The organism is Kitasatospora sp. GP82, from assembly GCF_029892105.1.
In the GTDB taxonomy this organism is placed as follows: domain Bacteria; phylum Actinomycetota; class Actinomycetes; order Streptomycetales; family Streptomycetaceae; genus Kitasatospora.
The window spans coordinates 1-50882 of the sequence record NZ_JARZAJ010000046.1 but is presented as its reverse complement, the minus strand read 5'-3'; the positions used below and the strand labels follow the sequence as shown (position 1 = coordinate 50882).

49 protein-coding genes and 2 pseudogenes are annotated in these 50882 nt (G+C 71.0%); 28 read left to right on the top strand and 23 right to left on the bottom strand.

The window, feature by feature from the left end:
• Both P3T39_RS31365 and P3T39_RS31360 read left to right on the top strand, forming a co-directional pair.
• Positions 1-1068: cytochrome b N-terminal domain-containing protein (locus P3T39_RS31365; RefSeq protein WP_280702609.1), on the top strand; the 1068-nt coding region annotated here is incomplete at its 5' end.
• 167 nt (positions 1069-1235) lie between these two features.
• On the top strand, positions 1236-1604 hold the full coding sequence (locus tag P3T39_RS31360; RefSeq protein ID WP_280702608.1) for a GntR family transcriptional regulator: 369 nt from the start codon (positions 1236-1238) through the stop codon (positions 1602-1604).
• A gap of 73 nt (positions 1605-1677) precedes the next feature.
• Here the strand turns inward: P3T39_RS31360 and P3T39_RS31355 are convergent, their stop codons facing one another.
• From P3T39_RS31355 to coxB, 4 genes are all read right to left on the bottom strand, one after another.
• On the bottom strand, positions 1678-2931 hold the full coding sequence (locus P3T39_RS31355; RefSeq protein WP_280702613.1) for an Ig-like domain-containing protein: 1254 nt from the start codon (positions 2929-2931) through the stop codon (positions 1678-1680).
• A 220-nt stretch (positions 2932-3151) separates the two neighbouring features.
• On the bottom strand, positions 3152-3550 hold the full coding sequence (locus P3T39_RS31350; RefSeq protein WP_280702607.1) for a cytochrome c oxidase subunit 4: 399 nt from the start codon (positions 3548-3550) through the stop codon (positions 3152-3154).
• Complete coding sequence (gene ctaD / locus P3T39_RS31345) at positions 3550-5325, bottom strand: cytochrome c oxidase subunit I (RefSeq protein WP_280702606.1); 1776 nt, start codon at positions 5323-5325, stop codon at positions 3550-3552. Before ctaD ends, P3T39_RS31350 begins: the two co-directional genes overlap by 1 nt.
• Positions 5322-6173: a cytochrome c oxidase subunit II gene (coxB, locus tag P3T39_RS31340; RefSeq protein ID WP_280702605.1), complete on the bottom strand. Its 852-nt coding sequence runs from the start codon at positions 6171-6173 to the stop codon at positions 5322-5324. Before coxB ends, ctaD begins: the two co-directional genes overlap by 4 nt.
• 360 nt (positions 6174-6533) lie before the next feature.
• Between coxB and P3T39_RS31335 the strand changes: the two genes are divergently transcribed.
• Positions 6534-7919, top strand: coding sequence for a cysteine desulfurase/sulfurtransferase TusA family protein (locus P3T39_RS31335; RefSeq protein WP_280702604.1), 1386 nt, complete (start codon positions 6534-6536; stop codon positions 7917-7919).
• 47 nt (positions 7920-7966) lie between these two features.
• Here the strand turns inward: P3T39_RS31335 and P3T39_RS31330 are convergent, their stop codons facing one another.
• Positions 7967-8944: a carbohydrate kinase family protein gene (locus P3T39_RS31330; protein ID WP_280702603.1), complete on the bottom strand. Its 978-nt coding sequence runs from the start codon at positions 8942-8944 to the stop codon at positions 7967-7969.
• Positions 8945-9178: 234 nt separating this feature from the next.
• Between P3T39_RS31330 and P3T39_RS31325 the strand changes: the two genes are divergently transcribed.
• Both P3T39_RS31325 and P3T39_RS31320 read left to right on the top strand, forming a co-directional pair.
• Positions 9179-9415, top strand: coding sequence for a hypothetical protein (locus P3T39_RS31325; protein ID WP_280702601.1), 237 nt, complete (start codon positions 9179-9181; stop codon positions 9413-9415).
• 138 nt (positions 9416-9553) lie between these two features.
• Entirely contained in the window at positions 9554-10129 is a 576-nt protein-coding gene (locus P3T39_RS31320) for a hypothetical protein (protein ID WP_280702600.1), read from the top strand.
• Between the two features lie 93 nt (positions 10130-10222).
• Here P3T39_RS31320 and P3T39_RS31315 read toward each other — a convergent pair whose 3' ends face one another.
• Positions 10223-10576: an iron-sulfur cluster assembly accessory protein gene (locus P3T39_RS31315; protein WP_030269055.1), complete on the bottom strand. Its 354-nt coding sequence runs from the start codon at positions 10574-10576 to the stop codon at positions 10223-10225.
• A 205-nt stretch (positions 10577-10781) separates the two neighbouring features.
• Between P3T39_RS31315 and P3T39_RS31310 the strand changes: the two genes are divergently transcribed.
• Positions 10782-11654: a GNAT family N-acetyltransferase gene (locus P3T39_RS31310; RefSeq protein WP_280702599.1), complete on the top strand. Its 873-nt coding sequence runs from the start codon at positions 10782-10784 to the stop codon at positions 11652-11654.
• A gap of 38 nt (positions 11655-11692) precedes the next feature.
• Here P3T39_RS31310 and P3T39_RS31305 read toward each other — a convergent pair whose 3' ends face one another.
• From P3T39_RS31305 to P3T39_RS31295, 3 genes are all read right to left on the bottom strand, one after another.
• Positions 11693-13060 carry a pyridoxal-dependent decarboxylase gene (locus tag P3T39_RS31305; RefSeq protein ID WP_280702598.1) on the bottom strand — a complete coding sequence of 456 codons (1368 nt, stop codon included), beginning with the start codon at positions 13058-13060 and terminating at the stop codon, positions 11693-11695.
• A gap of 179 nt (positions 13061-13239) precedes the next feature.
• Entirely contained in the window at positions 13240-13668 is a 429-nt protein-coding gene (locus P3T39_RS31300) for an Lrp/AsnC family transcriptional regulator (RefSeq protein ID WP_280702612.1), read from the bottom strand.
• Positions 13669-13876: 208 nt separating this feature from the next.
• Entirely contained in the window at positions 13877-14803 is a 927-nt protein-coding gene (locus P3T39_RS31295; RefSeq protein ID WP_280702597.1) for an NADP-dependent oxidoreductase, read from the bottom strand.
• A 202-nt stretch (positions 14804-15005) separates the two neighbouring features.
• Here P3T39_RS31295 and nadA point away from each other — a divergent pair, with 202 nt between their 5' ends.
• Positions 15006-16187 carry a quinolinate synthase NadA gene (gene nadA, locus P3T39_RS31290; RefSeq protein ID WP_280702596.1) on the top strand — a complete coding sequence of 394 codons (1182 nt, stop codon included), beginning with the start codon at positions 15006-15008 and terminating at the stop codon, positions 16185-16187.
• A gap of 58 nt (positions 16188-16245) precedes the next feature.
• Here the strand turns inward: nadA and P3T39_RS31285 are convergent, their stop codons facing one another.
• Entirely contained in the window at positions 16246-16539 is a 294-nt protein-coding gene (locus P3T39_RS31285; protein WP_280702595.1) for a hypothetical protein, read from the bottom strand.
• Positions 16540-16587: 48 nt separating this feature from the next.
• Entirely contained in the window at positions 16588-17364 is a 777-nt protein-coding gene (locus P3T39_RS31280) for a PspA/IM30 family protein (protein WP_280702594.1), read from the bottom strand.
• A gap of 308 nt (positions 17365-17672) precedes the next feature.
• Between P3T39_RS31280 and P3T39_RS31275 the strand changes: the two genes are divergently transcribed.
• Entirely contained in the window at positions 17673-18266 is a 594-nt protein-coding gene (locus tag P3T39_RS31275; RefSeq protein WP_280702592.1) for a DUF3043 domain-containing protein, read from the top strand.
• A gap of 185 nt (positions 18267-18451) precedes the next feature.
• Positions 18452-19204, top strand: a complete 753-nt coding sequence (locus P3T39_RS31270) for a class I SAM-dependent methyltransferase (protein ID WP_280702611.1) — start codon at positions 18452-18454, stop codon at positions 19202-19204.
• Between the two features lie 54 nt (positions 19205-19258).
• Here P3T39_RS31270 and P3T39_RS31265 read toward each other — a convergent pair whose 3' ends face one another.
• Entirely contained in the window at positions 19259-19459 is a 201-nt protein-coding gene (locus P3T39_RS31265) for a hypothetical protein (protein WP_280702591.1), read from the bottom strand.
• Between the two features lie 149 nt (positions 19460-19608).
• Between P3T39_RS31265 and cobU the strand changes: the two are divergent.
• The 7 genes and pseudogenes from cobU to P3T39_RS31230 form a co-directional block, all read left to right on the top strand.
• Positions 19609-20163, top strand: a pseudogene (gene cobU / locus P3T39_RS31260) (bifunctional adenosylcobinamide kinase/adenosylcobinamide-phosphate guanylyltransferase); the annotation flags it as partial.
• A gap of 153 nt (positions 20164-20316) precedes the next feature.
• Positions 20317-21438, top strand: a complete 1122-nt coding sequence (locus P3T39_RS31255) for a nicotinate-nucleotide--dimethylbenzimidazole phosphoribosyltransferase (RefSeq protein ID WP_280702590.1) — start codon at positions 20317-20319, stop codon at positions 21436-21438.
• Between the two features lie 267 nt (positions 21439-21705).
• Positions 21706-22488 (top strand): adenosylcobinamide-GDP ribazoletransferase, encoded by a 783-nt coding sequence (locus P3T39_RS31250; protein ID WP_280702588.1) that lies wholly within the window; start codon positions 21706-21708, stop codon positions 22486-22488.
• A gap of 245 nt (positions 22489-22733) precedes the next feature.
• Positions 22734-24230 (top strand): leucyl aminopeptidase, encoded by a 1497-nt coding sequence (locus P3T39_RS31245; RefSeq protein WP_280702587.1) that lies wholly within the window; start codon positions 22734-22736, stop codon positions 24228-24230.
• Between the two features lie 409 nt (positions 24231-24639).
• Positions 24640-26028: a dihydrolipoyl dehydrogenase gene (lpdA, locus tag P3T39_RS31240; protein WP_280702585.1), complete on the top strand. Its 1389-nt coding sequence runs from the start codon at positions 24640-24642 to the stop codon at positions 26026-26028.
• A 59-nt stretch (positions 26029-26087) separates the two neighbouring features.
• The gene (gene sucB / locus P3T39_RS31235) at positions 26088-27899 is read left to right on the top strand and encodes a 2-oxoglutarate dehydrogenase, E2 component, dihydrolipoamide succinyltransferase (RefSeq protein WP_280702584.1); all 1812 of its coding nucleotides are present in this window, start codon (positions 26088-26090) and stop codon (positions 27897-27899) included.
• Positions 27900-28181: 282 nt separating this feature from the next.
• Positions 28182-28697, top strand: coding sequence for a DUF4240 domain-containing protein (locus P3T39_RS31230; protein WP_280702583.1), 516 nt, complete (start codon positions 28182-28184; stop codon positions 28695-28697).
• A 78-nt stretch (positions 28698-28775) separates the two neighbouring features.
• Here P3T39_RS31230 and P3T39_RS31225 read toward each other — a convergent pair whose 3' ends face one another.
• Complete coding sequence (locus tag P3T39_RS31225; protein ID WP_280702582.1) at positions 28776-29282, bottom strand: N-acetyltransferase; 507 nt, start codon at positions 29280-29282, stop codon at positions 28776-28778.
• A gap of 55 nt (positions 29283-29337) precedes the next feature.
• Between P3T39_RS31225 and P3T39_RS31220 the strand changes: the two genes are divergently transcribed.
• From P3T39_RS31220 to P3T39_RS31210, 3 genes are all read left to right on the top strand, one after another.
• A complete protein-coding gene (locus tag P3T39_RS31220) occupies positions 29338-30243 on the top strand; it encodes a TIGR01777 family oxidoreductase (RefSeq protein WP_280702581.1) in 906 nt (301 codons plus the stop codon).
• 516 nt (positions 30244-30759) lie between these two features.
• Entirely contained in the window at positions 30760-32088 is a 1329-nt protein-coding gene (locus P3T39_RS31215) for an NAD(P)/FAD-dependent oxidoreductase (RefSeq protein ID WP_280702580.1), read from the top strand.
• A gap of 212 nt (positions 32089-32300) precedes the next feature.
• Positions 32301-33524: a cation:proton antiporter gene (locus P3T39_RS31210; RefSeq protein WP_280702579.1), complete on the top strand. Its 1224-nt coding sequence runs from the start codon at positions 32301-32303 to the stop codon at positions 33522-33524.
• A gap of 20 nt (positions 33525-33544) precedes the next feature.
• On the opposite strand, the gene P3T39_RS31205 is transcribed toward P3T39_RS31210, so the two are convergent.
• Complete coding sequence (locus tag P3T39_RS31205; RefSeq protein WP_280702578.1) at positions 33545-33820, bottom strand: helix-turn-helix transcriptional regulator; 276 nt, start codon at positions 33818-33820, stop codon at positions 33545-33547.
• An 87-nt stretch (positions 33821-33907) separates the two neighbouring features.
• Between P3T39_RS31205 and map the strand changes: the two genes are divergently transcribed.
• Positions 33908-34675, top strand: coding sequence for a type I methionyl aminopeptidase (map, locus tag P3T39_RS31200; protein ID WP_280702576.1), 768 nt, complete (start codon positions 33908-33910; stop codon positions 34673-34675).
• A gap of 67 nt (positions 34676-34742) precedes the next feature.
• Here the strand turns inward: map and P3T39_RS31195 are convergent, their stop codons facing one another.
• A complete protein-coding gene (locus P3T39_RS31195; RefSeq protein ID WP_280702575.1) occupies positions 34743-36476 on the bottom strand; it encodes a regulator in 1734 nt (577 codons plus the stop codon).
• Between the two features lie 477 nt (positions 36477-36953).
• On the opposite strand from P3T39_RS31195, the pseudogene P3T39_RS31190 reads away from it, so the two are divergent.
• From P3T39_RS31190 to P3T39_RS31170, 5 genes and pseudogenes are all read left to right on the top strand, one after another.
• Positions 36954-37256, top strand: a pseudogene (locus P3T39_RS31190) (helix-turn-helix domain-containing protein); the annotation flags it as partial.
• Between the two features lie 154 nt (positions 37257-37410).
• On the top strand, positions 37411-38208 hold the full coding sequence (lipB, locus tag P3T39_RS31185) for a lipoyl(octanoyl) transferase LipB (protein WP_280702574.1): 798 nt from the start codon (positions 37411-37413) through the stop codon (positions 38206-38208).
• A gap of 144 nt (positions 38209-38352) precedes the next feature.
• Positions 38353-39306: a lipoyl synthase gene (gene lipA / locus P3T39_RS31180; protein ID WP_280702573.1), complete on the top strand. Its 954-nt coding sequence runs from the start codon at positions 38353-38355 to the stop codon at positions 39304-39306.
• 180 nt (positions 39307-39486) lie between these two features.
• Positions 39487-39696, top strand: coding sequence for a hypothetical protein (locus P3T39_RS31175; protein ID WP_280702572.1), 210 nt, complete (start codon positions 39487-39489; stop codon positions 39694-39696).
• A gap of 126 nt (positions 39697-39822) precedes the next feature.
• Positions 39823-40521, top strand: coding sequence for a DUF4191 domain-containing protein (locus P3T39_RS31170; protein ID WP_280702610.1), 699 nt, complete (start codon positions 39823-39825; stop codon positions 40519-40521).
• Positions 40522-40612: 91 nt separating this feature from the next.
• Here P3T39_RS31170 and P3T39_RS31165 read toward each other — a convergent pair whose 3' ends face one another.
• Positions 40613-41080 carry an RDD family protein gene (locus P3T39_RS31165; RefSeq protein WP_280702571.1) on the bottom strand — a complete coding sequence of 156 codons (468 nt, stop codon included), beginning with the start codon at positions 41078-41080 and terminating at the stop codon, positions 40613-40615.
• 286 nt (positions 41081-41366) lie between these two features.
• Here P3T39_RS31165 and glnA point away from each other — a divergent pair, with 286 nt between their 5' ends.
• Entirely contained in the window at positions 41367-42779 is a 1413-nt protein-coding gene (gene glnA / locus P3T39_RS31160) for a type I glutamate--ammonia ligase (RefSeq protein ID WP_280702570.1), read from the top strand.
• Positions 42780-42850: 71 nt separating this feature from the next.
• Here glnA and P3T39_RS31155 read toward each other — a convergent pair whose 3' ends face one another.
• From P3T39_RS31155 to P3T39_RS31145, 3 genes are read right to left on the bottom strand one after another with little or no spacing between them, the layout of a single operon-like run.
• Positions 42851-43036 carry a DUF6011 domain-containing protein gene (locus P3T39_RS31155; protein ID WP_280702569.1) on the bottom strand — a complete coding sequence of 62 codons (186 nt, stop codon included), beginning with the start codon at positions 43034-43036 and terminating at the stop codon, positions 42851-42853.
• An 18-nt stretch (positions 43037-43054) separates the two neighbouring features.
• Entirely contained in the window at positions 43055-43372 is a 318-nt protein-coding gene (locus P3T39_RS31150; protein WP_280702568.1) for a SpoIIE family protein phosphatase, read from the bottom strand.
• Positions 43373-43401: 29 nt separating this feature from the next.
• Positions 43402-44619: a cytochrome P450 gene (locus P3T39_RS31145; RefSeq protein WP_280702567.1), complete on the bottom strand. Its 1218-nt coding sequence runs from the start codon at positions 44617-44619 to the stop codon at positions 43402-43404.
• Positions 44620-44824: 205 nt separating this feature from the next.
• On the opposite strand from P3T39_RS31145, the gene P3T39_RS31140 reads away from it, so the two are divergent.
• Positions 44825-45184 (top strand): arsenate reductase family protein, encoded by a 360-nt coding sequence (locus P3T39_RS31140; protein WP_280702566.1) that lies wholly within the window; start codon positions 44825-44827, stop codon positions 45182-45184.
• 63 nt (positions 45185-45247) lie between these two features.
• On the opposite strand, the gene P3T39_RS31135 is transcribed toward P3T39_RS31140, so the two are convergent.
• Positions 45248-45721, bottom strand: coding sequence for a pyridoxamine 5'-phosphate oxidase family protein (locus tag P3T39_RS31135; RefSeq protein ID WP_280702565.1), 474 nt, complete (start codon positions 45719-45721; stop codon positions 45248-45250).
• 121 nt (positions 45722-45842) lie between these two features.
• Between P3T39_RS31135 and P3T39_RS31130 the strand changes: the two genes are divergently transcribed.
• On the top strand, positions 45843-46388 hold the full coding sequence (locus P3T39_RS31130) for a DUF1697 domain-containing protein (protein ID WP_280702564.1): 546 nt from the start codon (positions 45843-45845) through the stop codon (positions 46386-46388).
• On the opposite strand, the gene P3T39_RS31125 is transcribed toward P3T39_RS31130, so the two are convergent.
• The 3 genes from P3T39_RS31125 to P3T39_RS31115 all read right to left on the bottom strand — a co-directional run bounded on the left by P3T39_RS31125 (position 46369) and on the right by P3T39_RS31115 (position 50616).
• The gene (locus P3T39_RS31125; RefSeq protein ID WP_280702563.1) at positions 46369-48612 is read right to left on the bottom strand and encodes a family 2 encapsulin nanocompartment cargo protein terpene cyclase; all 2244 of its coding nucleotides are present in this window, start codon (positions 48610-48612) and stop codon (positions 46369-46371) included. The genes P3T39_RS31130 and P3T39_RS31125 overlap by 20 nt on opposite strands.
• Positions 48613-48793: 181 nt before the next feature.
• Positions 48794-49756: a DUF1152 domain-containing protein gene (locus P3T39_RS31120; protein ID WP_280702562.1), complete on the bottom strand. Its 963-nt coding sequence runs from the start codon at positions 49754-49756 to the stop codon at positions 48794-48796.
• A gap of 119 nt (positions 49757-49875) precedes the next feature.
• Positions 49876-50616 (bottom strand): hemerythrin domain-containing protein, encoded by a 741-nt coding sequence (locus P3T39_RS31115; RefSeq protein WP_280702560.1) that lies wholly within the window; start codon positions 50614-50616, stop codon positions 49876-49878.
• Positions 50617-50882: the final 266 nt, after the last annotated feature.

Below are 50882 nucleotides of genomic sequence, written 5' to 3'. Positions count from 1 at the left end.
CCGCTGGTGGGCACCTACATCCAGATGTTCCTCTTCGGCGGCGAGTTCCCCGGCACCGACATCGTGCCGCGGTTCTTCACCATCCACGTGCTGCTCATCCCGGGCATCATGCTGGGCCTGCTGGTGGCGCACCTGATCCTGGTCTTCTACCACAAGCACACCCAGTGGGCGGGCCCGGGCAAGACCGAGAAGAACGTCGTCGGCATGCCGCTGATGCCGGTCTACATGGCCAAGGCCGGTGGCTTCTTCTTCCTGGTCTTCGGCATCATCGCGGCGATCTCCGCGATCGCGACGATCAACCCGATCTGGGCGTACGGCCCGTACCGTCCCGACCAGGTGTCCACCGACGCCCAGCCCGACTGGTACATGGGCTTCTCCGAGGGTCTGATCCGCGTCATGCCGGGCTGGGAGGTCCGGGCCTGGGGCCACACCCTCAACCTGGGTGTCTTCGTCCCGCTGATGATCTTCCCGTTGGTCCTGGTCGCCATCGCGGTCTACCCGTTCATCGAGAGCTGGATCACCGGCGACAAGCGCGAGCACCACATCCTGGACCGCCCGCGCAACGCCCCGGTCCGCACCGCTCTGGGCGCCGCCTGGATCAGCGAGTACCTGGTCCTGCTGATCGGTGGTGGCAACGACCTGTTCGCCACGCACTTCCACCTGTCGCTCAACTCGATCACGTACTTCGTCCGGGCCGGCTTCTTCGTCGTGCCGGTCGTGGTCTTCTTCATCACCAAGCGCTGGTGCCTCGGCCTCCAGCGCCGCGACAAGGAGAAGGTGCTGCACGGTCGCGAGACCGGTGTCATCAAGCGCCTGCCGCACGGTGAGTTCGTCGAGGTCCACGCCCAGCTGCCTCAGGACAAGCTGTACAAGTACGTGGCCCACGAGCAGCACCAGCCGCTGGAGATCCCGGCCCAGGTCGACGGAAACGGTGTCGAGCGCAAGGTCGGCCGCCTGGAGAAGACCCGCGCCAAGCTCTCCCAGGGCTACTTCGGCGAGGGTGGCCAGATCCCCAAGCCGACGGCGGAGGAGCACCACGAGATCACCAGTGGCCACGGCCACCACTGATCCCGCGCGGCAACGCCGCTGATCGCCACCTGAGGGCCCCCTGCCCGGCAACCGCCGGGCAGGGGGCCCTCGGCTGTTCCCCACGGGCAGCCGGAAAGCCGATCGGGTACGGGCGTACCGGTCATCGCGGGCACAATGGGACCCAACAACCCGTCAGGAGCCCGTCAGTGCAGCTGAGTATCGACCACGCATCCGCCACTCCCCCGTACGAGCAGGTCCGCGCCCAGATCGCCGAACAGGCCCGCAGCGGCGCTCTCCCGGCCGGTCTGAAGCTGCCGACCGTCCGCGCCCTGGCCGAACAGCTCGGTCTGGCCGCCAACACGGTGGCCCGCGCCTACCGGGAGCTGGAGGCCGACGGAGTGGTCGAGACGCACGGCCGACGGGGCACCCTGATCGCCGCCGTCGGCGACACCGCACACCGACTGGCCGCCACCGCGGCCGCCGAGTACGCCGACCGCGCTCACCGCCTCGGTCTCTCCCGCGACGAGGCGGTGAGCGCGGTCCACAGCGCTCTCAGGCTGGTGTACGGGGCCTGACGGGTCCCACTCGGGGCCCGTGCACTCTCAGGGCGCGGTCACCGTCCGCGAGAGATCGGCCGGGCGGGCCCTGCTAGATCTGCGGCAGCAGAACACCCGGCACAGCGGTGTCCTCGGCCCTGCCAGCCGTGTTGACGGTCCTGCCGAGGGCGCTGTGTTTGACCCACTCCCCCCAGGAGACATTCCAGTCGCCGAAGCCGTTCCCGAACGGCTCCATGGTCTTGCCCAGGCTGTTCACCACCTGGACGACGTCCCCGACCCGGGTCGCCCCGAAGAACCACCTGGCGTTCTCGGTGCTCATCCCGGTACACCCGTGGCTGACGTTCTCCACGCCCTGCCAGGCCACCGACCAGGGCGCGGCGTGCACGTACTCACCGCTCCAGGTGACCCGGGTGGCCCAGTGGACGTCCATGTCGAACGCCTCGCTGCTGCCTTCCGCGATGCCGATCGTCTCGCTCTTCATCCGGACGGTCGACTCCTGACCGAGCACCACCTTGATGCCGTTGCGGGTGGAGTACCCGGGCTTGCCGGTGGTGACCGGGATAGTGTTGATCACCTCGCCGTTGCGCCGGTACGTCAGATAGTCCGCGGCAGCGTCGATCAGGACCTCCACCCGGTCACCGATCCGGATCGAGCGGCTGACCGGGTCGCCCACGTACAGGCCGTCCGCGATCAGGCCACCGGGCCGGTCGAAGCTCAGCTTGATGGTGGCGTGGGCGGGCCAGTACTTCTCCGGTCTGAAGTGCAGATTTCTGTCGTCCACCCAGTACCAGGCGCCCGTCACGGCGGGCTCGGAGACCACTCTGAGGCTCCGCTCGACCTCCTTCCGGGAGGCGCTGTCCTTGATCGGCTCGGAGAGCTTGACGGTGAGCGGCTGACCGACGCCGTACAGGCCCTTGCCGCTGGAGTCCGGGCCGAGCTCGGCGGTCAGCTTGGCCCGGCCCGGCGCGGTGGCGACGGGGGCGGTGAACTCGCCCCGACCGCCCTCCCCGTTGTCGGCGGCGACCCGGACCAGGTACTTGGTGCCGGCCCACAGCAGTCCTGTGGTCTGCCAGCTCCGCTGGTCGTCGGCGAGCTTCCCGGCCACTTCCTGGCCCTCGGGGCCGATCAGGGTGACATCGGTGAGCCTGCTGCCCGGCTCGGCCGTCACCGTGAGGGGCTTGGTGGGGTCCACGCCCTCCGCCGCCGGGACATGGACCAGCGGACGGACATCCACGGTTCCGGCCCCGAACGGGCCGCCGGCCCCTCCCGTGCACCCGGCCCCGACCAGCGGAGTCAGGACCAGAAACGCCACTATGACCGCCCGTCGGCGGGCCACTCCGTGCATGCCGCTCAACGCTGCCTCCAGGGCTCAGAGTCACACAGGGGTTTCGACTATGTAGCCCGAGCCTAGGAAGACACCTGTGAAGCGGCATCCTGTCGACCGGCACCGGTGAACCGAACGAGTGAGCGATACACCCCGGTGGGCTCAGGCGACGGCAGAACGGCGCCGGGCCGGACATCCCTTCGGGGGTGTCCGGCCCGGCGCCGTTGGGTGAGAGGCGAACCTACTGGTTCTGGTTCTCGCCCCGGTAGAACTCGAAGACCCAGCCGTACAGGCCGATCAGGATGATCGGGATCGACCAGAACATCAGCCACCAGCCGAAGATGACGCCCAGGAAGGACAGCGCGCCACCGACCGCCAGCGAGAGCGGCTGCCAGCTGTGCGGTGCGAAGAAGCCCATCTCACCGGCGTCGTCCGCGACCTCGGCCTCGGGGTTGTCACCCGCGCCGCTGTCCACCCGGCGGGCGGTGAAGGCGAGGTAGTAACCGATGAAGGCGCACAGGCCGAAGGCCAGGAAGAGCGCGGTGGTACCGGCCGCCTCCTTGGCCCAGAGGCCGTAGGTGATGGCGATCGCCAGAACGAAGACGGCGAGCCCCAGGAAGATCTTGCCCTGTTCCTTCATCAGGCGTCGCCACCCTTCTTGCCCTTGCCCAGCGACGGGCGGTCGTACTGCGCGGGGGTCACACCTTCGAAGTGCTTGGCCGGCTCACCGTGGTTCTCAAGGTAGTCCAGCGCGGCGATCTCCGGGTGGTGCAGGTCGAACGCCGGGGATTCGGAGCGGATCCGGGGCAGGGTGAGGAAGTTGTGCCGCGGCGGCGGGCAGGAGGTCGCCCACTCCAGCGAACGGCCGTAGCCCCACGGGTCGTCGACCTGGACCTTCTCGCCGTACTTGGCGGTCTTCCAGACGTTGTAGAGGAACGGCAGGATCGACAGACCGAGCAGGAAGGAGCCGATGGTGGAGACGGTGTTCAGCGTGGTGAAGCCGTCCGAGGCCAGGTAGTCCGCGTAACGACGCGGCATGCCCTCGGCACCCAGCCAGTGCTGCACCAGGAAGGTGGCGTGGAAGCCGATGAACAGCGTCCAGAAGGTGATCTTGCCAAGGCGCTCGTCGAGCATCTTGCCGGTCATCTTCGGCCACCAGAAGTGGAAGCCGGCGAACATCGCGAACACGACGGTGCCGAAGACCACGTAGTGGAAGTGGGCCACGACGAAGTACGAGTCCGAGACGTGGAAGTCGATCGGCGGGGAGGCCAGCAGAACACCGGTCAGACCACCGAAGAGGAAGGTGACCAGGAAGCCGACCGTCCAGAGCATCGGGGTCTCGAAGCTCAGCGAGCCCTTCCACATGGTGCCGACCCAGTTGAAGAACTTCACACCGGTCGGGACCGCGATCAGGAAGGTCATGAAGGAGAAGAACGGCAGCAGCACCTGTCCGGTGACGTACATGTGGTGTGCCCACACCGTCACGGACAGACCGGCGATCGCGATGGTGGCCGCGATCAGACCGGAGTAGCCGAACATCGGCTTACGGCTGAAGACCGGGATGATCTCCGAGATGATGCCGAAGAACGGCAGCGCGATGATGTACACCTCGGGGTGGCCGAAGAACCAGAAGAGGTGCTGCCAGAGCAGTGCGCCACCGTTGGCCGGGTCGAAGACGTGTGCCCCGAACTTGCGGTCCGCCTCCAGGGCGAACAGCGCGGCCGCGAGGACCGGGAAGGCCAGCAGGACCAGCACGGCGGTCAGCAGGGTGTTCCAGACGAAGATCGACATCCGGAACATCGTCATGCCGGGCGCGCGCATGCAGATGATGGTGGTGATGAAGTTGACCGCACCGAGGATCGTGCCGAAGCCGGAGAAGGCCAGACCCATGATCCACATGTCGGCGCCGACACCCGGCGAGCGGACGGCGTCCGACAGCGGCGAGTACGCGAACCAGCCGAAGTCGGCCGCACCCTGCGGGGTGAGGAAGCCGGCCACCGCGATGACCGAGCCGAACAGGTACAGCCAGTAGGCGAACATGTTCAGACGCGGGAACGCGACGTCAGGAGCGCCGATCTGAAGCGGCATGATCCAGTTCGCGAAACCGGCGAACAGCGGCGTCGCGAACATCAGCAGCATGATCGTGCCGTGCATCGTGAACGCCTGGTTGAACTGCTCGTTCGACAGGATCTGCGTCCCGGGACGAGCCAGCTCGGCGCGCATGACCAGGGCGAGGATGCCACCGATCAGAAAGAACGCGAACGAGGTACCGAGGTACATCGTGCCGATCGTCTTGTGGTCGGTGGTGGTCAGCCACTTGATGATCGTGGAACCAGGCTTGCGGGTCCGTGTGGCCCCGCCGACCGCGACCCCGGAAGCCCCGCCTGCGGCGGCAGGCTCGTTGAGGATAGTCACTTCTCACCTTCAATGCCCGTGATGCCGGAGGGCACCGCGCCGCTCTGGCCCTTGGCCCGGAGCTCCTTCAGGTGCTGCTCGTACTCGTCGTGCGAGACCACCTTGACGTTGAACAGCATCCGGGAGTGGTCGACGCCGCAAAGCTCGGCGCACTTGCCCCGGAAGGTACCGTACGAGGTCGGAGTGACCTCGAAGCTGTTGACCAGACCCGGCACGACGTCCATCTTCATCATGAAGTTGACGGGCCAGAAGTCGTGGATGACGTCCCGCGAGGTGAGGCGGAACTGCACCGTCTCGTTGATCGGCAGGTACAGCGTCGGCGCCTCCTTGGGAGTGCCCACGTCGTACGCGGCGTCGGTGTTCGCCGGGTCCGGGTTCTCGGTGTTCTCGTAGTTGAACGCCCAGCTCCACTGGAAGCCCACCACGTTGACGAAGTGCTGCGGCTTGGCAGAGGTCTGGGTCAGCCGGGACTCGTCACGGGCGACGAAGTAGAACAACACCGAGACGATGACGATGGGGACCGCGGTGTACAGCGCCTCGATCGGCACGTTGTACCGGGTCTGAGCCGGGATCTCCACCTTGGTGCGGCTGCGCCGGTGGAAGATCACGCTCCAGATGATCAGACCCCACATCAGTACGCCGACTGCCAGCGCCGCGATCCACGAGCCCTGCCACATGTGGAGGACCAGGGGGCCTTCCTTGGTGACGGGCGACGGGAGGCCAAGCCTGGGCAGGTCATTGGCCGAGCAGCCGGTAGCGGTCGCGATGACGAGGCCCAGTGCCAGCGCCTGAGGCAGCTTCCGCCGCATCGTGCGCCGCGGCGAGCGGTCGGAGCCGTTGGGACTCACGTAGCGCCTTCCCGAAGTCTCGCCCGCGATCGCGTCGCCCCCGGGAGTACTGTGCGCCTCCCCGGCAACCCGGCCACGGGCACGGTTTGAATGCTTATGCGGGCCAAACCCTACTCCAGGCTTATGCGCTCCTGACGGGCAGGTCCCGCTAACGCGCCGCCCGGCTACCCGATCAGCCCCGGCAGGGACGGATTCGCAGGTCACCGTGGGCATTCGAGCCTCGCACACCCAATCGTGGGATGGCACTGCGACACCTGGGTGACGGACCGTCGGGCCTCCGCGAATCGGACAAACGGGGTGATCGCCGAGGCGCGGCGGCCCGGTCGGCTGACGGTGAATGAGACAGGGATACTGTCGGACGTGTCCTACTTCGACGTGGCTTCGACCGCACCGCTGCACCCCGTCGCCCGGCAGGCGCTGAACGCCGCGCTGGAGGAGGGGTGGGCCGACCCGGCCCGGCTGTACCGCTCCGGGCGACAGGCCAGGATGCTGCTTGATGCGGCCCGCGAGACGGTGGCCGAGGTGCTGGGGGCACGTCCGGACGAGGTCTCCTTCACCGCAAGCGGCACCCAGGCCGTCCAGCTGGGCATCCTGGGTGCGCTGGCGGGCCGCCGCCGGACAGGCCGTCACCTGGTGCACTCCGCCGTGGAGCACTCCAGCGTGCTGCACACCGCCGAACTGCACGCCGCCTCGGGCGGCGAGGTGAGCGAGGTCGCCGTCGACCGCCACGGTCTGGCCGCCGCCCAGGACTTCGCCGCCGCCGTCCGTCCGGACACCGCACTCGCGGTGCTGCAGTCCGCCAACCACGAGGTCGGTACCGTCCAGCCGGTCGCCGAGACCGCCGACGCGATCGGCGGGGTGCCGCTGCTGGTGGACGCCGCACAGAGCGTGGGACGGCTGCCGGTGCCGTCCGGGTGGTCGCTGCTGACGGCCAGTGCGCACAAGTGGGGCGGCCCGGCCGGGGTCGGGGTGCTCGCCGTCCGCAAGGGCGTCAGGTACGCCTCGCCGCTGCCCTCGGACGAGCGCGAGGGCGGCCGGGTGCCCGGCTATGTCAATGTGCCCGGGATCGTGGCGGCGGCGGCCTCACTGCGAGCCGTCCGGGCCGAGGCCGAGCGGGAGAACGTCCGGCTGCATGCGCTGGTGGACCGGATCAGGACCCAGGTGCCCCGGCTGGTGCCGGAGGTGGAGGTGGTCGGCGATCCGGTCCGGAGGCTGCCGCACCTGGTCACCTTCTCCTGCCTCTACGTGGACGGCGAGGTGCTGCTGACCGAGCTGGACAGGGCCGGTTTCGCGGTCTCCTCCGGCTCCTCCTGCACCTCCAGCACGCTGATGCCCAGCCATGTGCTGGCGGCGATGGGTGTGCTGACCGAGGGCAACATCCGGGTCTCGCTCCCCTACGGCGTGCCCGAGGCGGACATCGACCGCTTCCTGTCCGTGCTGCCCGACGTGGTGGCGGGTGTCCGGGCGCCGCTGGGGCTTGATCTGCCGGCCCCCGAGCCCGTGCAGGACACGCTGGTGCTGGACGCCCTCGGCAAACGGTGTCCGCTGCCGGTGATCGAGCTGGCCAAACGGATCGGCGAGGTGCCCGTGGGCGGAACGGTCGCGGTGCTCGCCGACGACGAGGCTGCCCGGCTGGACATCCCGGCCTGGTGCGAGATGCGCGGGCAGGAGTACCTGGGCGAAGCCCCGGCCGCCGACTACGGGCGCGACCGGGGCTCGGTCTACCTGGTCCGAAGGGTCGGCTGACCCGGTCGGCCGGGAGGCGCCCCTGGGCGTCCCGGCCGACCGATGCCCTACTTGACCAGCTCGGCGCGGACCTCGGCGGCGGCGTCGTCGCCGTAGGCCACGGCGAAGCGCTCCAGGAAGTGGCCGTGGCGCAGCTCGTACTCCTGGGTGCCGACGGTCTCGATCACCAGGGTGGCGAGCATGCAGCCGAGCTGGGCGGCGCGCTCCAGGCCGAGGCCCCAGGACAGGCCCGCCAGGAAGCCGGCCCGGAAACCGTCGCCGACGCCCGTCGGGTCGGCCTTGCGCTCTTCGACGGGGCAGCCGACGGTGACGTCCGGCTCGCCCTGGCGCTGGATCCGGACGCCCTTGGCGCCCAGCGTGGTGATCCGGGTGCCGACCCGGCGGAGGATCTCGTCCGAGTTCCAGCCGGTCTTGGACTCGATCAGCGCGGCCTCGTACTCGTTGGTGAACAGGTACGCGGCGCCGTCCACGATCTCGCGGATGTCGTCGCCCTCCAGGCGGGCCAGCTGCTGCGAGGGGTCGGCGGCGAAGGCGTAGCCGCGGGTGCGGCACTCCTGGGTGTGCCGCACCATCGCGGCCGGGTCGTCGGCACCGATCAGGACCAGGTCAAGGCCGCCGACGCGGTCGGCGATCGGCTTGAGCTCGATGTTGCGGGCCTCGGCCATCGCACCCGTGTAGAAGGAGGCGATCTGGTTGTGGTCCTGGTCCGTGGTGCACATGAAGCGTGCGGTGTGCCGGGTCTCGGAGATGTGCACCGAGTCGGTGTCGACGTTGTTGCGCTGCAGCCAGCTGCGGTACTCGTGGAAGTCCGCCCCGGCCGCGCCGACCAGGATCGGGCGCAGGCCGAGCACACCCATGCCGAAGGAGATGTTCGGGGCCACCCCGCCGCGGCGGATGTCCAGGGTGTCCACCAGGAACGACAGCGAAACCGTGTGCAGCTGCTCGGCGACCAGCTGGTCGGCGAAGCGCCCCGGGAAGGTCGTCAGGTGGTCGGTGGCAATCGAGCCGGCGACGGCGATGCGCACGAAGGTCTCCTCAGGTGGCATGGGCCGGGAAAACTGTTGACAGAACCCTCCAACGGTACCCGGCGACACCCCGGTGCCTGAACCGGCTATTCGGCCACTCGTACGAGTACTACCCCGGGGTAGCTCTGGCTTGGGGCCCGGAGGCGTCCTAGGGTCGCAGTCAGGGGGGACGTCTGGCCCTCAGGTCCGTGGCAGTGTCGCCACGGCTCGGCGATCGGAGCGATGAGACCGATGATGCCCAACCCGCCTGCTCTGCGGCCCGCCGCACCCCGGCCCGCCGCCCGCTCCTGGACGGGTGATGTCGAGGCCGAGTCCCTCGACGCCCTGGTCAGCTCCTCCCGGCGGCTCGGCCGGTTCTGGCCGCCGCTGGGCATTGCGCCGCAGAGCGCGGACGCCGCCCGCCCGTCCGGGGTCTCGGTGCCCGCGCGCGCCCAGCTGCTGGTGGCCGACATGGCCGAGTACGGGAGCTGAGCCGCACTTTCGGCAGGCCCTGTCCGCCCGCCAGGAGCGGCCGGACAGGGCCTGGGAACCGGATTCGCCCGGGGCACGTCAGATCCGCGCAGCGCCGCTTTGGTGGCGGAGCGCGAGCCCTCGGGAGGAAGTCGGAGCATGGACGAGAACACCTCAGTCGTACCGGTCAGGACCGTGCGCGGGCGAGCTCGGCGACGGGCGACAGCCCTGGCCGGACTGATGCTTGCCATAGGCGCGGTCGCCGCATGCGGGCCCAAGGGATCCACCTCGGCCTCGGACACGGCCGTCGGCACCCCGGCGAGTCCCTCGCCCACCACGGCGGCGTCCTCCGCCGCGGCCCCCGCCCCGAGTGCGAGCCCGACCCCGGCGCCGAGTACCTCGCCGAGCGGTCCCGGCATCGCCGTCGGCGAACCCGCGCCGGTCAAGCTGCCCGCGCTCGCCTACCAGGCGCAGGACGACCAGCTGACGGTCTGGTTCTACAGCGGCGTCTGCGACAAGTACGGCCTGAAGGCGGACGAGTCCAAGCAGGGTGAGGTGGACGTCCGGGTGGTGGTCACCCAGACGGCTCCGCGCGGCCAGGAGTGCCCGGCCCTCGCCAAGCGCAACTCGGTGACCGCCAAGCTGAGCCAGCCGCTGGCCGGCCGCAAGGTGGTCGACATCGCCACCGGACAGACCCTGTCGATGGACCCGCCCCCGATCGGCGGCCCGCAGTAGCGGTGCGCCCCGGCGACGGCGACAGCGGCAGGGACAACGGCGGCGGCCCCCGGGATCACCCGGGGGCCGCCGCCGTTCCAGCTACCGCGAGGCTTAGCTGAACGAGTCGCCGCAGGCGCAGGAGCCGGTGGCGTTCGGGTTGTCGATGGTGAAGCCCTGCTTCTCGATGGTGTCGACGAAGTCGACCGTTGCACCGCCCAGGTACGGGGCGCTCATCCGGTCGGTGACGACCTTGACGCCGCCGAAGTCCTTGACGACGTCGCCGTCGAGCGAGCGCTCGTCGAAGAACAGCTGGTAGCGCAGGCCGGAGCAACCACCCGGCTGCACGGCCACGCGCAGCGCGAGGTCCTCACGGCCCTCCTGCTCAAGCAGGCCCTTGACCTTGGCCGCCGCGGCATCGGTGAGGAGGATGCCACTCTCGACAGTGGTCTCGTCCTGGACGGTCATGCTTACTCCCGGTCTGTGACGACAATGTGCCGCCAGTGCCAACCAGCGGCCTCCCGGATTCATTTCCGGTCGGTGGTCCTGTCGGAGAGCGGCTCGAACAGCCGACTCCCCACGCACCCATGCTCGCACACCCCGGGTACTTGGTGAGCGTCCGATCCGGGCAAAGCGGTACCGGACGGCGACCCGGACGGCCAGGATGGAAGGCGTGATCATTCGTCAGCTCCAGGACACCCCGGCCGACGCGCTCGCCGTGCAGTGCATCGCCCGGGCCAGCTTCGGGGACCTGCTCGGGATCGCCGGGACCGAACCGGACGACGAGCGCGCCACCGCGCAGCAGCTGGCCCGTACCCGGCATCTGGTCCAGTCCGATCCCGAGGGCTGCTGGATCGCCGAGCAGGACGGCGAGGCCGTCGGTGCGGCCCTGTCGATGCGGCGCGAGGGGGTGTGGCTGCTCTCGCTGTTCGTGGTGCTGCCGAGCGCGCAGGGCAAGGGGGTCGGCCGACTCCTGCTGGACCGCGCGGCGGCGTACGGGCGGGGCTGCCTGCGCGGGATGCTGTGCGCCTCTCCGTCCCCGGCGGCCGCCCGCCGCTACCGTCGCGCCGGGTTCACGCTGCACCCGGCGATGGCGCTCAGGGGGAAGGTGGACCGCTCCGGGCTGCTCGACCCTGGCGACATCCCGGTGCACCCCGGTAATGCGACCCACCTGCATCTGCTCGACTCGGTCGACCGGCGGCTGCGCGGCTCGGCGCACGGGATCGACCACGAGTACATGCTGGCCCACTACGAGGACCTGCTGATCGCGGACACCCTGGCGGGCAGCGGCTACTGCTATCGGAACGGTGGCCGGGTCAGGCTGCTCGCGGCGACCTCCAAGCGGATCGCGACCCGGCTGCTGCGGGAGGCGCTGGCCCGAGTGCCCGACGGGGAGGAGGCTGTGGTGGATTTCCTCACCGCCGAGCAGGAGTGGGCCGTCGATGTCGGTCTGGAGCTGGGCCTCAGCCTGCAGACCCGGGGCTACCTGGCGCTGCGGGGGATGCGGCCGCCCGCGCCGTACATCCCCAGCGCGGGCTTCCTCTGACGCAAGCGTGAACGCAACAGGGGCGCGGGAGGGGGTGGTCACGCCATGGTGTCGAGGATCTCCTGGACCATCTCCATGGTGGTGCCCGGGTGGAGGAAGGCGAAGCGGGCGACGGTCTCGCCGTCCCAGCCGGTCGGGGTGACGAAGCCGATCTGGTCCGCGAGCAGCTGCTGCGACCAGCGGTAGTAGTCGTCGTTGGTCCAGCCCTTGCGGCGGAAGCAGACTGCGGAGAGCTGCGGGTCGTGCAGCAGTTCCAGGTGCTCGGTGTCCCGGATCACCTGGGCGGTCTCCTGGGCCAGCTTCAGGCCCTCCTCGATCGCGTCCGTGTACGCCTGGGTGCCGTGCACCGCCAGCGAGAACCAGAGCGGCAGGCCGCGCGCGCGCCGGGTCAGGTGGTAGGCGTAGTCGGTGGGGTTCCACTCGTCGCCCTCGGTGTGCAGCACGTCCAGGTAGGAGGCGTCCTGGGTGTGCACGGCGCGGGCCAGCTGGGGGTTGCGGTAGATCAGCGCGGCGCAGTCGAACGGGGCGAACAGCCACTTGTGCGGGTCGACCACGAAGGAGTCGGCGTGCTCGACGCCGTTGTAGCGCTCGCGCACCGAGGGGGCGAAGAGTCCGGCGCCGCCGTACGCGCCGTCCACGTGGAACCACAGGCCGCGCTCGCGGGTGACCTCGGACAGGCCCTGGAGGTCGTCGACGATGCCCTCGTTGGTGGTGCCGGCGGTACCGACGACGGCGATCACCGTCTCGGGGGTCGGGTCCGCGGCCAGGGCTGCCCGCAGGGCCTCGCCGGTGAAGCGGCGGTCGACGGTCGGGACCACGAATGCCTCGACACCGATGATGTTGAAGGTGTTCTTGACCGAGGAGTGGACCTGGTCCGCGACGGCGATCCGCAGCCGGGCCTCCGGGCCCACGCCGAGCTTGCGGCGGGCCACGTCGCGGGCGACGACCAGGGCGGAGAGGTTGCCCGCCGAGCCGCCGGAGACGAAGGTGCCACCGGCCGTCTCGGGCAGGCCCGCGCGGTCGGCGATGAGGCGCAGCACCTGGTTCTCGGCGGCGATGGCACCGGCCGCCTCCAGCCAGGAGATGCCCTGCAGGGAGGCGCAGGAGACCACCATGTCGAAGAGCAGCGCGGCCTTGGTCGGGGCGCAGGGTATGAAGGAGAGGTAGCGCGGGCTGTCGGCGGAGATGACGGCCCGGGAGAGCTCGTGGTCGTAGAGCTTGAGCACGTCGGCCGCGTTGTTGCCGTGCTCGTTGAGCAGGCCTGCCAGGTGGCTGCGCAGGTGCTCGCCGTCACCCGGGTGGTCGAGCGGCACGGGGTCGTACTGCAGCCGCTCGCGCATGTAGTCGAATACCAGGTCGACCAGTTCGTTGTCGGGCCGGTGCATGCGGTTCGGGGCTGCGGACACGGGTGTCCCTCTCGCTGTGGGGTGTCAGGGAGGCCCGGGGCGCGTGGGGCCGTCCGGACATGATCAGCGTAGGCAGCGGCCCGGTCGCCGCGCGCGTCGGAACGGGGCTGGTCAGGCAGGATTCGGGCGTGTTCGGGAGGTCGAACGCAGGATTCCTGCGCCCGGTTGCTTCGGACGGGCTAGCCGATCAGCTGGGAGAGCACCACTGAGCTGCGGCTGCGCTGGACGCCGGGTTCCTTGCGGATGCGTTCGATGACGGCTTCCAGGTGGCGGGTGTCGGCGGCTCTCAGGTGCACCAGGGCGTCCGGGTCGCCGGTCACCGTCCAGGCGGCGACCACCTCGGGGAACTGCCGCAGGCTGGCCAGCAGCTCCTCCGGGGATGTGCGGGCGCGGCAGTAGATCTCGACGAACGCCTCGGTGCGCCAGCCGAGCAGGGCGGGGTCGAGCACCACGGTGAAGCCGCGGACGACGCCTCGGGCCCGCAGCCGGTCGATCCGGCGGCGGACGGCGGTGGCGGAGAGGTTGGCGAGCAGGCCGATCTCGGCGTAGGAGGCCCGGCCGTCCCGGCTGAGGTGTTCCAGCAGCAGTCGGTCGGTCTCGTCCAGCAGCGACGCCCCGCCGAGGTCTGCCGGTCGGTGCGTGCTCATGGGTGGTGGCTCCACGGGTGTCGTGCGGCTCTGGTCGTCCGTCGCGGGATGGGCGGCGGGCTGCGCCGCCGACAGGGGGTGCCGGCCGGGCGGCGGATGGGTGGTGGGACGGTTCCGCAGTGGTGTCCGCAGAAACGTCACACCGCCATATTCTGGCGAAAAGTCTTAATCAGTCCACCAGGAGGACGATCTTGCCCCTGGTCCGGCCCTCGGCGTTCAGTGCCTGGGCGCTGGCCGCCTGCGCCAGCGGGAAGGTCGAGGCCACCGGTACGGTGAGCCTCCCCTCGTCGGCCAGGCGGGCCAGTTCGGCGAGGTCGGCCGCGTCCGGGCGGACGAAGACGTACCGGCCGCCCTTGGCGACCACGCCGTAGTCGGCGATCGAGGCGATCCGGGCCGGGTCGGCGACCAGGCGGAGCGAGACGTCCACGGCCCCGCCGCCGATCAGGTCGAACGCCGCGTCCACTCCCCCGGGGGCGAGCGCCCTGACCCGGTCGGCCAGGCCCTCCCCGTACGCCACCGGCTCGGCGCCGAGGTTGCGCAGATAGACGTGGTTGCGCTCGCTCGCGGTGCCGATCACCCGGGCGCCGAGGGCCTTGGCGATCTGGACCGCCAGGCTGCCCACGCCGCCCGCCGCCGCATGGATCAGCACGGTCTCCCCCGCCTGCACCCGGAGTGCCCTGACCAGCCCCTGGTAGGCGGTGAGTCCGGCCAGTGGGAGGCCCCCGGCCTGAGCCCAGCCGAGGGCGGCGGGCTTGAGCGCGAGCGTACGGACCGGCGCGGAGACCAACTCGGCGTAGGTGCCGTGCTCCACCGAGTCCTTGCGGACGTAGCCGATCACCTCGTCGCCGGGCCTGAACTCGGTGACCGCGCCGCCGACCGCCTGGACCACCCCGGCCAGGTCCCAGCCCATGATCAGCGGGAAGTGGACGTCCAGCATCCCGTCCAGGTACCCCTCACGGATCTTCCAGTCCACGGGGTTGACCCCGGCGGCCTTCACTCGCACCAGCACCGAGTCAGGGCCCACCTTGGGATCGGGGAGTTCGGTGTACTCGACGACCTCGGGGCCGCCGTACTGCCTGATCGCGATTGCCTTCATGGCACCAGCCAACGCGATCACGCTCCGGTATCAATCCGGCCACGCCGGACAGACCCCGGGAAGCTGCCATACCGGTGAGCGGTTCTCATCACATCGACACGATGGCCATCGTCAGAGTGACGCTAACCGGTTATCATCAATAGCGTCAGATAGACGAGAAGGCTGATTGAAACCGATCGGCCGCACAGGAGGGCACCCGCCCGTGACCACCACCACAGAGACCTACGGCGTCGACCCCGACCCGACGCCCCTCGCGCTGCTGCTGCTCGGCCGCCAGGCCGACCCGAACAGCGAGCGCGGTGTCGAGTGCCCCGGCGACCTGCCCGCCGCCTCCGACCCCGGCCTTGTCGAGCGCGCCCGCGCCGCCAAGGCCGCGCTCGGCGACCGCGTCTTCATCCTGGGCCACCACTACCAGCGCGACGAGGTGATCGAGTTCGCCGATGTCACCGGCGACTCCTTCAAGCTGGCCCGTGACGCCGCCGCCCGCCCGGAGGCCGAGTACATCGTCTTCTGTGGTGTGCACTTCATGGCCGAGTCGGCGGACATCCTGACCAGTGAGGCCCAGCAGGTCGTGCTGCCCGACCTGGCGGCCGGCTGCTCGATGGCCGACATGGCCACCGCCGAGCAGGTCGCCGAGTGCTGGGACGTGCTGACCGAGGCCGGGATAGCGGACGTGACCGTCCCGGTCTCGTACATGAACTCCTCGGCCGACATCAAGGCGTTCACGGGTAAGCACGGCGGCACCATCTGCACCTCCTCCAACGCCAAGCGCGCCCTGGAGTGGGCCTTCGAACAGGGCGAGAAGGTGCTCTTCCTGCCCGACCAGCACCTCGGGCGCAACACCGCCGTGCTGGAGATGGGCTTCTCGCTGGACGACTGCGTGCTCTACAACCCGCACAAGCCGAACGGTGGTCTGACCGCCGAGCAGCTGCGGAACGCCAGGATGATCCTCTGGCGCGGGCACTGCTCGGTGCACGGCCGCTTCAGCGTGGACTCGGTGAACGAGGTCCGCGAGCGGATCCCCGGCGTGACCGTGCTTGTGCACCCCGAGTGCAAGCACGAGGTGGTCAACGCCGCGGACATGGTCGGCTCGACCGAGTACATCATCAAGGCACTGGACGCCGCCGAGCCCGGTTCCAAGTGGGCCATCGGCACCGAGCTGAACCTTGTCCGCCGCCTGGCCAAGGCGCACCCGGACAAGGAGATCGTCTTCCTGGACCGTACGGTCTGCTTCTGCTCGACCATGAACCGGATCGACCTCCCGCACCTGGTCTGGGCGCTGGAGTCGCTGGTCGAGGGCCGGGTGCCGAACGTGATCACCGTGGACCCGGAGACCGAGAAGTACGCCAAGGCCGCGCTGGACCGGATGCTGGCCCTGCCGTAGTCCGCACGCCAAAGGGCGGGCCCCCGCTCGGGGAGCCCGCCCTTTGCTGTGTCAGCCGTTACTCCGGGAGACCGGGGATCAGCCCGTCTCCCTCGCTCCGCAGCATCTCGGTGACCTCGGCGATCGTCGCCTCGACATTCGGAAGGATGAGATCGGACGGCTCCAGCGCGTCGTCCGGCAGTGGGGTTCCGTACTGCTTCACCGCATCGAGCAGTTTGCCCAGCGCGGCCCTGAAGTGTTCCTCGTCCCCCGCCTCCAGCGCGGTGAGCAGCTCGTCGTCGAGCTGGTTCAGGTGGTTCAGGTGGTCGTCTCCCACCCGGAACTGCCCCTCACCCATGACCCTCATGATCATGCCGGTGCGTCTCCCTGTGTCGTTGCAGCTCGGTCGTTGCGGCTCAGGTCACTTCTTGTAGTTGATGGTGGGGGGCGTGTCCTGCGGGGTGGCGGTCTGCTTGCCCTGCTCGATCGCCTGCGGGGCCGAGGCCGGGCTGCCGCCCGTCAGCTCCGCCTTCATCCGGGCCAGCTCCAGCTCGACGTCGTTGCCACCGGCCACCCGCTCCAGCTCGGCCTCGATGTCGTCCTTGCGGCCCAGGCCGCTGGCGTCGTCGAGCGCACCCGAGGCGAGCAGCTCGTCGATCGCACCGGCGCGCGCCTGCATCTGGGCGGTCTTGTCCTCGGCCCGCTGGATGGCCAGGCCGACGTCGCCCATCTCCTCCGAGATCCCGGAGAAGGACTCCGCGATCCGGGTCTGGGCCTGGGCGGCGGTGTAGGTGGCCTTGATGGTCTCCTTCTTGGTACGGAAGGCGTCCACCTTGGCCTGCAGGCGCTGGGAGGCGAGCGTGAGCTTCTCCTCCTCGGCCTGCAGCTGCTGGTACTGCGTCTCCAGGTCGGTGATCTGGGACTGGAGGTTGGCCTTGCGGCTCAGGGCCTCACGGGCGAGATCCTCACGGCCCAACGAGAGCGCCTTGCGGCCCTGGTCCTCGTACTTGGCGGACTGCTGCTGCAGCTGCGTCAGCTGGAGCTCCAGGCGCTTGCGCGAGGTGGCCACGTCGGCGACACCCCTGCGGACCTTCTGCAGCAGTTCGAGCTGCTTCTGGTAGGAGTAGTCGAGCGTCTCGCGCGGGTCCTCTGCCCGGTCCAGGGCCTTGTTCGCCTTGGAGCGGAAAATCAGCCCCATACGCTTCATGATTCCGTCGCTCATGGGCCTCGGGTGCCCCCTTCTCGGGCCTGCGGTTCCGTCTCGTGCTGACAACCTTGAGTGTAGGTGCAGCGGGCTACTGCACGCAGTGCACCTGCCCGCTACAAGACTGCTACAGCTCTCGCCACCGGAGCCTCATCCCAAGGGTGGATACCGCCCTGGTTCATGATCCACCGCGGGTAGGGGTTCCCGTAAGGGGCAGGTGTGGAGGCCCTGTGCCGGATTCGATATCGGTTTGGGTCCAACAGCGCGGCAACAAGGCGTTTGCCAGCACGTACGCTGGTGGTGTGTTCCGACGCCGCTCAGATGATGCCTCCTCCGCCACCGCAGTGGCCGAGCAGGACGAGACGACCCCCCGCCACCCCGAGGCGCCGAAGGGCCGCCCCACCCCCAAGCGCAGCCAGGCCGAGGCCGGCCGCCGCAGCCGGGTGAGCGTTCCCAAGGACCGCAAGGAGGCTGCCCGCCAGTCCCGCGAGCGGATGCGCATCGAGCGGGAGAAGCAGCGCACGGCGCTGCTGGAGGGCGACGAGCGCGCCCTGCCGGCCCGTGACAAGGGCCCGGTGCGACGCTTCGCCCGTGACTACGTCGACTCTCGCTGGTCGATGGCCGAGTTCTTCCTGCCGTACGCCGTCGTCGTGCTGGTCCTCAGCATCATGAAGGTGCCGACGCTGCAGCTGATCTCCACCATGCTGTTCCTGCTGTTCTTCGTCATGGTCATCCTGGACTTCGTCCGCCTCGGCCTCGGCCTGCGCAAGGCCCTGGCCGAGCGCTTCCCGAACGAGAACACCCGTGGCGCGGTCGCGTACGCGCTGATGCGCACCCTGCAGATGCGGCGCCTGCGGCTGCCCAAGCCGAAGGTCAAGCGGGGCGAGCGGCCCTGACCGCCGAGGCGGCTGAGCCGCAGTCGTACTGGGCCTCTCCCGCTTGGCCGGAGGGGCCCGGTCTGTATCCCGTGCCCGGCGCGCTGCCGGGTGCGCTGCCCGCCGCCGCGCCCGGTGCGCTGCCCGGTCAGGGGGCGGGCGGGCACGACCGGCTGCCGGTCACCCGGCCGGTCGGACAGCCGGGGATGTCCTGGCTTCAGAGCCAGGGCGGGCTGCGCAACCTGGTCCGGCAGGAGCTGGTCGCCCGGCAGCTCGCCGAGCAGCTGGCCGGACGGACGGCCCTGCGCGTACTGGACGTCGGCTGCGGCCAGGGCACCCAGGGACTGCGCCTCGCCCGGGCGGGCCACCTGGTCACCGGTCTCGACCCGGACCCGGTCACACTCGGCGCCGCCCAGGCCGCGCTGGCGGCCGAACCGCCCGAGGTGCGCGAGCGGGTGCGGCTGCTGGGCGGGGACGGGCACCAGTGCGGTCGCTGGTTCGGGCCGCGCAGCTTCGATGTGGTGCTCTGCCACGGCGCCCTGATGTACCTGCCCGACCCGGACCCGATGCTCGCCTCGCTGGCCCGGATGCTCGCCCCCGGCGGCGTCCTGTCGCTGCTGGTGCGCAACGCGGACGCGCTCGCCATGCGCCCCGGCCTCGCCGGCGACTGGCGGGCAGCGCTGCACGCCTTCGACAGTCCCCGCTACACCGACCAGCTCGGCCGGCCCGCCCGCGCCGACCACCTCGCCGACCTGGCCACCACGCTGGCCGGGATATCGGTACCACTGCGGCACTGGTACGGCGTGCGGGTGTTCACCGACGGCACGCCGGAGGAGGCCGCGCCGGTGGACGGGCGGCAGCTGGCCCAACTGCTGGACGCCGAGGAACGGGCCGGACGCGAGGACCCGTACCGGCGGGTGGCGTCGCTGCTGCACGTCATCGGCGCGAAAGCCCACTAGGCCGCGCAGGGCGCGCCCTGAGAGCGCGGAACGGCTGTCCCGCGCCCCCGATGGTCACTCGGCGTGCAGGCTCATCGTGTAGATCTCGCGCCCGTCGTCCAGTAGCGCGGCCTGGTCGGCGCCGTCCTCCAGCAGCTGCTTCCACGCCTCGCCGATCCAGGACTCCGCGTCGCCCTGGCTGGAGAACTCCTCCTGCTCACCGGGCGGGGTGACCAGGGTTCCGTCCGCCTTCTCGTACCGCCATGTGAACACCATGCCGGGCTCCTCCCGCCTCGGGCCATCACCATCGGACACTTCGCTGTCGTGCGCCGCGTTACTGCCGTGCACCGCGTTGCCGTTGCGCACACTAGCGTGCCCGGCCGGCTCGCCCTCATGCCTCGTCAGGCAGGATGTGGGCCATGGCACTCCCCCGCACCCTGATCCTCGGCGGCGCCCGCTCCGGCAAGTCCACCCGCGCCGAGCAGCTGCTCGCCCCGTACGAGGACGTGCTCTACGTCGCCACCGGCGGCACCCGCGACGGCGACCAGGAGTGGGCCCAGCGGGTCGCACTGCACCGCGAGCGGCGGCCCGCGAGCTGGCGTACGGCGGAGACCTGTGAGCTGGTGGCCGTACTCGGCGACCCGGAGGACGGCGCACCGGTCCTGATCGACTGTCTGGCGCTGTGGCTGACCGCCGTGATGGACGAGTGCGGCGCCTGGGACGACGCGGTCTGGGCCGACGGCGGCGAGCGGGTGGTACAGCAGCGCTGTGACGAGCTGGCCGAGTCCTGGCGGCTGACGCGACGCCAGGTGATCGCGGTCAGCAACGAGGTCGGCATGGGAGTCGTCCCCGCGACCGCCGCCGGGCGGCGCTTCAGGGACACCCTGGGACGGCTCAACATGGCGGTGGCGGACGCCTCGGAGCGCGTCCTGCTGGTGGTCGCCGGGCAGGTGCTGACCGTCAAGCCTGCGGCGGGCTGAGGCCGACCGGCAATAGGGAGCGCGGGTCCTCCACCCGCGCTCCCTATTGCCGGTCGGTCCAAGAACCTCTGCCGATTGAGGGGTGGGTGAAGGAGCGGCGGGCTGTGAGGGCAGCCACCGCGTGGCGGCCGGTGCCGTGTAGATTTCCGCTCGATGGACACCACCGTGGATCTCGATACCTTCTCCTCACTCGTCGAGCGCCCTGACGAGAGCGCCCGCCGAGCCGCCGAGGAGCGTTGGCAGCAGCTCGACAAGCCGCGCACCGGCCTCGGGCAGCTGGAGGAACTCGGCAGCTGGCTGGCCTCGGTACAGGGCAGATCGCCGGTGCAGCCGCTGTCCGCCGCCAAGGTGCTGCTCTTCGCGGGCGACCACGGCGTGGCCTCGCTCGGCGTCTCGCGGCCCGGCAGCCCCAGCACCGAACAGCGGGTGCACGCGGTGCTCGACGGCACCGCCCCCGTCGCCGTGCTGGCCCACCGCTACGGCGCCGAGGTGCGGGTCGTCGACATGGCCGTCGACGCCGCCCCCGGGACCTTCCCGGCCGAGGTGGAGCACCGGAGGGTACGCCGCAGCTCCGGCCGGATCGACGCGGAGAACGCGATCAGCCCCGAGGAGGCCGCCCGCGCCTTCCAGATCGGCATGGCGATCGCCGACGAGGAGGCCGACGCCGGGACGGACCTGGTGGTGCTCGGCGACCTCGGGGCCGGCTCGACCACCGTCGCCGCCGTACTGATCGGCGCGCTCTGCGGCACCGACGCGGCGGCGGTGACCGGGCGCGGCTCCGGCATCGACGACCGGGTGTGGATGGTCAAGTGCGCGACCGTACGCGACTCGCTGCGCCGGGCCCGCCCCGTACTGGGCGACCAGCTGGCGCTGCTCGCGGCGGTCGGCGGCGCGGACTTCGCGGCGATCACCGGCTTCCTGCTGCAGTCCGCCGTGCGCAGGCTGCCGGTGGTGCTGGACGGTGTGGTGTCGGCCGCCTGCGCGCTGGTCGCGCAGCGGATCGCGTTCCGGGCCCCCGAGTGGTGGCGGGCCGGACAGGCCACCGGTGAGCCCGCCCAGGCGAAGGCGTACGACCGGCTGACCCTGACGCCGCTTCAGGACCTGGGCGTCTCGATGGGCGAGGGCGTGGGCGCACTGCTGGCCCTGCCGCTGCTCCAGGCCGCCTCCGACACCCTGGCCGAACCCGCCGAGGTGCTGGCGATCACCCGGTCAGCCGCCGCGCCGAAGGAGCCACCGCGCCTGCCCACCGCAGCGGAGCTGCTGAGCCGGGGCTAGGCCCGCTCCACGGACGGCAACTGTGCAGTGCCTCAGGGGCCCGGGCCCTGCTCGGCCAGTGCATCCGCGCAGTCCCCGCGCCCCTGACGTACTGCACAGTTGCCGCGCGAGCAGTGCTCCACGGAGGTGGGCGAAGCCCCGCGTCCGCTGCTCGGCCGACCATTGATCCGCGGGACAGGACCCAAGCCGTTGCCTCGATCCACATCTGACGCAGTACCGCCCGAGGGCCCCGCGGATCAGCGGTCGGCAGAGGCCGGGGCGGCACGGGTGGACGGTGCGTCGTGGGCGGAGGGGGTGCGGTTCGCCTTCGGGACCCTGTCGGTGCTTCCGGTGCGGGTCGAGCGGTGGGACCGGGCGGCGGCGGGGCGGGCGATGCTCTGCGCTCCACTGGTCGGGCTGGTCCTCGGGGCCCTCGCGGCGGGTGCCGGGGCGGTGGTCGGCTGGCGCGCGGGCGGTCTGCTCGGGGCGGTGGCGGCCGTCGCCGTACCGGCCTGGCTCACCCGGGGGCTGCACCTGGACGGTCTGGCCGACGTCGCCGACGGGCTCGGCAGCGGGAAACCGTCCGAGGACGCCCTGCGCATCATGAAGCAGTCGGACATCGGCCCGTTCGGCGTACTCACCCTCGTGCTGACTCTGCTGACCCAGATCACCGCCCTGGCCGGGCAGTTCACCGGTTCCCTGCAGCACGGCGCCCTGGCCGTCGTCACCGCCGCCGTGGCCGCCCGCTGTGCGCTGGCCTGGGGCTGCCTGCGGTCGGTGCCCGCCGCCCGGCCCGGCGGCCTGGGCGCGATGGTCGCCGCGACCGTGCCCCGCACCGGGGCACTCGCCGTCTCCGCGCTCGCCGCACTCGCCCTCGGCGCGGCTGCCTGGGCGGACGGCTGGGCGGCACTCCGCTACCCGGGTGCACTGCTGCTCGGCCTCCTCGCCTCCCGGCTGCTGCTGAAACGCTGTGTACGGAGGTTCGACGGCATCACCGGGGACGTACTCGGCGCACTGGCCGAGACAGCGGCCACTGCGGCCCTGCTCACCCTGGCCCTGACCGAATTGTGACGATACGTCAAGGCTGCCGACCGGTCCGCCCGCTGGGCCGACGGGGGCCGATCGCGAGACCAGCGGCACCCGTTCGGCACAGGACGGCGCCGGTACCGAGGGCGGCGTGATCCCACCATGCGGACTACCATGCGGGGGAGCACCGTAGCCCTGCGCCCTGTTCCAGCGGAGCACGCCGGGGTTATGCCGGTGCGGCACCGGTGCCGTACCCGGCTGTGGACCGCGAAAGAACAGGACTCATTTACGTGACTGCATTGTCTGTGAGCACCTCCTCCGCCGCCTCGCTGCGCGCGGACGCCCTGGTGATCGGCGTGGGCAAGGGCCCGAAGGGCCTCGTGGTGGCCCCCGGCGCCGAGGCCGTGGCCGAGGCGTTCGAGGGCAAGCTGGCCGAGGTCCTCAGCACCCTGGGCGCGACCGGCGCCGAGGGCGAGTCGGTCAAGCTCCCCTCCCCCGCCGGCCTGAAGGCCGCCCTGATCCTGGCCGTCGGCCTCGGCGAGCCCTCCGACGAGGGCTACGGCCAGGAGGCGCTGCGCCGCGCGGCCGGTGTCGCCGCCCGCACCCTGTCCGGTGTCAAGAAGGCCGCGCTGGCCCTCCCGGCCGCCTCGGCCGAGGAGTTCGAGGCGGTCGCGCTCGGCGGCCTGCTCGGTTCGTACAGCTACACCACGTACAAGGTCTCCGAGAACGGCAAGGCTCCGGTCGGCGAGCTGGTCCTGCTGACCGACCGCAAGGGCAGCAAGGACGTCAAGGCCGCCGTCGAGCGCGCCGCGGCGATCGGCGAGGAGATCAACCGCGCCCGCGACCTGATCAACGCCGCCCCGAACGACCTCAACCCGAAGTCCTTCGCCGCGATCGCCCAGGCGGCCGGCAAGGAGCACGGCCTCAAGGTCGAGGTGCTGGACGAGAAGGCGCTGACCAAGGGCGGCTTCGGCGGCATCCTGGGCGTCGGCACCGGCTCGGACAACCCGCCCCGCCTGGTGAAGATCTCCTACACCCACCCCAAGGCCAAGGCCACCCTCGCCTTCGTCGGCAAGGGCATCACCTACGACTCGGGCGGCATCTCGCTGAAGCCGGCCGGCCACAACGAGACCATGAAGTGCGACATGTCCGGCGCCGCCGCCGTGTTCGCCGCCGTGGTCGCCGCCAAGCGCCTGGGCCTGGCCGTCAACATCACCACCTGGCTCGCCCTGGCGGAGAACATGCCGTCCGGTTCGGCCACCCGCCCGGGTGACGTGCTGAAGATGTACGGCGGCAAGACCGTCGAGGTCCTCAACACCGACGCCGAGGGCCGTCTGGTGCTCGCCGACGCGATCGTCCGCGCCGGCGAGGAGAACCCGGACGTGATCGTGGACGTCGCCACCCTGACCGGCGCCATGATGATGGCCCTGGGCAACCGCACCTTCGGTGTGATGTCCAACAGCGACGAGCTGCGCAACCGGCTGCACGCCACCGCCGAGGAGGTCGGCGAGCAGTCCTGGCCGATGCCGCTCCCGGCGGACCTGCGCAAGGGCATGGTCGAGTCCACCATCGCCGACCTCGCCAACATGGGTGAGCGGATGGGCGGCGGCCTGGTGGCCGGCCTGTTCCTGAAGGAGTTCGTCGCCGACGGCATCGACTGGGCGCACCTGGACATCGCCGGTCCGGCCTTCCACGAGGGCGCCCCGTTCGGCTACATCCCCAGGGGCGGCACCGGCAGTGCCATCCGCACCCTGGTCCGCTTCGCCGAGGACACCGCGAAGTCCTGAACCGCGCCCCGGCGCCAGCCATGAGGGGGTCCGACGCCATTGGGCGTCGGACCCCCTTCGCATTCCGAGTTACCTGCCAGTAATACAGTTCGTCACATCGTGGGACCGTGTTCGCCCGGGGCGAAACTTTCTTCCGCACGGTGGAACCGCCCAGGTCCACGATCGGCCGAGGCCTCCCGCATCCGACCGGCGACACCCCTGTGAGCTGCGACGATACCCAGACGATCGGTACATTCCGCCCATTCGTTCGAGTCCATAGGGCCCCGCCGAGGCAGCCCGGGACATCAGCCGCCGCGAACAAGTGCGAAGATGTATTTCCGGCATGACTGGGCGCCTTACAAAGGCTTCCCGACCCCACCGGACCGTGACCGGCCCGGCGAACCGCACCCCTTTGCATGGAGGACGTGACGTGGCGAACGACGCCAGCACCGTTTTCGACGTAGTCATTCTCGGAGGCGGAAGCGGCGGTTACGCCGCGGCGCTCCGCGCCGCTCAGCTGGGGCTGAGTGTTGCGCTGATCGAGAAGGGTGAGCTGGGCGGCACCTGCTTGCACCGCGGCTGCATCCCCACCAAGGCACTGCTGCACGCGGCAGAGATCGCCGACGAGACCAAGGAAGCCGCCGAGTTCGGCGTCCTGGCCACCTTCCAGGGCATCGACATCAACGGTGTCCACAAGTACAAGGACGACGTCGTCGCCGGCCTGTACAAGGGCCTTCAGGGCCTGGTGGCCTCGCGCAAGGTCCACTACATCCAGGGCGAGGGCCGCCTCTCCGCGCAGACCTCGGTGGATGTCAACGGCCAGCGGATCGAAGGCCGCCACATCGTCCTCGCCACCGGTTCGGTGCCGAAGTCGCTGCCTGGCCTGACCATTGATGGCGACCGGGTCATCTCCTCGGACCACGCCCTCAAGCTGGACCGCATCCCGAAGTCGGCCGTCATCCTCGGTGGTGGCGTGATCGGCGTCGAGTTCGCCTCGGTCTGGAAGTCCTTCGGCGTCGACGTGACCATCGTCGAAGCGCTGCCGCACCTCGTCCCGCTCGAGGACGAGAACTCCTCGAAGCTGCTGGAGCGCGCCTTCCGCAAGCGCGGCATCAAGTTCGAGCTCAAGGCCCGCTTCTCCGGCGTCGAGTACACCGAGACCGGTGTCCGCGTCTCCACCGAGAACGGCAAGCAGATCGACGCCGACCTGCTGCTCGTCGCCATCGGCCGCGGCCCGGTCTCGGCCGGCCTCGGTTACGAGGAGAACGGCGTCGCCATGGACCGTGGCTACGTCCTGGTCGACGAGTACATGCGCACCAACGTGCCGAGCATCTCGGCCGTCGGCGACCTCGCCCCGACCCTCCAGCTCGCCCACGTCGGCTTCGCCGAGGGCATCCTGGTCGCCGAGCGGCTGGCCGGCCTCAAGCCGGTGCCGATCGACTACGACGGTGTGCCGCGCGTGACCTACTCCAACCCCGAGGTGGCCTCCGTCGGCATCTCCGAGGCCAAGGCCGTGGAGCTGTACGGCAAGGAGAAGGTCGTCACGCTCAAGTACAACCTGGCCGGCAACGGCAAGAGCAAGATCCTGAAGACCGCCGGTGAGATCAAGCTGGTCCAGGTGAAGGACGGCGCCGTGGTCGGCGTCCACATGGTCGGCGCCCGCATGGGCGAGCAGGTCGGCGAGGCTCAGCTGATCTACAACTGGGAGGCCCTGCCGGCCGAGGTCGCGCAGCTCATCCACGCGCACCCGACCCAGTCCGAGGCCCTCGGCGAGGCGCACCTGGCGCTGGCCGGCAAGCCGCTGCACGCGCACGACTGATCGCGGCTCTTACTTCCCCCCATTCCCGTACGCAAGACTTGATAGGAGTCGCTGAAACCATGGCGGTCTCAGTAACACTGCCCGCGCTGGGCGAGAGCGTTTCCGAGGGTACTGTCACCCGCTGGCTGAAGGCCGAGGGTGAGCGCGTGGAGGCCGACGAGCCGCTGCTGGAGGTGTCGACCGACAAGGTCGACACCGAGATCCCCGCTCCGGCCTCCGGCATCCTCGCCTCGATCAAGGTCGCCGAGGACGAGACCGTCGAGGTCGGCGCCGAGCTGGCGATCATCGACGACGGCTCCGGCGCCCCGGTCGCCGCTGCCGCGCCGGTCGCGGAGGCTGCTCCGGCCGCTCCCGCGCCAGTCGCCGAGGCCCCCGCCGCCGCTCCGGCCCCCGTGGCCGAGGCTCCGGCTGCCCCGGCCGCTGCCGCGCCGGCCGCCGCGCCCGCCGGTGACGCCACCCCCGTCCTGCTCCCCGCCCTGGGCGAGTCGGTCTCCGAGGGCACCGTCACCCGCTGGCTGAAGGCCGAGGGCGACACCGTCGAGGTCGACGAGCCGCTGCTCGAGGTCTCCACCGACAAGGTCGACACCGAGATCCCGTCGCCGGTCGCCGGTGTCGTGGTGAAGATCCTGGTCGGCGAGGACGAGACCGCCGAGGTCGGCGCTCAGCTCGCGCTGATCGGTGCTGCGGGTGCCGCTGTGGCTGCTCCGGCCCCGGTCGCCGTTGCTCCGGCCGCCCCTGCCCCTGCCCCTGCCCCGGTCGCTGCCCCGGCGCCCGCTCCGGCCGCCCCGGCTGCTCCGGCTCCGGCCGCCCCGGCTGCTCCGGCTCCGGCTCCGGCTCCGGCTCCGGCTCCGGTTGCCGCTGCCCCGGTCGCCCCGGTCGCCGCCCCGGTCGCCCCGGTTGCCGCTCCCGCTGCCCCGGCCGCCCCGGCTGCCGACAGCTCGGATGCCTACGTCACCCCGCTGGTCCGCAAGCTCGCGGCCGAGCACAACGTGGCCCTCTCCTCCGTCACCGGCACCGGTGTCGGCGGTCGCATCCGCAAGCAGGACGTCCTGGCCGCCGCCGAGGCCGCCAAGGCTCCGGCCGCCGCTGCCGCGACTGGACTGGCCGCCGCTTCGAAGGCCCCGGCCACCATCGCCGAGGTCTCCCCGCTGCGTGGCACCACGGTGAAGATGTCCCGCCTGCGCTCGGTGATCGCCAAGCGCATGGTCGAGTCGCTCCAGGTCTCGGCCCAGCTGACCACCGTGGTCGAGGTGGACGTCACCAACATCATGCGTCTGCGCGCCAAGGCCAAGGACGGCTTCGCGGCCCGCGAGGGCGTCAAGCTCTCCCCGATGCCGTTCTTCGTCAAGGCCGCCATCGAGGCGCTCAAGGCCCACCCGGTCGTGAACGCCCAGGTCAACGAGGCCGAGGGCACCATCACCTACCACGGCGCCGAGCACGTCGGCATCGCGGTGGACACCGAGCGCGGCCTGCTCGTCCCGGTCATCCACAACGCCGGCGACCTCAACATCGCCGGTATCGCCCGGAAGACCGCCGACCTCGCGGCCCGTACCCGCGACAACAAGGTCACCCCGGACGAGCTGGGTGGTGGCACCTTCACCATCACCAACACCGGTTCGCGCGGCGCCCTGTTCGACACCCCGATCATCAACCAGCCGCAGGTGGCCATCCTGGGCATCGGCGCCGCTGTGAAGCGTCCGGTGGTCATGGAGACCCCCGAGCTCGGTACGACGATCGCGGTCCGCGACATGGTCTACCTGGCCCTGTCCTACGACCACCGGATCGTGGACGGCGCCGACGCCGCCCGCTTCCTGGGCACCGTCAAGGCCCGCCTGGAAGAGGGCGCCTTCGAGGGCGACCTCGGCCTCTGATCGGCCGCCAGCCGTAGGGGCTGTGCCCCGTTCCGTCGCGTTCAGCGCGCACGGAACGGGGCACAGCCCTTTGTGCGTACGGGAGTTGTGCGTACGGGGCGGCACGGGTCGACGATCCCGCGGTGGTGCTGCCCGCGCTCGCGTACGACCGGGCCGGGCGCTCCGCTGCGGGCGGTGCCGACGGCGCCCTGAGCCGTCCGGGCGCCGCCGGTGGGCCCACGCCACTCCGCAGGGGCGTCAACGCATGCATTCGCCCGGGCGAACGGCGATCCTGGAGCGGTGATGTACGAGACGGACTTCTGGCAGCTCATCGACGAGACCCGGGACGCGGCCGACGGCGACCCCGACGACCAGGCGGAGGTGCTGGTCGAGCGGCTCGCGCAGCTCACGCCGGACGATGTGCTCGACTTCGCCCGGCTCTTCGAGGCCCGCTTCCAGCGCGCCTACCGAACCGACCTCTGGGCGGCCGCGCACCTGCTGCTCGACGGGGCCTCGGAGGACACCTTCGACTACTTCCGCTGCTGGCTGATCGGCCAGGGCCGGGAGGTCTTCGAGGGCGCACTGCACCAGCCCGACGATCTGGCCGAACTGGTACCGGACTTCGACGAGGAGGAGGACGGCGAGGCCGAGGACCTCGGCTACGCCGCCGACGAGGCGCACGAACAGCTGACCGGGCTGCCGCTGCCCGACCTCGGGATCGAGCAGCCGCGCCGCCCCGAGGGCGAGCCGTTCGACTTCGAGGACTCGGCCCTGATGGCGAAACGGTTCCCCAAGCTGTGGGTCCGCTACGGGAGTTGACGGCGCCGCGCGCCGACGGGCGACGGCTGCTGGTGCTGGTGCTGCTACTGCTACTGCTACTGCTACTGCTACTGCTACTCAGTCGAGCAGACTGCGCCCCATCAGAACGTCGTCCACGTACTCGCCGTCGAGGAAGAACTCGCCGGGCAGCACGCCGTCCACCGTGAATCCTGCCCGCTCGTACAGCCGCTGGGCCGGGGCGTTGCGGCCGAGCACGCGCAGGGTCATCCGGCGGATGCCGTCGGCGCGGGCGGCGGCGACCACGGCATCGAGCAGGATCCGGCCGATTCCCCGGCCCCGGGCCTCGGGCAGGACCGCGAAGCCCTGGATCTGGCGGATGTGCTGATTGCTGGGCAGCGGCGTGGGCGGCACCCGGCGGATGTAGCCGACGACGAGGCCGTCGAGCTCGGCGACCAGGTACTGCTCGGGGGCGCGCCGCTCGTGGAAGAACTCCGCATCCTTGGCGGTCTGCGGCATCACGTCGCTGTTCCAGGACCAGGCGGCGTGGTCGATGACGGCGAGCTGCGGCCCGTCCTCGGCGCGCGCGGGTCGTATGGTCACACCGTCAGGTCGCATGGCCGACATGCTAATCAGCGAGTGCCTCCCCCACCAGGAATTTCCGACCTGCGACGATGGAGCCATGCGTATCGCGGTGACAGGCTCCACGGGGTTGATCGGCTCGGCGCTCGTCCGCTCTCTGCTGGCGGACGGGCACGAGGTGGTACGGCTGGTCCGCCATCGGGCGAAGACCGGCAGGCAGGCAGACGGTACGGTCGGGGTCGGCTGGAACCCGCACCTGATGCAGATCGACCGGGCCGGTCTCGACGGGGTCGAGGCCGTGGTGAACCTGGCCGGCGCCGGAGTGGGTGACCGGCGCTGGACGGACGCCTACCGGCAGGAGATCCGGGAAAGCAGGGTGCTCGGCACCGAGACGATCGTCGCCGCCCTGGCCGAGGCGAAGCAGCCGCCCACGGTACTGGTGAACGCCTCCGCCGTCGGCTACTACGGCCAGACCGGCGACCGGCTCATCGACGAGGACTCCCCCGCGGGGGAGGACTTCCTGGCGCAGGTCTGCGTCGAGTGGGAGGCCGCGACCAGGCCCGCCGAGGACGCCGGGATCCGGGTCGCGTACGCCCGCACCGGGCTCGTGCTGTCAGCGGCGGGCGGCGCGGGCGGGCGGCTCTTCCCGCTCTTCCGGCTGGGCCTCGGCGGGCGGCTGGGCTCGGGCAGGCAGCACTGGAGCGTGATCTCGCTGGCCGACGAGGTGGCGGCGCTGCGCTTCGTGATCGACCGCCAGGACCTCAGCGGCCCGTTCAACCTGACCGGGCCCGAGCCGGTCACCAACGGGGAGCTGACCGCCGCGATGGGGCGGGCGCTCGGGCGGCCGACGCCGTTCCCCGTCCCGGAGGCCGTGCTCCGGCTGGCGCTCGGCGACATGTCCGTGGAGGTCATCGGCAGCCACCGCGTCGTACCCAAGCGCCTCCTCGACGCCGGCTTCCACTTCCAGCACCCCGACGTGGACTCGGCCGTGCGGGCGGCGCTCTGAGGCACCCGCTCTCCGCAGGCCGCACCCGTGAACACGCCTGCGCTGTGCAGGTCCTGGGGTGGCCCGGTGTGGCGTCGCGAGGTGCAACGGACTCCCTGCGGATCGACTGACGGTGAGTGGCCTTCCGAGTCGCGCACACAGTTGACCAAGCAGGGCCTCGCGCCCCGAAGCTGCGCTGCGCGGGGGTTAGCCCATGGGGGTGACGGCGGGGCGTCCGAGGGGAGTACGTCCGGCGGCGGGCGGGGCGGACGGAGGGGGCGCACGGTGGCATCCGCACGGCGCGCTGTACGCCCCTGGTGACCGTGCGCGCCCGTCGAGCCGAGGAACCGACCGTTCCGGCACACAGTCCGTGACCGTGCCCCGTGGCATCCCACCGATGCCCGTCGAGCCGTCTTATTCGAACGAACTTCTCTGCCTGATCGCCGTACTGACGGGGCATCACATCGTCGAACCGTGTCCCGGCACTCCGTTGCCTGCGTCGGCCGGTTCCCCCGGAACCAGGGAGGGAGCACACTCGTGCCCGCACATGACTTCACCCGCCGCACGCGTCGGCAGTCCGACCCGGACGTCGTCGTGGTGGGCGCCGGACTCGCAGGGCTGGCCGCTGCCCGCGCGCTCACCGGCCGGGGCCTGACCGTCCAGCTGCTGGAGGCGACCGAGCGGATCGGCGGCCGGATGGCCACCCGGGAGCTCGACGGCTTCCGCCTGGACCACGGCAGCCGGCTGCTGAACACCGACTTCCCCGAGCCGCGCCGCCGCCTCGACCTGGACCGGCTGGACCTGCGTCCGCTCGCGCCCGGCGTCCTGGTGCACAGCGGAGGCCGTCGCTACCGGGTCGGCGATCCGCAGCAGACCGCCGCCCGGCAGGCCACCGCCCGTGGCCCGCTGGGCAGCCCGCTCGACAAGGCCCGGCTCGGCGCCACCCTCGGCCGACTCGCCGCCACCCCCGTCCCGCGCCTGCTGACCCGGCCTGAGACCACCGCCGGCCGTTCCCTGACCGACCGGGGCCTGGCCCCCCGTACGGTGGACGGCTTCCTGCGCCCGCTGCTCGGCGCCCTGCTCAGCGACCCCATGCTCGGCACCAGCAGCCGGGTCGCCGACCTGGTGCTGCGCTCGTACGCCAGGGGTCGGCTCTGTCTGCCCGCCGCCGGTACCGGCGCGGTGCCCGCGCAGCTGGCCGAACGGCTCCCGGCCGGGACCGTCCGGCTCGGTGTCCGGGTCACCGCGGTGGCCGCCGACGGCGTCGAGACCGCCGGGCACGGACGCATCACCGCCCGGGCGGTGGTGCTCGCCACCGACGCCCAGTCGGCGGCCACGCTGCTGCCCGGCCTGAGGCTGCCGGACTTCCACCCGGTGACCACCTACTACCACGCTGCCGACCGCTCACCGCTGGGCGAACCCGTGCTGCTGCTGGACGCCGACCGGCCCGACGGGCGGGCGGTGCTCTCGCACTCGCTGGTGCTGAGCGAGGTGGACCCCTCGTACGCCCCGCTGGGACGCGCGCTGATCGCCACCACCGTGCTCGGACGCCGAAGCTTCGAGCCGGGCGGCCCCGCCGGGTACGAGCCGCTGGTGCGCCGACGGCTGGCGGAGCTGTACGGGACGTCCACCTCGGGCTGGGAGTTCCTGAGTGTGCGCCACGTCCCCGACGCGGTGCCCGCGATGCCGCCGCCGCACAACTTCCGGCGCCCGGTGCGCCTGCTGGCCGGACTGTACGTCTGCGGGGACCACCGCGACACCAGCACGGTGCAGGGCTCGCTGGTGTCGGGGCGGCGGGCGGCCCAGGCCGTTCTTCAGGACCTGCATGTGCCGATGGCCAGGTCGACGGCCGAGGCGGCTGCTTAGAGGCTCCGCCAGTAGGCGCCCACCGGAGCCGGTTGCACTGTCCAGGGGCGCGAGGCCCTGGGATGCCCCGTCCTGATGGGTTGCCTACTGGCGGACACTCTTGGACCCTCCGGCCCGAGGACACGGCGGCACGGCTTCGGGGTCGGGTCCTGAGGGGCGTGCCACCATGCCGACATGACCCTCAGTCGGACATGTCCGGCCGGTGACGTCTGATGGCCGACCTCGGAGTGGACGCGCAGTCGCTGATCCTGATCCCCACCTGCGCGCTGGCAGCGCCGCTGCTGGCCGACAGGCTGCAGCGGTGGCTGGCCGTGCCCACGGTGGTGTTCGAGATCCTGCTCGGCGTACTGATCGGGCCGGCCGTGCTGAACTGGGCGGGCGTGCCGGACCTGATCGGCGCGCTCTCCCAGTTCGGCCTTGCGATGCTGATGTTCCTGGCCGGTTACGAGATCGACTTCGCCCGGCTGCGCGGCGGCCCGCTGAGACGTGCGGGCATCGCCTGGCTGATCTCGCTTGCCGTCGCCCTCGGCGCGAGCACGGTGATCAACCGCAACGCCCTCAGCGGCGCGTTCGTCGGACTCGCACTCACCACCACGGCACTGGGTACCATCCTGCCCATCCTGCGGGACTCCGGTGTGCTGCCGACGCCCTTCGGCTCCATGACCATGGCGACCGGCGCGGTCGGCGAGTTCGGGCCGATCATCGCCATTGCCGCACTGCTCAGCGGCAACAGCCCGCTGAGGACGGCGGTCATCCTCGGCGCCTTCGCCGTGATCACCGCGAGTGCCGTCGGCTTCGCCCGCAGGCCGCGCCCGGACTGGATGACCCGGCTGATCCGCCGCACCCTGCGCACCTCCGGCCAGTTCGCCGTACGGACCGTGATGCTGGTGCTCGCCGCGATGGTCGCCGCCGCGATCTCGCTCGACCTCGACATGCTGCTGGGCGCCTTCACCGCCGGGATCATCTCCCGGCTGCTGCTCGCGGGAGTGCCCGAGGCCGAGGAGGAGGTGATCGAGGCCAAGCTGGAGGGCATCGGCTTCGGCTTCCTCGTCCCGCTCTTCTTCGTGGTCAGCGGGATGAACTTCGACCTCGAGGCCCTGCTCGCCGGCCCCGGCACGCTACTGCTGGTGCCGGTCTTCCTGCTGCTGCTCGCCGCCGTGCGCGGGGTGCCCGCCGCACTGCTCGCCCCTGGCGACCTCTCCGGCCGGGACCGTATCTCCCTCGGCCTCTACGGCGCCACCGCCCTGCCGCTGGTGGTCGTCATCACCACCATCGAGGTGGAGGACCGCCGGCTGCCCTCGTCCACCGCCGCCGCCCTGGTCGGCGCCGGCATGCTCTCCGTCCTCCTGTTCCCCCTGCTCGCCCAGCACCTGCGCAACAGCGCCCCGCCCCCTCCGCCGCCGGGCAAACCCCGTGTGTGCGCGGAGAGTTGGTGAAACTCGGCAGGGCTGCCGGGTCAGGCGGAGAGCAGCAGCGGGACTTCGCCTTCGACGGGGGCGCAGAGGCGAACCAGGTCGTCCAGGGAGAGTCCGAGGACCCGGGCGAGGGCGGCGACGGTGAAGAACGCCGGGGTCGGGGCCCGGCCGGTCTCGATCTTGCGGAGGGTCTCGGCCGACAGGCCCGCCCCGGCGGCGATCTCGACCATGCTGCGTTCGCCGCGAGCCTCGCGGAGCAGGGCTCCGAGCCGTTCGCCGCGTTCGCGCTCCTGCGGGGTGAGGGGGGTGCGCACCATGACCGTGATACTAATACCGGTATAAGAATTGGGCGACACCGGGCGGCGCATGCCGTGCGGTGCGGAGTGCTGGGGAGAACTCGGGCGATGGTGGAGATCAAGACGGATGCCGCGCTGGACGCGATGCGGGTGGCCGGGCGGGTGGTCGCCGACACGCTGGCCGAGGTGCGGCGGACGGCGGACGTGGGCGTCTCGCTCCGGGAACTGGACGAGGCGGCCCGGGCCGTACTGCGCGAGGCGGGGGCCGGTTCGCCGTTCCTGAACTACCGGCCGGATTTTGCGATGACGCCGTTCCCTGCGGTGATCTGCACCTCCGTCAACGACGCGATCGTGCACGGCATACCGTCCTCCTACCGGCTGCGCGACGGCGACCTGGTGAGCATCGACTGCGGGGCCAAGGTCGACGGCTGGACCGGCGACGCGGCGGTCAGTTTCACCGTCGGCACCGCGCGGGCGGCCGACCTGGAGCTCATCGAGACCACCGAACGCGCCCTTCGGGCCGGTATCGCCGCAGCCGTCGTCGGCGCCCGGATCGGGGACATCGCGCACGCTGTCGGCAGCGTCGGCCGCGCCGCCGGGTACGGCATCCCGGCGGACTTCGGCGGCCACGGCATCGGCCGGACCATGCACGAGGATCCGCACGTCCCCAACGACGGCCGCCCCGGGCGCGGGATGCGGCTGAAGCACGGCATGGTGCTCGCGATCGAGCCGATGTTCCTGGCCGGCGGCCTGGACGACTATCTGACCGCGGCGGACGGCTGGACCCTGCTCACCCCCGACGGCAGCCGCGCGGCCCATGTCGAGCACACCGTCGCCATCACCGACGACGGGCCGCGCGTTCTGACACTGCCGTAGCCCCTGGCAGGCCATCGGACCTGCACTGCGCCGGGAAGGGAACCGGGGCAGTACACCTGACTGCCGGTCAGATGACTCCGGCCTGGCGGGCGGCCTCCTCGAAGGCTTTGGCAGCCTGACTGACCCGGTAGGGGGACAGGCGGCGGTGGAAGTCGCGGAGGTACTCGACCGTGCGGGCCGAGCGCATCTCGCCTGCTGCGCGCAGGGATTCGGCGGCAATGCCGCAGGCGTCGTCCACATCGCCCATGCCGAGGCGGGCGGTGGCGAGGACCATCCGGCAGAAGATGCGGCTGCGCGCGTAGGCGGGGGCGCGCAGCCGCAGGGACTTCTCGGCGTGCTGGGCTGCGGTGCGCCACTGCTGGAGGTCCCGGTAGCAGTGGGCGAACTCGTCGGCCAGCTGGGCCTCGTCGAAGTAGCGGGCCCAGGAGGGCAGATCGTCGCCCGGCCGGGCGGTGCCGAGGGAGCGCTCGCAGCGGACCAGCGCGGTGGTACAGGAGCGTACGTCGCCGAGCAGGGCGTGACCGCGTGCCTCGGCGGCGTGCATCAGCGCCTGCACGGCCGGTGGCGCGGCGGTGCCCACGCCCTGCTGGGCGACCCGGGCGAGCTGGATGGCCTCCCGGCTGTGGCCGAGGTGGACGGCCTGCTGGCTCATGGTGGTGAGGATGTAGCCGCCGAGGACGCGATCGCCCGCCGCCTGGGAGAGGCGCAGCGCCTGGACGAAGTACCGCTGGGCCAGACCGTGGGCGGCGATGTCGAAGGACGTCCAGCCGGCCAGCCTGGTGAGATCGGAGACCGCGCCGAACAGGGCCCGGCCGATCTGCTCGCCGTACCGGCCGCGCAGCATGGGCTCGGCCTCGCTCTCCAGGTACCGGACCAGGGCCTGTCGGGCGTGGCCGCCGCCGTACGCCTGGTCGAGGGCGCGGAAGAGGTCGCCGACGGCGCGGATGGCGGCGATGTCGCCCCGGCCGACCCGCAGCGGTGGGCGCTGGTCGCGCCCCGGCAGGTCGCCCGGCTCGGCGCCCGAGGCCTTGGCGGATCCTGCGGGCCCCCGGCTCTGGGCGGGGACCCGGACCAGCGGCGCCTGGGCCAACAGCTGGGCCGGGATGGCCGATTGGGCTACCGCCGAGGACGCCAGGGAGGAGCGGGCGCCGGCGACGGCCGGGCGGCCCGTGACGGCGTCGGCGACGCCCGGCACGGAGCCGTCCCGGGCCACTCGCTCGTCGGTGCGGCCGATCAGCCAGTCCCGGCTCGGGACGACCAGGCCCGCCGGGGTGAAGGCGATCCGGCGCAGCTCGGACTGCGGACCGTTGTCCTTGCGCCACATGCTGGCGACGATGTCCACGGCCTCCTGCGGGGTCTCGGCGAATTCGAGCCCGGCGTAGACGGGGGCGCAGGCGTCCAGGCCGATGTCCTGGGCGGAGAAGCGGCGGCCGAGGCGGCGGGTGAAGACCTCGGCGATCAGGGCCGGGGTGGCGCCGCGCGGCTGCTGACCGCGCAGCCAGCGGGTCACCGAAGTCTTGTCGTAGCGCAGGTCGAGGCCGTGCTCCAGGCCCAGTTGGTCGACCCGGCGGGCGAGCCCGGCGTGCGAGAAGCCGGCCTCCTCGATCAGGGCGGCCAGGCGTGGATTCTGTGTGCGGTCGGCGGCTGGGGCGGCCTGTGCCGCTCGGGCGGCCCCGGCGGCCGAGGAGGCGTCGGTCTGACCATGATCGGTGGCGTGCGTCGGCGGCCCGGCCTGCACGTGGTGCGGGTCGAACTGTCCGTACGTCGTCGTCGGGCGGTCGGTTGCAGGCCTGTGGGGCATGTCAGTCTCAACACCTCTCTAGCGCCGCACGCAGTCCCCCGGTGTCCGGAGCGGCGCCCCCTTGTCGGGAGTCGGCGTGAATGTAGCGAGCATTTTGGCGCTATGGGTGGATCTGGGCGGGCAATCCTCCGAACGGGTGACTCAGTGGCGCCCATTGTGGGGAAGGTGGGGCTCGACGTGTTTGGGTGAAAGCACGTCTGCGCCCGTCGCAGAGTCATGGGGCTGGGCACCACTCCTGAATCGGATTCTGTGGTGGCCGGTCACACAGGTGCGAGAGTCGGGACTTCCTGCCGTTCTCGCCGCCGTTCTCGGCCGTGGGCACCGTTTGAGACGATGACCCGCACCATGGACGACCTCCACCGCAGCTCCGTCCCGGCCCTGCGCAGACTGCTCGGCCTGCTCGCCTCCGGCGCCGCCGGCGAGCGCCTCGCCGAAGTGCTCGCCGAGGCCCGGCGCCGGGGCGCCCCGGCCGCCGTCCTGGGCTTCCTCGGCGTCCTGCTCGGCGGAGGACACGACGTGGGCGCCTTCGTCACCACCACGCTCCGCCCGCTGCTGGAGTACGACACCAGGCGCGGCACCGAACTGGTCCGCACCCTGCGCGCCTACTTCGACTGCGGCGGCAGCCTGACCCGGGCCAAGGACGGGCTGCACGTCCACGTGAACACCGTGGTGCAGCGCCTGGAGCGGGTCGAGGTGCTGCTCGGCCACGACTGGAACCACCCCGAACGCGCCCTGGAACTCCAGCTCGCGCTGCGGCTGCACCTACTGGCCGGGTGCTGACGGGCCGGCCCGTCAGGGGCGCGGGGCCCTGAGGATTGCCCCTTTGCCCGGAGGGGTCGCCCCGCTGCGGTGAGGGGTGAGACCGCTCGGCGGGTATCACCCGGTCAGGCGTACGCTAGCCGGGTTGGTCTCGAACGCCTGGCAAGGAGCAGCGGTGAGCGAGAACGTACGGTTCGTGCGGATGGGCATCGGCGAGGGCTCGGTGCAGTACGAGGAGGCCTGGGCCGAGCAGCAGCGCCTGCACGCCCTGCGGGTCGCGGACGAGATCCCGGACACCGTGCTGCTGCTGGAGCACCCCCCGGTATACACCGCGGGCAAGCGCACCAACCCGGAGGACCGTCCGCTGGACGGCACCCCGGTGGTCGAGGTCAACCGCGGCGGCGAGATCACCTGGCACGGCCCCGGGCAGCTGATCGGCTACCCGATCGTCAAGCTGCCGGACCCGATCGACGTGGTCGCCTATGTGCGCCGCCTCGAGGAGGCGCTGATCCGCTCCTGCACCGAGTTCGGTATCGGGAGCAGCCGGGTCGAGGGCCGCAGCGGGGTGTGGGTGCTGGGCGAGGCGATCCCGAACGCGGTGGTGGACCCGTCGCAGGTGATCGAGATCGGCAAGCTGACCCTGCGGATGGGTCTGCCGCTGGGCATCGACCCCCGGCTGGCCGGCCCCGAGTACGCGCCGTCCAACGCCGGTCAGCGCGGCGACGACCGCAAGCTGGCGGCGATCGGCGTCCGGGTCGCACGCGGGGTGACGATGCACGGCTTCGCGCTCAACTGCAACCCCGACATGACGTGGTTCGACCGCATCGTCCCGTGCGGGATCCGGGACGCCGGGGTGGCCTCGGTCAGCTCCGAGCTCAACCGGGACTTCGGGGTCGCCGAGGCCCTGCCGGTGGTGGAGAAGCACCTCAGGGACGTCTTCGCGCAGCTGCCGGAGCCCGCACTCGCCCGCTGAGCTGCGCCGCTTTCGGCGTAAGTCTCATGGGAATCCATACGGGCTTCCCGCTGTTGCCCTGCGAATGCGGGGCACAGGCCCGGCACCAGCCCTACAAGCACAGGCGTACCCTGGGGGTACCCCGTCTAGTTCTAGGAGTCGCACGTGTCCGCTGTCGCACCCGACGGCAGGAAGCTCCTCCGCCTGGAGGTCCGCAACAGCGAGACCCCCATCGAGCGGAAGCCTGAGTGGATCAAGACCCGGGCGAAGATGGGCCCGGAGTACAACGCCCTCCAGTCGCTGGTGAAGAAGGAGGGGCTGCACACGGTCTGCCAGGAGGCCGGGTGTCCCAACATCTTCGAGTGCTGGGAGGACCGTGAGGCGACCTTCCTCATCGGTGGCGACCAGTGCACCCGCCGCTGCGACTTCTGCCAGATCGACACCGGCAAGCCCGCCGAGTTCGACCGCGACGAGCCCCGCCGGGTCGCCGAGTCCATCGTGACCATGGACCTCAACTACGCCACCATCACCGGCGTCGCCCGCGACGACCTTGAGGACGGCGGCGCCTGGCTGTACGCCGAGACGGTGCGCCAGGTGCACGCGATGACCGCCGGGCGCGAGGCCGGCCGGACGGGCGTCGAGCTGCTGATCCCGGACTTCAACGCGGTGCCCGAGCAGCTGGCCGAGGTCTTCTCCTCGCGCCCCGAGGTGCTGGCGCACAACGTCGAGACGGTGCCGCGGATCTTCAAGCGGATCCGCCCGGCCTTCCGCTACGAGCGCTCGCTGGACGTCATCACCCAGGCCCGTGCGGCCGGTCTGGTGACCAAGTCCAACCTGATCCTGGGCATGGGCGAGACCCGCGAGGAGGTCAGCCAGGCGCTGGCCGACCTGGTGGGCGCCGGCTGCGAGCTGATCACCATCACCCAGTACCTGCGCCCCTCCGTGCGCCACCACCCCGTGGAGCGCTGGGTGAAGCCGCAGGAGTTCGTGGAGCTCCAGCAGGAGGCCGAGGAGCTCGGCTTCGCGGGTGTCATGTCGGGCCCGCTGGTGCGTTCCTCCTACCGGGCCGGTCGACTGTACCGGCAGGCCCTGGAGCACCGCGCACGGGCGACCGTCTGACGCCGCTGCGACTCGTACTCGGCGGGGTGGGCGACACGCTCACCCCGCCGAGGCGTTCGCGGCGCCGCCGCTGCCGGACTCTGCTTTCATCTGACATTGACGGTCAGCTCACCGGACGGTAACACCGGTCGGTCAGGATGAGGCCGTCGAATCCGTATCGCGACGAGGGAAGTGCTCGGCATGCAGGTACGCATCGGAATGCTCACCCGGGTCCGTTCGGTCGGTGGCGCGCTGCGGCTCGCCGAGAGCGTGCTGCTCTCGCGCGGACGGCGCCAGGCCCGGCTGAACGCGTGGGCGGCCGTCTGCGAGAACCGCCGGCACGCGGCGGACCGCGAGAGCGGGGCCGCGCTGCTGGGCCGATCGGCCGAGGTTGCCCACCGCCGGGCCTGAGCGGAGTCTGCCGGGCCGGTTCCCGTCCGGCGCAAGGGCCCGAATGCCATTGAATGCCGTAGGGCGTACCCGAACCCGACGATCGGTGGGGGCGCCCTTGGATATCCCGTGTCCCCGCCACGTACCATGAGCGTTATGGCGACGGAAACATCCGGCAACCCTGGGCGACTCAAGCAGATCCGCCTGGCGTACCAAATGACCAAGAAGGTCGACACCAAGATCGGCCTGATCATCGCAGGCGTCGGCCTCATCACCTTCGGCGTGTTCCTCGCCATCGGCTTTGCGATCGACCACCCCATCTACCTGGGCATCCTCGGCTTCATCGTGGGCTTCCTGGCGATGGCGATCGTCTTCGGACGCCGTGCCGAGCGGGCCGCCTTCGGGCAGATGGAGGGCCAGCCGGGCGCGGTTGCGGCCGTGCTGAACAACATCCGGCGCGGCTGGAGTGCCAACCCGACCCCGGTCGCCGTCACGCGCAACCAGGACGCGGTCTACCGCGCCGTGGGGCGTCCCGGTATCGCGCTGATCGGCGAGGGCAACCCGAACCGGGTCCGTCCGCTGCTGGCCGCGGAGAAGCGCAAGATGGCCAAGGTCGTCGGTGACATCCCGGTGCACGACATCATGGTCGGTGACGGCGAGGGCGAGATCCCGCTCAAGAAGCTGCAGATCCACCTGATGCGGCTGCCGCGCTCGATCACCCCGGCGCAGGTCACCGAGACCAACGACCGGCTGCGTGCGCTGGGCGACCTGCTCTCCAAGGCACCGATCCCCAAGGGCCCGATGCCCAAGGGCGCCCGGATGCCCAAGGGCGGCCAGGTCCGCTGACCTGCCGCTCCCCCCTCGACACACCACGGCCCCGCCGCGAGTACTCCTCGCGGCGGGGCCGTTTGACGTTGCTCCCGTTTGCCCGGGTCGGTCAGACCCGGACCTCGACGGTGCCGACCGCCTTGTCGTGCAGTCCCCGGGTGTCGCGGTCCCAGACCAGGGCGGGGACCAGCAGGCAGAGCAGCAGGGTGCGCAGCAGCACCTGCGGGATGGTCGAGCGACTGCCGTCGAGGCGGACCACTCGCAGGCCGAACAGCCGCTTGCCCACGGTCGTCCCGGTGGTGGCCAGCAGCACCACGGTGACGAGGTAGAACAGCGGGGTGGTCCACAGGTTGGCCACCGCCTGGTCGCCGCGCGAGATCAGCCCGTACGCGACCAGGCTGCAGAGCCAGCCGTCGACGAACAGCGCGCCGATCCGGCGGCCGGGGCCCGCCATTGAGCCGGGGCCCTCCTTGGGCAGACCGAGGCGCTCGCCGCGGTATCCGAAGTCGGCGCCCATCTTCTCGGCGGCGGCCTTCGGGCCGTCGATCCACGATCCCAACGCTTCTCTGGTGTCCACGAATCCACACTATCCGGGCAGTACGGCCGATCTTCGGCCCCCTCCCCCGTCGAGCCCCCCGTGGGGGTGAATCGTGGGCCACCAGGAGTACATCGTGGTCCAGACCACTTCTCGGACGGAGTCCCCGCTGACGAAGCGTTTTGCCCAGAACCGCACACCTTTGCCACCCCATGGGACGAGGGTGGTTAACATTCAGGAAACGGTGGAGTCACCGGGTGGAAACGGCCCGTCCCTAGGGTGAGCCAGCCCTATGGTGAGCCACCAACCCGCACGCTGAGGAGGACGGATGTTCAACAACGCCGCCGAAGTGAAGCAGTACATCTCGGACAACGACATCAAGTTCATCGACGTCCGGTTCTGCGACCTGCCTGGCGTCATGCAGCACTTCTCGGTGCCCGCGGCGACTTTCGACCCGGCCGAGACACTCATGTTCGACGGCTCGTCGATCCGCGGATTCCAGGCCATCCACGAGTCGGACATGGCGCTGGTGCCGGACCTCAGCACGGCCCGCCTCGACCCGTTCCGTGTCGACAAGCACCTCAACATCAACTTCTTCATCCAGGACCCGATCACGGGTGAGGCGTACAGCCGCGACCCGCGCAACATCGCCAAGAAGGCCGAGGCGTACCTCGCCTCCTCCGGCATCGCCGATGCCGCCTACTTCGGCCCCGAGGCCGAGTTCTACGTGTTCGACTCGGTGCGCTTCGAGACCAGCGCGAACGCCTCGTACTACCACATCGACTCCGAGGCAGGCGCCTGGAACACCGGGTCCGCCGAGGGCGACGTACGCGGCTACAAGGTCAAGTACAAGGGCGGGTACTTCCCGACCCCGCCGGTGGACCACTTCGCCGACCTGCGCGCCGAGATGTCGCTGGAGCTGGCCGCGGCCGGACTCCAGGTCGAGCGGCAGCACCACGAGGTGGGCACCGCGGGCCAGGCGGAGATCAACTACAAGTTCAACACCCTGCTGCACGCCGCCGACGACCTGATGCTGTTCAAGTACATCATCAAGAACGTCGCCTGGCGGAACGGCAAGACCGCCACCTTCATGCCCAAGCCGATCTTCGGCGACAACGGCTCCGGCATGCACGTCCACCAGTCGCTGTGGAGCGACGGCTCGCCGCTCTTCTACGACGAGCAGGGCTACGCCGGTCTCTCCGACACCGCCCGCTACTACATCGGCGGTCTGCTGAAGCACGCGCCCTCGCTGCTGGCCTTCACCAACCCGTCGGTGAACTCCTACCACCGCCTGGTCCCCGGCTTCGAGGCCCCGGTCAACCTGGTGTACTCGCAGCGCAACCGCTCCGCCGCGATCCGCATCCCGATCACCGGCTCCAACGCCAAGGCCAAGCGCATCGAGTTCCGCGCTCCCGACCCCTCCTCCAACCCCTACCTGGCCTTCTCCGCGATGCTGATGGCCGGTCTCGACGGCATCAAGAACAAGATCGAGCCGCTGGAGCCGGTCGACAAGGACCTCTACGAGCTCGCCCCCGACGAGCACGCCTCCGTCCCCCAGGTCCCCGCCTCCCTGTCCGCGGTCCTCGAAGCCCTGGAGGCCGACCACGAGTACCTCCTCGCGGGCGGCGTCTTCACCCCGGACCTGATCGAGACCTGGATCGACTTCAAGCGCACCAACGAGATCGCCCCGATCGCGCTGCGCCCCCACCCGCACGAGTTCGAGCTCTACTACGACCTGTAAGCCCTCCGGCACACGGATCGGCCCCGGCGCACCTTGGCGCCGGGGCCGATCCGTGTGCCCGGCAGCCGTGCTCACAGGCCGGGCAGCGTGTCCTGTTCACCGGGCAGGACGCGGACGGAGTCGTCCGGACCGCGGCACTCACGGCCCAGGCGCAGGATCCGCGACTCCGGGTCGTGCAGGGGACGGCCGCAGCGGCGGCAGCGGACGGTGGGCGGCAGCGACGGCGGGATCGGCGGGATCAGGGCGGGATCTGGCACTCCCCCAGTCTTCCCGATTCAGTCGGCCGGGGTGAAGCCAGCCGGGGTGAGCAGCATCGGGGCGAGGTGGCCGCGGTTGACCACCTCGCAGTGGCCGCCGCCGGGGTGGTACTGCACCAGGACGGCGGTGACGAAGAGCTCGTCGTCGCCGTACTCGTGGGCGGCGCGCAGGACGTAGCGGTCGAGGACCTCGGCGGGACGGGCACGGACAAGCTGACCTCCTCGGCCAAGGAGCCGTCTCGCGTACCGTGCCGGGCGAGTCGGCGCATATCTCGTCGCCGAGCTGCCGCCCGGACCGCGCGACCGGAAGTCCCGGCAGGCCGGGAGCAAAGACACCGAAGGGCAGAGGATCGGCCGGACAGGCCCTAGCGGAGGGTGATCGGCAGGGTGTGGAAGCCGCGCAGGACGAGACGGTCGCGGCGGGTGGCGCCGCCCGCCGGGGCGAGGTCGGGGAAGCGGGCGAGCAGCGCGGGCATGGCGACGGCCGACTCCAGCCTGGCGAGCTGGGCCCCGAGGCAGAAGTGCGGGCCACCGCCGAAGCTCAGCGGCTGGCTGTCCTGCCGGGTGGGGTCGAAGCGCTCGGGGTGGGGATAGCGGGCCGGATCGCGGTTGGCGGCACCGATCAGCAGGAAGACCCCGGTCTCCTTCGGGATCTCGCTCTCGCCGATCCGCAGTCCCGGGACGCTGGGGATCCGCCCGGTGAGCTGGACGGGCGAGTCGTGACGCAGCACCTCGTCGGTCAGTCCGGCCGGGGTGACGGTGCCTGCGCGCACCCCGGCGAGGGCGTCGGGGTGCGCGAACAGCAGCGCGAGGCCGTTGCCGAGCAGGTTGGTGGTGGTCTCGAAACCGGCGGCCAGCAGCAGGACGAGGTTGGCGAGCAGCTCGCGGCCGGAGAGCCGGGACGGGTCGGCGTCGGCGACCTCCACCAGAGCGCTGATCAGATCGTGCTGCGGGTCGGCCCTGCGGCGGGCAGCGAGGTGGGAGAAGTACCGGGCGAGTTCCTCGGCCGCTTCGTCGGCGGCGGCCAACTCGGTCTCGTCGGCGAGCAGTTCGAGCGCGGCCGACAGGTCTGCGGCGAGCGGGCGGAACCGGGCGCGGTCGGCCTCCGGGACACCGAGCAGTTCGCAGATCACGCCGACCGGGAGCCGGTAGGCGAAGGCGTCCATGAAGTCGACGGGCGAGCCGTCGGCGCCGTGGTCGGCCATCTCGTCCAGCAGCCGTTGGACGGCGGCAGTGACGGGCTCCTCCAGCGCGGCGACCCTGCGGGCGGTGAAGACGGAGGCTATCAGCGAGCGCATCCGCTGGTGGTGCGGGGCGTTGCTCTCCAGGATGGACCGGGTGAGCAGGACCTTGGAGGGGTGCTCGGCGTAACCGTCCTCCCAGCGGTCTCTCGACTCGGCGTCGATGACCTCGAGGGCGGGATTGCGCAGTGCCTGGTGCACCTCGCGGTACCCGACCACCATGGCCATGCCCCCGCCGCTGGGGACGACCGGGCCGAGCTCACGGGCGAGTTCGTAGAGGGGGTACGGGTCGGCGCGGCCCTCCGCCGACAGCAACCGCTCCATGATCGCCACGCCGTCCATGAAAGCTCCCTTCGACCGGGTTACTGGCGAGTCAACTTACGGTGCCTGCCACCGAGTTCCCGCCCGAAGGGGCTTTCGCCCCATGGGCCGGGGGCGCCTCGCCCGCGACGGGGCCTCAAGGATGCCGGGGCGGCAGCCACGCATGCCCCGCGTCGATCCGTGCCTGGTCGTACCGAGGAGTGCCGGTGTCGCCTACGCTTGCGCCGTGGAGATCTGGATCAACCCGCGCTGCGGGAAGTGCCGTGCGGCGATCAGCGAACTGGAAGCCGCCGGGGCCGAGTACACCGTCCGCCGCTATCTGGAGGACCCGCCGAGCGCCGCCGAGCTCGAACAGGTGCTGGTGCGGCTTGCGCTGGAGCCGTGGGACATCGCCCGGGTGGACGAGGCGGTGGCCAAGGAGCTGGGGCTCAAGCAGTGGGGCAGGACGGAGGCCGACCGGGCACGGTGGATCGCCGCGCTGGCCGAGCACCCGATCCTGATCCAGCGCCCGATCATCACGGCCGACGACGGACACGCCGTGGTCGCCCGGACGCCCGAGGCACTGCGCTCCGTGATCCGGGGCTGAGCTCCGCCCGCCGGAGCAACCGAGGTGCCGAGGTACCCGGGGCGCCGGGGCCACCGGGTGCCGTCAGGGCTCCCGGTTGACCCTGCGCTCCGACTCGCCCGCGCGCCAGGAGCGGATGACCAGGTGGTCGCCCTCGACCGTGGTCAGCACCGCCTCGGTGAGCTCCAGCCGGAAGGCGTGGAAGGGGCCGGGCGGCGGCTGCGGGAGATCCGAGACATAGGCGGAGAGCTCGATCTCGTCGAGGATCTCCACCGCGGTACCGGAGATCTTGGCGTCGCCGCCCGTCATGGTCTCGTCACCGGGGTTGCTGTGCAGTGAGAAGCGGCCGTCGCGGCGCAGGTCTCGGGCCTTGACCGCGTCCAGCATCGAGCCGATGGTCAGATCGGCGCCGATGAACTGGACCTCCGTACCGCTCACCCGGGGCGCACCGCCCTTGCGCAGGGTGGCCAGCACATGGTGCCGGTGGGCCTCGAAACGGGCCCGGACGGCCGGGGCCAGGTCGGGTGCCTCACGTTCGAAATCCTGCCAGGTAGTCATGGTGCACAGTCTGGCAGCGGGCACCGACAACGGCGGGCCGTCGCCCCGCGCCGGGTCGCCGGTGCCCGCCCGCCCCGGCCGGCACCGGCCCGCTGTCGGTGGCCGGTGCCAGACTGGCGCGATGACACAGACCTACATCGCCTTCCTCCGGGCGATCAACGTCGGCGGGCGGACGGTCACCATGGAGCGGCTGCGCGCGCTCTTCACGGAGCTCGGGCTCGGCGGTGTGCGCTCGTACATCCAGAGCGGCAATGTCTTCTTCACCACCGAGGAGACGGACCGCGCCGCGCTGACCGCCCGGATCGAGCAGCACCTGGAGGCCGCGCTCGGGTACCCGGTGCCCACCATGCTGCGCACGGTGGGCGAGGTGGAGGAGCTGGTCGCGGCCGACCCGTTCGCCGGAGTCGAGGTGACGCCGGAGCTACGGCTGTGCGTGGTCTTCCTCTCGGAGCCGCTGCCGGGCGACTTCGAGTACCCCGTCCGCTCCCCCAAGGGCGACTGGGAGATCGTCGGGGCCGTGCCGGGCGCCGCCTTCGTGGTGATGCACCTGCGGAAGGGCCGGCTGGGCGGCAACCCGGCCTCCGCCTTCCCCAAGTCGTACGGCGGCCAAGGCACTTCGCGCTTCTTCCACACCACAGTGAAGATCCTCAACGCCGCGAGGAAGTAGCGAGCGGCCGGGCCGCGGAGGTGCCAAGACCCGTCGGCCCGGTGAACCGCCCCACCGGGACGGCGGATCGGCCTCCCCGGCCGGTGTGCCGCAGGATGTCCTCCTCCCGGTAGCGGCGGCAGTCCTCGTGCCAGATCTTGATCCCGGCCATCCAGTACCGGAAGTCCTGGACATAGTGGTCGAGGGCCCTGCGGGCCTCCTGGCCGAGGTCGAAGTCGTCGTACAGGATGGGCAGTTCATGCTCGGCGACATGCTGGAACTGGCTCATCCGGGAGCTCATCAGGTCGTTGACGATGGCGAGCGCCGTCGGGTAGTCGCAGTCGAAGAAGGACTGCACCACGAGGATGCCGTTGTGGACCTCGCCCTCGAACTCGATCTCCTTCTGGTAGGAGAAGACGTCGTTCATCAGCGCGGCGTAGTCCATGGCCGCGTTCTCCAGCGACTGCATCGGGCCGCTGCGGTAGATCTCCGGCGGGATCCGCCGGCCGTACGAGATCCGGCTGAGGCTGAGGGTGAGTTCGGAGCCGAAGGTGGAGCGGCGCATCTCCAGGTAGTCCACCGGGTCGGGGATGCGGTGCTGCGCCTGGTTGGTGAGCTCCCAGATCCAGCTCTCCGTCATCGCCTCGATGGCGGTGCGGAAGTCGCGGCGCGCCTGTGCGCCCAGCGGGGCCGCCGTGCGCTCCCAGAGGTCGGCGAGGCCGCGCTCTAGGGCGGTGGTCGCGGCGGGCACGGGCTCGCCGTCGACCGGCATGAAGAGTTTGAGCCGCTCGTTCGCCTGCCTGGCGGCGCCGAGGTTGCGGGAGCGGCCGAAGACGGCCGGGTAGTAGTCGTCCGCATACGTGCCCCAGGTCAGCCAGCCTGCGGACAGGTCGAGTTCCTCGGCGGTCGCGTCCGGGTCGATACCCGCCGAGCAGAGCGGCAGGTCGATCTCCAGCAGCCGCTGCTCGTCCCAGACGTCCGACCCGGGCACACCGGGGTCGGGGTCCAGCAGGCGGACCTTGCGCGCCCATTCGAGGTTGTTCCGTCGGCAGGCGTCCAGGTGCGGACTGAGCGTGGTGGTGAACGGCATGCCGAACTCGGGGATCTGCGAAGGACCGACCCGCTGGTACGGGACGTGCGTGAAGCTGCGGACCCGGCCCGCGCCGATCAGGTCGGCGAGTGCCTTGACGTCCACCGCCGAGGTGCCGAGGCCCTGCGGCCGGACCGAGAACGACGTCGGTGCGCTGCCCGCACTGGCGCCGTTCATATAGCGGCTGGAGCGCATGTGCCACTCATGGCCGCCCGACTGCCAGTCCTGGAGGCCCTTGACGTAGGCGAGGACGGCCGCGCACTCGTCCGGGGCGAGCCCCTTCTCCGCGAAGAGCGACGGGAGTTCGGTGAGGGCGGTGTTCTCGAACTGCTGGAGCCGTGAGGTGAGCAGGTCGTTGACGGAGTCGGCGGCCTGCTGGGTGGAGCAGCCGAAGAAGGTCTCCAGGACGAGTACCCCGTTGCTCAACTCCCCCTCGTCCTGGGTCTCCCGCTCGTACGAGAACAGGTCGTTGCGCAGGTGCACACCGTCGGAGAAGGCGTCCTTGAGCACCCGCAGCGGACGGGACTCGGCGACTGCGGACGGGACTTCGGCGCCCACGGCGTGCTCCACCAGACCGGCCGACCACGGCGCGCCGCCGACCTTGCGGCGCATCTCGATGTACTCGACCGGGTTGGGCACGCGGTTGATATTGATATTGGAGAGCTCCCAGAGCGACTCGTTGAGCAGGTGCTCGGTGCTCAGAGCGAAGCGGCGCCGCCACTCCATCGACATCGCGGGCACCGTCCTGGCCCACAGGTCGGCCAGCCCCGCCTCGACCGGGTTGGTCGGCTCGGGCGTCCCGGCAGAGAGGTCCATCGGCATGAAGGCCGGCAGTCGGTCCAGGTACGTCTTGCCGCCGGGGCGGTCCTGGGTGCGTTTGAAGAGCTCCAGGAAGTGGTCGTCGAAGAAGAAGACCCACACGTACCAGTCGGTCACCAGGGACAGTTCGGGCCCGTCGCAGTCCGGGTGGGTGTAGGCGCAGAGCAGGGCGTAGTCGTGGGAGTCGAGATCGTGTTCGTCCCAGATGCCCGAGCCCTCCACCATCCCCATCTCGCGGGCCCATGCCTTGGAATGCTCCCGGGCCTCCTCCAGATGGGGATTGAGCCTGGCCGGGTACGGCATATAGAAGTCGGGCAGTTCGAAGGGTTGGCTCACTGCCGCCCCGCCTCTCGTCGTTCTTGGTCATGATCGGCGCGTAGCGTGCCCAACGACGCCGGCCCGTACACCGTTTGGACGGCACGCGACGATGCCCGGGCGTACCGCCATGCCTGGCTTGCACGGCGTGCACGCGGGGCGCTCAATCACAGTTGCGCGCCCCACAGACTCACGGTGCAGATCAGTGCGGGAACAGCCGAGGCGGGCGCTGGAAGGGCAGTTCGTCCCGGAACTCGTCGATGGCCGAGGCGATCTGACGCATCAGAGAGGTCTGTTCGATTCGATCCAGATACAGATGGCTGGCGGCGAGCGCCTCGACGGTGGCGGAGAAGTAGAGAGTCATCAGGGGGTTGATGAACAGTGCGCTGTGCCGTGTTCGATCAGTGAAGCGAACATCGCCGAACTGTCCACGCAGCGCGGCCGCGACCGAACCGTGCACAATGCTCGGATACTCGGGGAAGGCCGCCTGCGCATGGGCGACGGCATCCAGATAGAGCGCGCCCTCCGGGGATTCGCGGGGGATCGAGAAGGCCCCCAGATAGCCGCCCGCCCGGTCGACGGCGGCCAGGTTCTCCAGCGCCAGCGAGTGGTTGACACCGTGGTAGGCGTCCACACCGAAGCCGAGACAGGCCACCAGCCGCAGCGGGATCTCCGGCATCCCGGCGACGGCCGCCAGACTGGCCATGTCCTCCTCCGGGGTGCCGAGCCCGGCCTCGTCCCCGCGCATCAGGATGTCCGTACCGCCGTCCACCAGCAGCACGGCATCGACGGCGAGATGCTCGGCCAACGCCCGGTAGGCGGCGCGCAGCGGCTGGACGCCGACCGAGCCGAACGCCCAGACGGTGTCGGGCATGCCCTGCAGATGCAGCCAGCGGGCCAGCGTCCGCTCCGGGAAGTACGGCTCGGCCGAGCTCGTGTCCGGCCGGATCTCGGCGAGTTCGGGCGCCAGCCAGACATCGGGAGGCAGACCGTAGAGGTGGCTGAAGGAGAGGTTGCCCAGATGCACCTGCCTGCCCGCCGCGCGCAGCGCCAGGGCGATCGGCAGGCCCGCGTACACATCGAAGCCGCCACCGGCTCCGGCGATCAGGATCCGTTCGGCCGTCTTCAGCCGGGTGAGCAGCGGCGGTTCCCAGAGCGAGTACATCCGGGGACGGTACCCAGACGGCCGGACGGGGACTCGCGCCCTGATCGGCCCACCCCTGCCGCCGAGCGGTTTCCGCCCGGCGCCCCGAGGGGTTCTCACCGTGGCCCCGTGCCGGGCGGTCAGAGGTTGGTGGCGCCCCAGAGCTGGGTGCTGCACCGGGCGTAGGTGTCACGCCAGTGCGGCCAGTGACGGACAGTCATGTCGTCGCACTCCGCGAGCAGCCGGTCGATCTGCTGCTCGTCCACGTCCTCCAGCAGCCAGACCAGGGCGTCGGAGGTGCCGGGGCCCTCGGCGGCACGGAGCAGGTCGAGCAGCTCGGGCAGGGTGCCGATCCGTGAACCGGCCGGGAAGACGCCGGCCATCCGGGGCAGCAGCTGGCGCTCCTCGATCCGCAGATGGGTCTCCAGCCGGGCGGCCAGCTCCTCCACCGCGTACGCCACGGGCCAGCTGCTCGCGGGGTCGCGGGTGGCGATCCGGACCAGGGTGGTGACCCGGGTGAAGGAGTGGTCCAGGTTGTGGTGGTCGGACTCCAACCAGTTGAGCAGCAGCCGCATTTCGGGGGCGAAGCGCCGCAGCAGCGGCCACAGCCGGCTGTCCTGCTGCTCGTGGTGGCAGGTGAGCATCGCGGTGACGAAGTCCCAGTGCCGCTGGAGGGCTTCGGCGGTGGTGGTGTCCCCGGGCTGGAGCAGCCGCAGGGCGTTGGGCAACCGGGCCAGGTCTCGGCGGAGCGCGGCGTGCACCAGGCGCAGACCGGCGAAGGGCATCGGCTCGACGGCGGACCGGGCGGGCTGTACGTCGTGCTCGCCGCCCGACTGGGCGGGGATCTTCGGGGACTCGACGGGCAGCAGGTGGCTGGGCATCGGGCTCTCTTCATGACTCGCTGAGGCTGGGCCGGTCCGGTGGCGCTGCTTCGACGGCTGCACCCCGACCCCGGGTCTCCAGGGTGACGACAGCTCATCAGAGTCGAATCAATGTCTGATTGACGCGCAGGTCAGAGGCCAGATACGAGCGTGGGGGGGGGGGGGGCGGCCCCCCCCCCCCGGGGGGGGCGCCCCAGCACGAGGCCAGGCGACCCAAACGCGCCGCGGGGGGCCGGGCGGGCGGGCCGCCGCGCGCGTCCGGCCGG

What these genes read in the sequence shown, in the direction of transcription:
- P3T39_RS31130 (WP_280702564.1), top strand. Translation starts at nt 45,843, where the DNA reads ATGACACAGACCTACATCGCCTTCCTCCGGGCGATCAACGTCGGCGGG.
- P3T39_RS31295 (WP_280702597.1), bottom strand. Translation starts at nt 14,803, where the DNA reads ATGAAGGCAATCGCGATCAGGCAGTACGGCGGCCCCGAGGTCGTCGAG.
- P3T39_RS31350 (WP_280702607.1), bottom strand. Translation starts at nt 3,550, where the DNA reads ATGAAGGAACAGGGCAAGATCTTCCTGGGGCTCGCCGTCTTCGTTCTG.
- P3T39_RS31145 (WP_280702567.1), bottom strand. Translation starts at nt 44,619, where the DNA reads ATGGACGGCGTGGCGATCATGGAGCGGTTGCTGTCGGCGGAGGGCCGC.
- P3T39_RS31270 (WP_280702611.1), top strand. Translation starts at nt 18,452, where the DNA reads ATGTCCTGGCTTCAGAGCCAGGGCGGGCTGCGCAACCTGGTCCGGCAG.
- P3T39_RS31315 (WP_030269055.1), bottom strand. Translation starts at nt 10,576, where the DNA reads ATGACCGTCCAGGACGAGACCACTGTCGAGAGTGGCATCCTCCTCACC.
- P3T39_RS31285 (WP_280702595.1), bottom strand. Translation starts at nt 16,539, where the DNA reads ATGATCATGAGGGTCATGGGTGAGGGGCAGTTCCGGGTGGGAGACGAC.
- P3T39_RS31325 (WP_280702601.1), top strand. Translation starts at nt 9,179, where the DNA reads ATGCCCAACCCGCCTGCTCTGCGGCCCGCCGCACCCCGGCCCGCCGCC.
- P3T39_RS31280 (WP_280702594.1), bottom strand. Translation starts at nt 17,364, where the DNA reads ATGGGGCTGATTTTCCGCTCCAAGGCGAACAAGGCCCTGGACCGGGCA.
- P3T39_RS31320 (WP_280702600.1), top strand. Translation starts at nt 9,554, where the DNA reads ATGGACGAGAACACCTCAGTCGTACCGGTCAGGACCGTGCGCGGGCGA.
- P3T39_RS31225 (WP_280702582.1), bottom strand. Translation starts at nt 29,282, where the DNA reads ATGTCGGCCATGCGACCTGACGGTGTGACCATACGACCCGCGCGCGCC.
- P3T39_RS31120 (WP_280702562.1), bottom strand. Translation starts at nt 49,756, where the DNA reads ATGTACTCGCTCTGGGAACCGCCGCTGCTCACCCGGCTGAAGACGGCC.
- P3T39_RS31210 (WP_280702579.1), top strand. Translation starts at nt 32,301, where the DNA reads ATGGCCGACCTCGGAGTGGACGCGCAGTCGCTGATCCTGATCCCCACC.
- P3T39_RS31205 (WP_280702578.1), bottom strand. Translation starts at nt 33,820, where the DNA reads ATGGTGCGCACCCCCCTCACCCCGCAGGAGCGCGAACGCGGCGAACGG.
- P3T39_RS31255 (WP_280702590.1), top strand. Translation starts at nt 20,317, where the DNA reads ATGGACACCACCGTGGATCTCGATACCTTCTCCTCACTCGTCGAGCGC.
- sucB (WP_280702584.1), top strand. Translation starts at nt 26,088, where the DNA reads ATGGCGGTCTCAGTAACACTGCCCGCGCTGGGCGAGAGCGTTTCCGAG.
- P3T39_RS31115 (WP_280702560.1), bottom strand. Translation starts at nt 50,616, where the DNA reads ATGCCCAGCCACCTGCTGCCCGTCGAGTCCCCGAAGATCCCCGCCCAG.
- glnA (WP_280702570.1), top strand. Translation starts at nt 41,367, where the DNA reads ATGTTCAACAACGCCGCCGAAGTGAAGCAGTACATCTCGGACAACGAC.
- P3T39_RS31195 (WP_280702575.1), bottom strand. Translation starts at nt 36,476, where the DNA reads ATGCCCCACAGGCCTGCAACCGACCGCCCGACGACGACGTACGGACAG.
- P3T39_RS31220 (WP_280702581.1), top strand. Translation starts at nt 29,338, where the DNA reads ATGCGTATCGCGGTGACAGGCTCCACGGGGTTGATCGGCTCGGCGCTC.
- P3T39_RS31135 (WP_280702565.1), bottom strand. Translation starts at nt 45,721, where the DNA reads ATGACTACCTGGCAGGATTTCGAACGTGAGGCACCCGACCTGGCCCCG.
- P3T39_RS31175 (WP_280702572.1), top strand. Translation starts at nt 39,487, where the DNA reads ATGCAGGTACGCATCGGAATGCTCACCCGGGTCCGTTCGGTCGGTGGC.
- P3T39_RS31265 (WP_280702591.1), bottom strand. Translation starts at nt 19,459, where the DNA reads ATGGTGTTCACATGGCGGTACGAGAAGGCGGACGGAACCCTGGTCACC.
- P3T39_RS31230 (WP_280702583.1), top strand. Translation starts at nt 28,182, where the DNA reads ATGTACGAGACGGACTTCTGGCAGCTCATCGACGAGACCCGGGACGCG.
- P3T39_RS31170 (WP_280702610.1), top strand. Translation starts at nt 39,823, where the DNA reads ATGAGCGTTATGGCGACGGAAACATCCGGCAACCCTGGGCGACTCAAG.
- map (WP_280702576.1), top strand. Translation starts at nt 33,908, where the DNA reads ATGGTGGAGATCAAGACGGATGCCGCGCTGGACGCGATGCGGGTGGCC.
- P3T39_RS31355 (WP_280702613.1), bottom strand. Translation starts at nt 2,931, where the DNA reads ATGCACGGAGTGGCCCGCCGACGGGCGGTCATAGTGGCGTTTCTGGTC.